Source organism: Pseudoalteromonas phenolica, from assembly GCF_005886345.1.
Taxonomy (GTDB): domain Bacteria; phylum Pseudomonadota; class Gammaproteobacteria; order Enterobacterales; family Alteromonadaceae; genus Pseudoalteromonas; species Pseudoalteromonas phenolica_A.
Window position 1 is genome coordinate 1 of the sequence record NZ_PNEC01000036.1, and the last position, 57,671, is coordinate 57,671.

The window sequence follows — 57,671 nt, forward strand, 5'->3', positions numbered from 1 at the left end:
CTTGGCCTTGTTTCTGCTAATTTTTTGCAGGAAACCGTGTGCGAGGGAGTTTTCCCTCACCACATTTTTCAAAGAGGAGTAAAAAATGGAAATTAATGACACAATTTTTGAAGAAGTAAGACGATATAAAAGCCCAGGTGTTATAGAGAGGTTTTGTAAGATTTATGGGTTTGAGCCTGCAGATGCCGAATTATTATTTGAAGATGTTAAAAGTTGGTTAGCACTCGCGTGTTTAGCGAAAAAAGAACACCCAGAAAAAAACTTTGTGATCGATCATGCATTGGTTGCGATTGACGAAATGTGGCACAACTTTGTTTTGTTTACGCATGAATATACCCAGTTTTGTGAAAAGTATTTTGGTGGATATTTACATCATAATCCTTCTACTTCAGAGAATAAGGGTGAAGAGTTCGAGCTTATGAAAAAGATGAGCTTAGAAGAAAAGCAAAAATACGCAATGGATAAATTACGTTGGCAGTACCAATACACAATGGAAAAGCTCGGTAAAGAGACATTTCTGCGCTGGTATCAAGGTTATTCAAGAGCTTACTCAGAAGAGGTTCTTGCAAAATTAGCTTATGAAAACACCTTGAAAAAGGGTAATGCAATACAAAAGGCAGCATAAATCAGGGTGCTAAAATGAAAGTTGTTTTGAAAAAGAAAGAACTTAAAAAACTATATAAAAACAAACCTTTATTACCTAATGAAGGAACAGTTGCCATAAAGGGAGGACTTGAATTTGTTCCGATCACAGATAGCTGCTTTATATGTGATAGCTTTTAGTCTCTTCGGTTTTAAGGTGTTACTTTGAGTCTGCCAATCATTTATAAGATTGGCTTTTCTTTAACAAAAAAGCCCGCATACCATTTAGTTATAAAGATTAACTCATTTTAACCTCTTCAATCCCCCATTTTATACTTATCATCTGCTTTGTAAGTCGCTACAATATTGCGCAATTTGCATCTAGTTATTAAATTTTGAGTCTGCCAATGAATTGGTTTGCATTTGCACATGAAGTGACTTGCTTAAAGCTCGGTTTAGTGATGGTTGCATATTAAAAATACACGCTAATAAATAAGGACCCTGTGTTAATGGCACTTACATCTATCATCCTTGCTGCGGGTAAAGGCACTCGTATGCGCTCTAAACTTCCAAAAGTTCTTCACCCGGTTGCGGGTAAACCTATGGTGCAGCACGTAATCGACAATGCAGTATCACTCGGTGCTCGTGAAACGAGCTTGGTTTACGGCCATGGTCGTGAGCAGCTACAAGCGGCGCTTTCACACAATGAAGTAAATTGGGTTTTACAAGAAGAGCAATTAGGCACAGGTCATGCTGTGGCTGTCGCTAAAGAGCATATTGCAGATGATGATACCGTTTTAATCTTATACGGTGATGTGCCGCTAACTAAAAAGTCGACATTAGAAAAGCTACTCGCTGCGACGCCTGAAAAAGGTCTAGCTGTATTAACGGTCAACCTTGATGACCCAACAGGTTATGGTCGTATGCTTCGCGAAAATGGCAAACTTGTGGGTATTGTAGAGCAAAAAGATGCAACACCTGAGCAGTTAGCGATCCAAGAGATCAACACAGGTATCATGGCGGCAAATGGTGACTTGTTAAAGCGTTGGTTAAGCAACCTTTCAAATAATAATGCACAAGGTGAATACTACCTGACGGACATCGTAGCTATGGCGCACAGTGAAGGCGTTGAAATTACCTCGGCTCAGCCAGATCACCCAATGGAAGTGGAAGGCGCGAACAACCGTGTGCAACTTGCAGCCCTTGAGCGAGCTTATCAGTCATGGCAAGCAGAAGAATTAATGAACAACGGTGCAAGCCTTGCAGATCCTGCACGCATCGACGTGCGTGGTACGGTAAAAACAGGTCAAGACGTGCAAATCGATGTGAATGTTATCTTTGAAGGTGATGTCGTGATCGGCGACGACGTGGTTATTGGTCCAAATTGCGTACTTAAAAACTGTACTATCGGTGATGGTGTTGTTGTAAAAGCAAATAGCATGATTGAAGATGCGCAAGTCGCTGCTAAGTGTACGCTTGGTCCATTTGCGCGCTTACGCCCAGGTGCGGTAATGGAAGAAGACTCTCACATTGGTAACTTTGTTGAGATGAAAAAGTCACGTCTAGGTAAAGGCTCAAAAGCTAATCACCTAACATATTTAGGTGATGCCGAAGTCGGTGAAAAAGTAAATATTGGTGCAGGTACCATTACTTGTAACTATGATGGCGTGAATAAATCAAAAACCATCATTGGTGACAACGCATTTATTGGTTCTAACTCTTCTTTGGTTGCTCCTGTACAAATTGGTGCGACAGCGACAGTTGGAGCGGGTTCCGTGATCACTTCAAACATTGCAGATGAGCAGTTAGCTGTTGCTCGAGGCAAACAGCGCAACCTTGATGGTTGGCAACGTCCAATAAAAAAGGTCTAAGCACTTAATTAGAAGTAAAGACTTAATCAGTATAAAAGAGCAGCGTTCGCTGCTCTTTTACTTTTAGTGACTTTGCTTATTATTTCTTTATCGTAGGCAAAGTGGTACATTGGTTTTTGAAGTTAATTTAACGTTAACCTATAAGAAGTAACCTATGGACAGTCTATTCCGCAAAGAAGTGCTGGAACATAAACGACATCGACTAGAAGGAGCTGTGTCGCTTATTCAGCCACCTATTTTCAGAAGACTGACAGTGCTGATATTAACCGTTGTCATTGTTAGTTTGATATTTCTGAGTTTAGGACAATATACAAGAAAAGAACGAGTGAGTGGTGTTATTGAACCTGATGCTGGCTTATTGCGTGTTGAAGCCTCTCAATCAGGTTTAATATCTGAGGTTCTTGTCTCTGAAGGTCAGTTTGTAGAAGCTGGAGCGCCTTTGCTGAGAATTGCCTCAGTGAAGCATAGTAGCCAAGAGTTAGAGCTCAATCAGACTCTACTCAATCAATATCAGTTTCAACTTAATTCACTTGAACGACAAATCACCCAGCAGTTAGCGCAAGATGCCTTAGATCTTGAGCAGCTCAACTTACAAAAAATTGCACTTGCACAGCGTTTATCTGAACTTGATAGTCAGGCTGCGACGTTCAAACAACGCCTAGCTTTAAATAAACAAATGGTTGAGCAAGTTGGCAGTTTAAAAGGCACGGGCTATATCTCTGAATTAGAGTTACAAAGACAAAAAGACACCTTGTTATCATTGCAGCAGCAGGATTCAAGTATTAAGTCTGAGCGCGTATCGTTGGCAAGCCAGTTACAGCAACTCGAAAAGCAAATTGAACAACGCCCATTGCAACAGCAAACTCGTTTAGCGCAATTAGAATCTCAACGCGCTGATCTAACAATACAACTATCATCGATTGAGCAGCAGCGTTTAGGTGAGTTACGAGCGCCTAAATCAGGTATTGTTAGTGGCTTAACGGCGAAAGTGGGTAAAACAGTGGCATCAGGGCAAAGCTTACTCTCTGTACTCCCTGAGAATAGTGAAATGCAAGCTATTGTTTATGTGCCGACCTCGGCATTTGGCTTCGTTGATGTTGGGCAAAATGCGCGCTTACGTTATCACGCTTTTCCCTATGAAAAGTTTGGTGTCTACGATGGCACCATCAAAGAAATAAGTAACTCAGTGATCTTACCTGATGAAGCCACAACGCCAAGCTTGCTCACTGAGCCAGCTTACCGAGTGGTAGTAGCTCTTCACAACCAAGATATTCAAGCTTATGGAAAAGCGACACCGCTAAGAGCGGGTATGAGGCTTGATGCCGACATAGTCATTGAAGAACGTTCTTTACTTCGTTGGTTATTCGATCCGGTATTTAGTATTAAAGGTCAGCTGTAGACTTTCAGCATAAGACTATTTTTATAACAATAATAAGGCAGTAAAAGATGCATGAAGAAGATGAAAATGTAGTAAATAAACTACAGTTTTGGTCAAGGAACTCATTGCCCATTATTTTACAGTCGGAAGCCGCAGAATGTGGTTTAGCAAGCTTAGCTATGGTGGCGTGTTACCATGGTTATCAAACCGACTTGGTATCTATTCGACAAAAATTTAGCATTTCTCTCGAGGGCGCGACGTTACTCGATATTATGGGGTTTGCTGAGCAGCTAAACTTAAGCACAAGACCTTTACGTATTGAGCTTGAAGATCTCGACGCATTACAAACGCCTTGTATTTTACACTGGGATCTCAATCATTTTGTGGTGCTAAAGAAAGCCAATGAAAAGCGTATTGTCATTCATGATCCTGCCAAGGGCGAGAAAACTCTGACACTTGAGGAAGCGTCAAAACATTTTACTGGCGTAGCGTTAGAGCTCACACCAACCAAAGATTTTGAGAAGCAAGAGAGCAAGCCAACGCTTAAATTTTCTGATTTTTGGAGTCGTATATCAGGTCTTAAACGCTCTTTATTACTGATTTTCTTATTATCTATGTTGCTGCAAGTTTTTACCCTCGCAGCGCCATATTACATTCAGTTAGTAATTGATGACGTAGTTCTCACCGGAGACACCTCATTACTCACTGTGCTTGCGGTGGGCTTTTTCTTAGTTTTAGTCTTTGAGATAGCCACTAATGCATTGCGAGGCTTTACCTTGCTGCACTTTGGTAACCAGATGAATATTCAGCTCGGTGCTAATTTATTCCATCATCTTGTGCGCCTTCCTATTTCATACTTTGAAAAGCGCCACATGGGTGATGTAGTGTCACGTTTTGGTTCGCTACAGCAAGTTAAACAGTTACTGACAACTGGGGTTATCGAAGCCATTATTGATGGTTTAATGGCGATAATCACCTTAGCTATGATTTTCTTCTATAGCCCGACCTTATCGGCCGTGGTGCTGGTGGCGGTATTTGCTTATGCCGGTGTGCGAATTGCGATGTATAAGCCATATCGAGCTATAAGTGAACAAGAGATCATGGCGCGAGCAGAAGAAAACTCTAACTTTATGGAAACTGTACGCGGCATCCAAACTATCAAATTATTTGGCTCTGAAGTAAAACGAGAAGGTCAGTGGCAAAACCGCTATGCCAATGCTATTAACCAAAATATCCGTATTGGTAACTTCAATATCGGCTACGATGCTGTAAATCGAGCGCTGTTTGGTATTGAGAATATTGTTGTGGTGTATTTAGCCGCACACTTGGTCATTCAAGGTGGTTTTAGTACCGGTATGTTATTCGCGTTTATGTCCTATAAACGTCAGTTTATGGAAAAAACAGCCAACCTCATTGAGAAGTTTATTGAGTTTAAAATGCTTGGTCTGCACTTCGACCGTATTGCAGATATAGCTTTAACCGAAAAAGAAGATTTACAACCCGCAAATATCAAGCGACATACTCTAGAAGGAGACATAGAGGTTAACAATGTCAGCTTTGCTTATTCAGATGCGACTCCAAATGTACTTGATAACCTAAGTTTAAATATAAAAGCTGGCGAGTCAGTGGCGATCACAGGCCCTTCTGGTTGCGGTAAGTCAACCTTGCTAAAAATCTTACTGGGCCTGAATAAAACGAAGTCAGGTGAGGTGTTGATTGACGGTGTGCCTCTAGAGCAAATTGGAGCAAGGCAGTATCGTCAGCAAATAGCAGCAGTGATGCAAGATGACGAACTACTCTCAGGATCTGTGTCAGACAATATAGCTTTCTTTGATACGCCAGTTGATATGGAGCGTGTTGTTTATTGTGCGCAACTTGCAGCCATTCACGACGACATTGCTCAAATGCCAATGGGCTATGACAGCTTAATTGGTGATATGGGCTCGAGCTTATCCGGAGGCCAAAAACAACGTATTATTCTTGCCCGAGCTTTATATAAACAACCTAAAATTTTGTTTATGGATGAAGCCACCAGCCACTTAGATACTAACTTAGAGGCGGACATTAACGAAGCTGTATCACGATTAGATATTACTCGAGTGATCATTGCTCATCGTAAAGAAACAATCGCATCGGCAGATAGGGAAATAAAATTAAAAAAGGTAGCTGATTCAATAGAAGAAAAGTGCTAGAACCAAGTTTTCGTTAGAAACGAAGAGACTTGACTTGAATAGGATTGAGGTAGATGAAACGCCTGTTTAGGCGTTTCGCATTTATCAATGCTTATTGCATGGTCCACAAGTTTTGTAGCCTGCATATCTTTGTTCGCAAGTCATTAATTGACTTGCACCACCACCAGCAATTTGAGGTGTCATCTCTGTAGGCATGACTTTATCATTTGTAGATAAGTTCTTTATTTTCTTTTTATTTAATTTCATTTTCATATCCTTGTTTGAAAAACGCTCTCAAAAGTAAGAGCTCACTTAAACTAATACTTAAGCAAATATTTTTCAAGTACTCAAACTTTTGTTTACATAATTTAAATGTGTTGAGCTTTTGGTGACGCTTCAGTAAGGTAGCAAGTTAGTTGTTGCAGGAATAATAATTAGAATGGTGTTTTCACCTAAGGAAAGATATGCCAACACATGCTATTGCATCGCCAGAGCAAGAAGCTCAAATCCGTGCGATTATCAAAAAATTAGCTTCTGAAGTAAGCCAAGACCTCCATACCGTTCAAGGTAATGGATTACTTAGTGGTCTCGCAGGCCATTTGTTGTTCTTATTTAACGCCTACCGAATTGATGAAAGTAGCGTTGATGAAGTGTTATTTTCAGAGAAGTTAGAACAGTTACAAGAGCAATTAGACCAACAAAGCTTTGAACTTAGCAGTGGTTTAGCCGGCCAAGCTTGGGTGTTAGAGTATTTGAACCAAGCTGATTTAGAGGACTATGAGCCTGACCTTTTAACTGAAGTTGATCAAATATTTCATGACGCACTTAATCATCAGCCTTGGCCCGGTGAAATCGAGTCTGTGCTAGGTTTAGCCGGCTATGCCCCCTATGCCGCAAGACGAAATAAGCACTCAGACCAGTCGGCTTTGTATGGCGTAATAATCAAAAACTTTGCTAGTGTTGCTCTTCAGGTTAATGAAAATGAACTGACATGGTCTCAACCTGAAAACTCAGTATATCGCTTTGAGAAAGATGATCCTCATAAGCCCGAGTATAACTTAGGGTTAGCGCACGGTGTCCCAGGGATCATTGCATCCTTGATCCCTGCAATGCAAATCGACACATTAAAAGACACTACAGCTAAGCTACTTACGCAATCGTGTGACTGGTTGATTGCTCAACAAAACCCTCATAAGCATGAAGAATGTAGTTTCGGCTCTTGCGTCGACCAAGAACATAAATCTCGTTTAGGGTGGTGCTATGGCGACTTAACCATTGCGCTGACTCTAGCACGTGCCGGCCATGTTTTAGATAGGCCAAGCTATGTAGATCATGCATTAGAAATAGCACTTAAAGCTGCGAAAAGAGATGCTGCAAGCGGTTTTATTAATGACGCAGGTTTGTGTCATGGTTTTGTTGGTTTGGTCAGTATTTTCCAGCTTTTAAATAAGCAGATGCCTCACCCTGAACTAGAAAAAGCAGCAAAATATTGGCTTGAGTTTAGTTTAAATCAATATAACGAAAAGGGCCTTAAAGCCTTTTATTCATACAATGGTGAGACCAAAGAGCATAACGAGAACCACGGTTTTCTTATGGGTAATGCCGGTGTAGGAATTGGTTTAATTTCAGTGCTGACCGATGATTTAGATTGGGCAGAATGCTTGTTGATGGCATAAGGAGTAATGATGTCGAACAACAATCATCAAAAACAAGAAAATAAAACCATAAACCATGCGCCATTCTTTGTAATGCGAACACCACGTCTTGCTCTTGAACATTTGTCTGGATTTAGTGAAGCATCAGCAGATACTAATGCGATCTTAGAAAAATGGTTGGCGATTGACGGTGTCTTAGAAGCAATTTATTTAGCCAGTCCTTCACTGCTTGAGCGCATTGAGCAATGGCGAACTAAACCAGAATCAAAACAGGGCAAAAAAGTTGCCCAAGCATTGCTTAAATACATGCTACGCATGTGTGCCAGACCCACACCTTTTGGTTTGTTTTCTGGGGTGCATAAAGGTGAGATAACTGGTCAAACCGAATTCGTCAGTGCTGCGCATACGCAAGATAGTCGAAGCACGCGCTTAGATATGTTTTATCTTTCGGCACTGAAGGAGCATTTTGTAAAAGAGTCTCAGCGTGCCGATAACTTATTATATCGGCCAAATCCCTCTCATTATTTTGTTGCCGATCAGTGCCGTTATATCGAAAACTACCTTTCAGAAGATAGCATGCAATATCGCTTAAGCGCTGTTGACAGTGATGAGTATTTTCAATTTGTGTTGGATTTGGCTAAATCAGAGCTGAGTTTTAATGACTTAGTGGCAGCTTTCTGTGAAAAGTATGCAGAAGCAGAAAAAGAAGACGTAGAAGCTTATATTCAAGATTTGATAGATGAGAAAATATTACAAGCGAATATTCCACTGCCACTGACTGGAGACTCTCCAGACCATGCTCTATTAAAGTCATTACAAAATATGGGAGAGCTTGATACCGCAGATCAGCTTGCAACCGCACTTGCTATGATTGAAAAGCTTGATAGTGAGAAAAATGGTGATATTGCACCTTACAAAAAACTGCTAGAGCATTTTCAAACCCTGCCTGTCAAAGCTCAAGAAAATAAACTGTTTCAAACTGATATTTATAGAGCATTTGAGCAATGCCAATTAAGTGGACAAGAAGTTCAGCGCGTTCAAAAGCAACTCTCCTTATTGGCAGAACTGGGTAGTGAAAATACCAGCAATGCGTTAAATAACTTTGTGACTAAGTTTAATGCTCGTTTCGAAGGTCAATTTGTGCCCCTTGATGTGATTTTAGATGACGAGTCGGGCATTGGCGTTTCTAATGAAACAGGATATGAAGCCCCTCTAGTTGCGGGTTTAAACTTGGTCCGTGGTAACCAAGGCGCAGCTGAACCAGCTGCACCTACTAAACTCAATCAAATCATTGAAGAAGCGCTCAGCTTACCGGCTAATCGTACTAAAGATTGCATCGTGTTAAAAAGCAAAGAGTTGAAGGGCAAAGTTGATAAAAAAGAACCTGTAAGTAAAAAGTTCCCAGCTTCTTTCTCAGTCATGTTAAGTGCGTATCAAGATGACAGGGCAAACCCTGTGTTCAAACTTGGTGGCTGTGCTGGTCCATCATCAGCTAACTTACTAGGTCGTTTTTGTCATTTAGATGAAGGCTTAAAAGAAGCTGTTGTTGATGAGTTGAAGAAAGAGCAAGCACATTCTAGTCATGTCATTTTTGCAGAAATTGCACATATGCCTGAAGGTCGACCTGGTAACGTGATTGCACGTCCACATCTGCGCGAATACGAAATTGTCTTTATGGCCGACAGCAGCCTAGATGATGAGTATCAGATCCCACTCAGTGACTTATTTGTCTGGGTTGAAGGGCAAAAAGTTAAACTGTGGAGCAAGCGATTAAACAAGCAGATAATCCCTCGTTTATCATGTGCACATAACTACTCAGCGCGCAGCTTAAGTGCTTATAAGTTCTTATGCATGCTGCAACATCAAGAAGGCCGAGCGCCGAATTTCAGTATGCCAAGCAGCACAGGTAATGCTGCGTTTGTGCCAAGAATCATGCTGGATAATTTGATCTTGAATGAAAAAACATGGCGAGTAGATCGCAAAGAGCTTGAAGCTGTGCAAAAGAATGGCAAGTTCTCCTCAGAAAAGCTTGATGCTTTACTGACAAAATATCAACTTGATCCACAGGTTAGTTACGCTATGGCTGACAATGTGTTGCAACTTGATCTTCGCCACCCTGATATGTTTGCAATCTTACTTGCTGAAACGAAAGGGCAATTACGTGTGGAGTTAAAAGAAGTGCTGACTGAGCAATTTTCTTCTCGCGTGGTTGATGCTCAGGGGCAACATTATAATAATGAGATAGTGGTCCCGCTTTTCAACGAGAATGCACTAGTACATCAACACTACACAGATGAACCATTAGCGAATATCACCGCTAAGCCGATCAAGCGCCGCTTTAGTGCTGGCTCTGAATGGCTAAGTTTGAAGATTTACTCGGGTAATTCAATCGTCGAACAGCTATTAACTGAAAAGTTATTGCCGTTTATTGTTGAGCAGCAAGGTGACTTTGATAAGTGGTTCTTTATTCGTTACGGTGATCCTGATTGGCATTTACGTTTGCGTTTCTATGGCGAGCCAAGCAAGTTGTGTGGTCAGTTGTTACCTAAGCTGAATCAGCTACTTGATCCTATGGTTGAGTCTGGCGAGTTGCACAAGGTAGAGTTGATGACTTATGAGCGTGAAGTAGAGCGCTATGGTGGTCCTGAATCCATGTCGCTGGTGGAGTCATTGTTTATGCTCGACAGTGAGTTGATTGCCCGTACTTGTGGTTTAATTGACGAATATGGTGAAGACATTCGCTGGCGGGTGGCGCTGCAGTGTACTGATAAACTGCTGACTTTATTTAACTATAATGATGAAGCGCGCTTTAATTTGATCAGCTCGTTGCGAGCCGGATTTGGTAATGAGTTTAACGAAACCAGTCAGTTGCGTAAGCAATTAGGGAATCGTTATCGTGATTATCAAACTCAACTAGAAGATGACTTTGCGAAGCTAGCAGATCTTGCCCAGTTACCCGAAGATGACGCACAACAAGCCATTGCAAAGCTATTAACTCATTGGCAGCAACAAGCAACGCCAGTTGTGACTAAGCTTAATGACATGCTAGATAGTGGTAAACTTAATTGTAGTAAAGACTCATTACTGAATTCTTTATTGCATATGCACAACAACCGTATGTTTAAAGCTTATGGTCGTGAGCAAGAGCTGGTGATCCATGACTTGATGCGCCGTAAGTACTTCTCGGCCGACAAAGGCCAAAGCCACTAATAGGCTATCTCTATGCAACTTTAAAAAAGCACTGTTTCTACGGTGCTTTTTTATGCTCAATAGTCATGTTTATCAGCCTAAACTTCGGTAGCACCGACTTTATGTCGGGTCTGTCTTTATCTCCACCTTAACAGCACAGTTTCCATTTTTTGCTTATTGTCTATTCATCAAGTGCGACTAACATTACCATTTCACATTGCTAAAAAAAGACATAACAACATGAAAAAAGCACTTATTCTTATCGCTTCGCTGTTACTCAGCATCCCAACATTTGCAGGCTCACTGGCAAAAGAGTTACAGGTATTTGAACCTTACCTTGGTACTTGGCAGGCAGATTTCACCGTGCCAAAAGGTCAACCAGCTATGTAAGATGTGAGTAAGTGGGAGCGCGCACTTAACGGCACCGCGATCAGCACTCTGCATTCAATTAATGATGGTATGTATGGTGGCGAGTCATTGATATTTGGGATAAAACTAAAAATAGCCTAGTTTTTTACTATTTCACGACTGCAGGGTTTTATACTCAAGGCACTATGGAGGTATTACCCAATGGTGCCTTTGAGGCCTACGAAGACGTAACAGGAAACAAAGATGGCATCACCAAAGTGAAATCCACCAGCCAGTTTGTTGATGGTGAGTTTAAAGTCTCGACACAATATTTAAAAAATGGCGAATGGACTGCGCCTGAATCTCGCAGCTATCAGCGCAGTGACCAGCTGGTGAAGTTTAAATAGGGCACTATTAACAAACTTTTTCTTTTTACAGGGCGGGTGTTATGCCCTGTAAAATGACTTCTTCTGCAAGTGCAGTTACAACTTCACCAAAGTCCCAAAAAACTTCAGTATTGACGTTTATATTGGCCGCTATGCTCAGAGATAGCTCAGGGATGACAATAAGCATAGACTGCGACCCTCGAGAGACCCCGCCATGATGATAAACCTTATGTTTACCTTGCATTAAATGATTTGCCTCTCGCCAGCCCAGCGCATAATTTTGTGGGTTTATTTCACCATTGTTAAGTTGTTGCGGTGTCCACATGGTATCGACAGTGGTTTGACTTAAAAAATGCCTATCTAGGTAACCACTGCCAAGTTTTACCAAATCACTAGGTGTACTGATAAATCCTCCTCCCGCTAGACGATGACTCAAGTCGACATTGCGCCATGGTATATAGCTTGTTTGCTGCCCTTTGTTATTAAAATAAAAATCAACAAGGTGTTCGGCCTCTGCTTCTAACCCTGTATTAGTCATATCAAGGGGCTGCCAGGTGCGTTCACGCATAGCGTCGATAAAGTCTTGCCCTGATGCGGCAGCAAGTAGTGCGCTCAGCAACACAGTGCCGTAACTTGAGTAATAAAACTGTTCACCGGGAGAGTAAAGTAGTTCACTGCCGTCAAAGCCTTTTAGCGCCTCAAGCGGTGTTTCAAAATGACTGGTCAAGGCCATTGAGTAATACAATCCCATCAAGTCAGTATTGCGTTTGTAATGCGGTAAACCAGAACTGTGTGAGGCAAGCTGCCTAGGTGTCATTGCCGGCCATAGTGGGTTTGGGTTGAACCCTAAATAGTCTTGGATCGGGGTATCTAAATTGAAGTTGTGCTTATCAATCAATTGTGCCAACAGTGTTGCTGTCATAGCCTTTGATGTGCTGCCAATTCGAAATTGATGTTCAGTCGTCAATGGTATGTTGTTCTTTAAAGACGCATAGCCAACTGTACCCGACCAAAGCGGTTTGCCTTGGTAGGCAATGGCTGCTGATAGCCCTGGTGCATGGCTTTGTTCTCTGTACTTCTTAAGAATATTAATGAGCTTTGCTTCATCGAGTTTAGTCTCACTATGCGTATGACTTGTTTCTGGATGAGGGGAGTTTGGCAGCGCATAATGGCTTGCAAATAAAATTGGGGCTTTTCCACGATAGGCTGCCCAATCGTAAACGGGTTTGAATAACCAGATCAGTAAGGCAATAATCAGGCATATAAAGGTGTTAATTTTGTTTTTCATAACAAGCTCTCATGGAATGTGATAGAGCTAATGTATTGAAAGTTTTGCTATTAAATCTTGCCGATAAATAAAAATGCTGGCCGATAGTTAAAAGAGTAAGTTTATTTATTAAAAATCATAAGAAAGAGGAAGCTATGAGTGAAGCAAAGCGCTTGTTCTTTGGAATAGGATTAGATCAGAGGATGACTGAGCACCTTGAGGCTTGGCTTACAAACTCTGTCACCGCAAAAAAGCCACATACCAAGCCCAGTAATTGGCATCTTACTTTGGCTTTTTTACCGAATGTGTCTGCTGAGCAGCAAGCGAAATTAATTGAGTTTGCTCGCGCACTTCAAGTGGCTCGCTTTTCTTTAATGTTTAGCGAAACTGGCTATTGGGCGCACAATGGTATTTTTTATTTGAAACCCGACTTCATCGCGCCACAACTTAAAGCTTTAGCTGAGCCATTAAGGAGCAAAGGCACTGAACTGGATATTTATGATAACCCTTATGGGTTTTCGCCTCACATCACCTTATACCGAAGTCATAAGCCATGTCCTGAAACAAATCAAGCTATCGTGCCATGTTCACTTCAGGTCAACCAGTTTCATCTTTATCACTCGTATCGCACAGAAGCCGACGGGCTCATTTACGAGCCAATAGAGACCTTTGATTTAATCTAAAAATAACTGCTTTCGATATTGGCTAGGTGTGGTGTTGAATCTCGCCTTGAACGCGCGATTGAATGGCCCGATAGAGTTAAACCCGGAATTAAGTGCGAGCGTTAATATTGGTGTATTTACCTGATCTGCTTGCTTAAATTGCATAACCACATGATCTAATCGATGATGGTTTAAAAACTGACTAAAGTGATTAAAGCCAAGTTGCTCATTAATATATTTTCTTAACTGATGAGGTGGGACTGCCATGGCTTCAGCAAGTTGCGCAATGGTGAGTGTTGGTTGAAGGTAGATTTGAGCAGCCAACTGCGCATTAAGTTTATAGGTTAAAGCACTCGAGGGGCTAATTTTAGGTTGTCCAAGCTGAGTTACTGAAGTGAACAACCAGTCTTTAATCGCCAGCAGACTAGCAAATAAGGCTATAAACACAACAAAAGCATTGCTCAACATAAACCAAGATTGACGACGCCATGGTGAGTCAGTGAACTCAAATAGCAACAACAATAAACAATAAGCGACTGATAACGTTGCCAATACAATACGCAACCGTCTTCTGGCATCGACTAAATCATCCTGAAAGCCCCACATGCTTAAGCCTATTGCGGTAAGTAAAGCGATGGCCTCTAATAAGTGCATCACTTGGTGAAATGGTGCCGATATATCGGTGAGGACAAATTGCCAAAACAAAATCAGCACAAGTATGAAGATACCGGCTTGACTGGCTTTGTGTGAAAGCCAGTGCGGGAAGCGAGCATGGAAGGTGCGCCAAAAGGTCAGTGCGAGTACAAAAGGAAACAGCTCAGTTAAAAAGAGAAACACGCCTCTGGCTGGATTAAACCTTAACTCATGAATGGGCTGAGTCAGCAATAGAAAGCCCGTTAAAGACAGTGAAAGTGCCAACGCTAAAAGCCGCTCGCCCCGACCAAGCTTGTGCCAAAGTAAGGTGCTCAATGTCAGCATGATGCCAACACTCGAAAAACGCAGTAATAGGTCGACGAGTGTCAGGCTTGTCATGGCAGTAATTTACTCTTGATGCGGCTCGTTATCCAACTCAATACCGAAGGCTTGGTAGTAGGAGATGAAGTCTTCGAGGCCTGTTTAAAAAGCTGTTCTGTTGCTGTATTACGTTCATTTTGAATATGTCTGCGGCTGCATTCTTGGGCGGCACACTGCCAGTCTTGTTGCTTGATGGCTTGGTGTAGTTTTGGCCAGTTTTTCGCTAAATGCGGAGTGCCTAAATTAAAAGCCATATCGAGCAAAGCATATTGGACACTCAGTGGCATTTGTTCAAATTGGCAGTTAAAACCGCTTTGTTTGCTAAAGACCCTGTTCAATTCTTGTTTAAACTGGCTGAGGTGTTTGTGTAGGAGCTTATCGGTTTCATGGCTGGGTAGTATCAGTTCACAAAACTGCGTATACCAACTGGCCTTATAACCAGACTTTTGTTTGCTTATTTTTTTATATTCGGCTTGTTTTTCGCGCTCACTGGCGGGCTTTCCAGATTGTTTATGGACTAGATTGAGCGCACAAAACTGGTTTGCGTTGGCCATTAAGAATCCAACCCCTATGGTGGGATTGCCTCGGCTATCTAAATAGAGATGGGCGACTTCGCCCTCAAAGCGTTTTAGTTGCTGTATAAACTGGGTGTCGTTACTCGGCATAACTACTCATACTGTCGAAAATACGGATTATTCGGTCAATGCTTGTGTTTCTTCCCGATCTGGCAGGTCACAACTTTGCACCTCTTCAATATTAGACTTTTCATCAACAATATAGCAATGCTTTAAGATAGAACAGTAGCAAGCGTTTACTTTTACTTCATAAATGCTCTGGTCAATTTGCTGCCAAAGACCTGAGTTAAAGTTGGTTTTTTGCATCATAAAGACATTGAACTCTTCACCGTCTGCAAGTAAAAAATTGTTGGTATCGCTTGACGCAAACCAGCCGAAAGCGTTGCGGTAATTAATGTCTCTTTGGTCTTGTTCTATCTCAGCGAGGGCTTCTTTATACGCATTTAACGAGCAGCAGCTATCGAGTAATTCTTCAATGTGTAAATGGTTTTCATCGTTATACATGTACTCGATGTAATGTACCATGGCAGGGCCGGTGCCAGAGTTAGAAATATTGATATTAATATATTGTTTTTCTTGATTAATATCGAAATTAGAATAGCCCATTTTCAACCAAGGTAGGGTTTCGGCTTTAAGCTGACGTTTGGCTGCGGCGACCTGTTCTTGCGAGGCTTTTGCTTGAAGATAAGTGGCATAAAACGAGGCTGCAGAAATCACAATTGCACACACCGCGAGCATAGAGTTTATTTTTGAGCGAGTAAGGCCTTTTCTAGGTGGTCGCTTTGCTCTGAGTTTATGCTTTTTATCATCGTGATGATCTAGCACCGCTTGATCAGAGAGCGCATGGATTGTTTCTTGGTTCGAGCCTGTGGCCTGGTGCGTGTGTTCTTGTTTTGGTTGTCCGCTCATGTCCTTGCCTTAACGTATTGTTTTAATTTTTATATTTATGGTGCGGCTAAGAAAATCGTTAACTTATCACCAATCCGTAAAACGTCTTTCGATAAGCTGTTCCACTGTTTAAGCTTACTGATCGTAACATCAAAGTGTCTGGCGATGCGCCATAGGCTATCACCTGACTTAACTTTATACTCTATTTGCTTATCTGCCAAAATTGGGAGCATTAAGGTATCGCCTGCGCGAATACGGCTCGATTTTAATTGATTAAAGCTTTTTAATTGCGAAACCGTAATAGAGTGGCGCTTGGCAATGACACTTAAGCTGTCACCGCGACGAATGGTGTACTTTTGCCATTGCTCACTCGGCATTTCGGGTAAGTTCGCGACATAATCTTTCCAGTTCTGACTTTCGCCTTTTCTTAAAACCAAGTGCTTAGGACCGTCTAATAGGGCTGGGAAACGAGTATAACCTGGGTTTAGTACTTCGAGCTGCGCCCATTTCTTTTTGTCATCCAAAATTACCCCATGGCGCATATCAATCACATCTATGGTTGGCTGGTTCGCTATTTTTGGAAAGGCCATTGTTTCGTCACGAAGTAGCTGTGCGGCAGCTAAAAGCTTTGGCACATAGTGACGCGTTTGCCTTGGTAGTTTCAAATAAAAGAAGTCAGTCGATTTTCCCTGTTTTTTATTATTGCGAATAGCACGCGCAACACGCCCTTCGCCTGTGTTGTAAGCGGCAATCGCATGATACCAGTTGCCATCGAAGCGTTTGTGCAAATAGGTTAAAAAATCGAGTGCGGCATTAGTGGCATCAATCACGTCTTGTCGACCGTCATACCAAGGGCCAATTTTTACACCATAATGCTTGGCGATGAGTGGCGTCAGTTGCCAAAGGCCGGAAGCATGTTTGTGCGAGTAGGCGCTGGTGTCAAAATCACTCTCAATTAAGGGCATTAAAGCCAATTCAATTGGCAGACCTCTGCGCTCAACTTCATTGACGATGTAGTATAAAAATGGCTCGGCGCGCTTTGTAATAGTTTCCATGTAGTTCGGGTGTTTTAAATACCAGTCCACACGGTTTTGCACACGTTCGTGATGAGATGGCGCAAATTGCAATTGAATACGAATACGATGCCAAACATCTTCAGCTTCACTCGGTAAGATATTTTCAACGAATACCAGTGCCACTGGCTCACTTGGTTCTGTGAGTGCGTTGTCTTCTACTGGAGGCGTATGAACAAGGGTTTCTTCAACTTCAGTGGGTGAGTTGGTTAGACTGGCACAGCCTGATAACAGTAGAAAAAGAGAGATAAATACAATGCGCATGAAGATTCTTTTTAGTTAGAGTTATTTTTGAATATCACAACAATTGTATAGAAGTTAGCTACAGGGGTTAAGTGAAAATTTTTACGCCGAAGAGTGCGACATGGTAGGCGCGACTTTACGTCGCGCACTCTGTGAAAGCCGTTTAGTTACTTGGCATTTAAATGCTGGTGGTGAAAGCGCAGGTGGTCTTCTATGAAGCTAGCAATAAAGTAATAGCTGTGGTCGTAGCCTGCTTGCATTCTCAGCTCACACTCTGCATCGACTGATTTAGCTGCGGCAATTAAGTTTTCAGGCTTTAATTGCTCTGCTAAAAAGCCATCTTCGCTGCCTTGGTCAACTAAGATTGGTAAACTCGGTTTACCTGCTTTTAAAAGCTCAACACTGTCGTATTCAGTCCAAGCTTGCTTGTTGTCGCCTAAGAACGCAGTAAAGGCTTTTTCACCCCACGGGCACTGCGTTGGGTTAGTGATAGGGCTAAACGCTGAAATTGAACTAAAACGAGATTGGTTTTTAAGGCCGATCATCAATGCACCGTGTCCACCCATAGAGTGCCCACTGATCGCACGCTGTGAAGTGACCGGAAAGTTCGCTTCAATTAAGTTTGGCAACTCATCAAGGATATAATCGTACATTTGAAAATGCGCCGCCCAAGGAACTTGCGTTGCATTCACGTAAAACCCTGCGCCTTGACCTAAATCATACCCCTCATCGTTTGCCACACCCTCGCCACGCGGGCTGGTATCAGGCGCCACTATGGCCATGCCTAATTCTGCGGCAACACGTTGAGCGCCAGCTTTTTGCATAAAGTTTTCGTCTGTGCAGGTTAGGCCTGAAAGCCAGTACAGCACAGGCACTTTATGGCCTTCGTTCACCTGTGGCGGTAGAAAAATGGCAAAGCGCATGGCGCAGTTAAGCACCTCAGATTGATGAGTGTATTGTTTATGCCAACCACCAAAGCTTTTGTTATTACTGATATTCTCTAAGTTCATTTTTGATATCCATAAAGAACAAAGAGCTTGTTTATACAAGCTCTTTTGGGGTGTTGAACTGTTTACTTGTTGTAATGGATCACTGAGCGAATGCTCTTACCTTCATGCATCAAATCAAAGGCTTCATTGATGTCTTCAAGGCCCATGGTGTGAGTAATAAAGTCTTGTAAGCCAAACTCACCCGCCATGTAACGCTCTACGATTTCAGGTAACTCTGAACGGCCTTTTACGCCACCAAATGCGCTACCACGCCATACACGGCCAGTAACCAGTTGGAATGGACGCGTTGAGATCTCTTGGCCTGCGCCTGCTACACCGATGATCACAGACTCACCCCAGCCTTTGTGACAACACTCTAGGGCTGAACGCATCACGTCAACATTACCAATACACTCAAATGAGAAGTCGACGCCGCCGTCAGTCATTTCAACGATCACTTCTTGAATTGGCTTATCGAAGTCTTTTGGGTTGATACAGTCAGTTGCACCTAATTTTTTTGCTAAGTCGTATTTGCTTTCGTTGATATCCACACCGATGATGCGACTTGCACCCGCCATGGTTGCCCCAATGATCGCTGAAAGACCAATGCCACCTAGACCAAAAATCGCTACTGTGTCGCCTTTTTGTACTTTTGCAGTGTTCAGTACTGCACCCATGCCGGTTGTCACACCACAACCTAATAAACACACTTCTTCAAGTGGTGCTTCTTTGTTTACTTTGGCTAAAGAGATTTCAGGTAATACGGTGTACTCAGAGAAAGTAGAACAACCCATGTAGTGATAGATTGGCTGACCGTCTTTGTAAAAGCGCGTTGTGCCATCTGGCATTAGGCCTTTGCCTTGCGTTTCACGTACCGCTTGGCACAGGTTGGTTTTACCAGACGTACAGAACTTACATTCGCCACATTCTGCGGTGTAAAGTGGAATAACATGGTCACCTACTTCTAGACCGGTTACACCTTCACCTACTTGCTCAACGATACCACCGCCTTCGTGGCCTAAAATTGACGGGAAAATACCTTCTGGATCATCACCCGATAATGTAAATGCGTCGGTATGACAGACACCCGTCGCAACGATGCGCACTAATACTTCGCCTTTACGCGGCAGCATTACATCGACTTCTTCGATTTTGAGTGGCTCATTTGGGCCCCATGCGACGGCCGCCTTAGATTTAATAAATTGATCTGCCATGTTGTCCTCAGCTTTTTAAGTGAATTGTTTTAAGTGTTTTGTGCAAATAAGAGCGTAGGCACTCAAAGCCGTTTTAGCGACGTGCCTTACGCGTATTTGCCATATTATTTTTGACGAGAGAAAGTGTAGTTTGTTTACTCTTGTTCGATAATCCCTTATTTTTGTAAATTACTTTTACTCAGTGGTAATAATAGGCGATATGAATAGTTGGCAGGGCATTAATGAGTTTGTCGCGGTGGCGCAATCGGGTAGCTTTACTCAAGCGGCGAAGCGATTAGGCGTATCGACTGCGCATATCAGTCGCCAAGTCACCGCGTTAGAAGAAAAGCACAGTACTAAGCTATTTTATCGTTCAACGCGAAAGGTTGCCCTGACCGAAGAGGGCCAAGTGTTTTTTCATCATTGCCAACATGCGCTAACGGGGCTTGAAGAGGCTGAACGCGCAATCAGTAATTTGCGAGACACGCCACAGGGGTTAATTAAAATGACTGCCCCAGTTGCCTATGGTGAGCAGTTTATCATGCCGCTGGTACATGACTTTATGCGCCAATACCCGGAAGTCGAAGTGCAAATGTTCTTAAGCAACCAAACCTTTGACTTGGTGGCAGAAGGATTTGATCTAGCTATCCGTCTTGGCAAACTGAATGACTCAACCATGATGGCAAAGCGTTTAACCAGCCGCATTCAATATGTTTGCGCTTCTCCCGATTATTTACGTCAATTTGGCGCACCTCATACATTAGACGAGTTGAAACAACACCACTGTTTAACAGGGAACAGCGAGTACTGGCGTTTTCTCGTTGAGGGTAAAGAGCGCACATTAAAAATGAAAAGTCGCCTCAATTGTAATAGTGGCTTTGCACTTAGAGATGCGGCACTTAAAGGTTTGGGGATAATTAAGCTACCCGACTACTACATTGCAGATGACTTAAAGCAAGGCAACTTGGTTGAGGTGTTACCGCAATACTTAGAAGCTGAAGAGGGAATTTGGGCGCTGTATCCGCATAATCGTCATTTATCACCTAAAGTCAGATTGCTGGTGGATTATCTGAATGCACATTTAGATTCCGACAATAATGCGCAATAAAACTGCAATCAATCCTTAAGATTGCAGAAACTTAAACGTCATAAACCTGCTGTTTAATTGTTCGCTATTAAATATTACACAATAAACAACAATAGGTTTAGTTATGCTTAAACGCTCTCTGATCGCGCTTTCTTTATTTACGGCTCTCACAGGTTGTGCCCTTGACGGCGACGATGGTCAACAAGGTCCTCAAGGTGAACAAGGCCCAGCTGGTGTTGCTGGTACGAATGGTTCAAACGGCACAAATGGTAGTGATGGTTCAAATGGCACCGACGGTACCAATGGGGTTGATGGTAAAGATGCCAACCGTCAGTTAGATATTCAAATGGTTGGTCGTGCAGTGTTAAATGCACAAAGTCCAGAGGGTGCAGCCGAAATCGTGGCTTACCAAGCATCTAAAAAGTGGATCTACGCAATTAACAGCTCAGGTGATAGCGCTGTGGTAAACATTATTGCAGCAGACAGCTTTGATGCCGCTGGTTTGGTGAAAAATAACGAAGGTGTGATCACGACGACGAACCTGAGCAGTGCGATTACGTTAACGTTAAATGACAACACCCCAGGCGATGCGAATAGCATAGCAATCGACGAAAACAATCAGTTGTTAGCAGTTGCGATGGCAGCGAAAACCACTGGCGAGAATGGTCAAATTGCGTTTTATGATATTTCAGGGGATGCGCCGGTATTTATCAAAAATGTCACGGTGGGTGCACTACCAGACATGGTGACGTTCAGTCCTGATGGCAGCAAAGTCGTTGTGGCTAACGAAGGTGAGCCAGAAGGTGATTACAGTGTTGATCCTGAGGGCAGCATCAGTGTTATTGCGGTAACTAATGGTGCAGTTGCAGATGCCGCAACACAGATTACTTTCACAGATTACAACGGCAAACAGGCTGAATTAGAAGCCATGGGTATGGTGTTCGCAAACCCAACGGGTCGCACAATCAACGGCAAGCTAATTAATACTACGGTGGCGATGGACCTTGAACCTGAGTATGTCAGTATTTCAAAAGACAACCGTTATGCTTATGTATCTATTCAAGAAAACAATGGTTTAGCTGTGGTTGATTTAAGCGACAACAGCGTTAAGTTGATGGGTTTAGGCTACAAAGATTGGTCTAATTTAGTCATGGATGCGTCAGACAAAGACGGCAAGATCAACTTTAAGAAATACCCGGGTTTGTACGGTATGTACCAGCCAGATACCATCGCAAGCTTTAGCTGGAAAGGTGCAAACTTTGTCGTGTCTGCCAATGAAGGTGACGGTCGTGAATACTTCTTTGATGCCACAGATGCTGCAGATTGTACTGCAAAAGGTGGTCTAGACTTTGACGATAAAGATGGTTGTTTAGCCTATATCGATGAATCTCGTGTTGAAGACTTAACGCTTGCCAGTAACTTCTCTTACTTGAACAACGATGATGACGATATCGGTCGCCTAAAAGTGACAACAGTGAAAGGTGACACTGATAACGATGGTCAATACGAAGCACTTTACACTTACGGTGCGCGTTCTTTCACGATTTGGGACAGCAATGGATTAGTTGTCTTTGATTCAGGTGATGAAATTGCTCGTATCACAGCATCTGTTCATGGTGCTGCATTTAACAACGATGAAGATGAAAATGAAGGCGACACGCGTTCTGATGCAAAAGGCGCTGAACCTGAAGCATTGGCACTGGGCCAAATTGGCGAGCGTATGTTTGCGTTTATCGGTCTAGAGCGCATGGGTGGTATCATGGTGTACGACATCACTAACCCTTATGATGTGAAGTTTGCTGATTACTTCTTTAACCGCGGCGTGGTTGAAGGCGCAGATATTACCGGTGACTTAGCGCCAGAAGGCATGTCATTTGTACCTGCTGAACAAAGTGCTACAGGCAAGCCTCTGCTCATTATTGGTAATGAAATCTCAGGCTCAATCGCCGTTTGGCAAGTTGCATTAAGTGCAAAATAGATCTGCGAAGTAGATTATTTTTGCGCAATGTGGAATGAACAAGTTTAGATGGCTTTGAATTGAGGCATTTATGAAACTATTTTTGTCGCCGTAAACGACGACCTACAAGCTAAGGTTTTACTCCTGTAGGTCGTGCTTCAGCGCGACAATTTAGAAAAGTTGCACAACTTACCCATACCAAAAAGCGCATTTGTGAGAAGTGCGCTTTTTTATTTTGTGCAAAATACACCTGCGTAGCAGGTTTTGTCGCCGTAAACGACGACCTACATGTAAAAGTTTAACTCTTGTAGGGCGTGCTTCAGCGCGGTATAGAATAATTAAAGATATTTATGGTCGTAAACGACGCCTCACAGGTAAAGGTTTTACTCCTGTAGGTCGTGCTTTAGCGCGACAAAGAGCTAAGCTTAGTAACTAGGTTAACTAAGAGGCGCAATAAATGAGTTGGCAGAAGTTGAAAAAAGGACGTTATTCAAAACCATTCGGCGAGTACTTTATTACTTTCACATGCCACAACCGTCATGCCACTTTCATCGAACATCATTTAGCCAAGCGTTTTTGTCAGTCTATTTCATATAATGAGCAGCAACACGATTGCAGTTGGTTGGCTTGGGTACTTATGCCAGATCATTTTCATGGTCTAGTAAGGTTAGGAAATACCGAATTAGGTAAAGTAGTAGGGCATTTAAAAGGTTATTCATCCCACATGATAAACCAGTGTGTCCAAGGCAATAGCAAAGTTTGGCAGGGTGCCTATTATGATCGTGCTCTGAGAGCCTAAGAACAGCGAATAGCGATTGCTAGATATATCGTTGCTAACCCTTTGCGAGCAGGGTTAGTGACGAATATTGGCAGTTATCCATATTGGAATAGTGTTTATCTTTAAATCGGCTTCTGATGATTATGTCGCCGTAAACGACGACCTACAAGTGCAGGTTAAACTCCTGTAGGTCGTGCTTTAGCGCGACAGTATTTTCGCTAATTAACTGACCGCGGGCTCTAAATTAAACGCTTTTGCTCTTGGCCTATGATGTCTCACCAACAATAAACAAAATCCAGCGACTAACATTTGAGCTATGGTCACCAGCCAAACATCCACAATGAGATAACTCGGTGGCGTGTGGCCAAGTAGCATCTGGATCAAGTCGTAAAGTGGGCAAATTAGAGCTAACACCGCAGCAATATAAAGCTGTTGGATCATGCCGCCTCTGACGTTTTTACTAAACCAGCCGTGCACTAAACAGACTAAGATCATCACGCCAAACAAAGGCGGGAGTAGACTGACTTGTGACCATGACTCTGGTGCAAAGCGTGCCGCAATGAAGGTGCTGGCAACGGCGATCAAGGTACCGCTTGATAGCGCTAAGGTCATGGCTTTCACGAATTGCAGGCCGCGTTTACTTTGTTTACGATTATTTTCGCGCTTTTCTAGCCAGATTAGATTACCTGTTAAGATCATATAACAGCATGCTAACCCCAGTAAGAAATAGATAAACTTCTGCGTATTGCCGCCATATTCACCGAAATGTAGAGAACTGAGTACACTATATGTGCCTGCGGTGGCTGATTGACTTGGCGTATACTCTTTGATTAAACGGCCATCTGCTAACGAGTATGTCAAACGCGTCAGTTGGTCGAGAGTATGGTGTGCTGTCATTGCGACTTCAACTTGGCCCGCTTGATCGTTAGGCGCAAATATATTCAAAAAGTACACGCTTTGTTCTGGGTAGCGACGCTGTGCATCTTCCACCATATCATCTAGCAAAGTTAAGTCTGCAGGCTGACCCGAGAGCTCTGTAATTCTTGGTGGCGCGTAAAAGTCTGCGGTTGCCATTAAAGCAGGAATATTGCCCTTAAATACCGCAAAGCCAAACCCAGCTTGCAGTAAAATACTCAAGTTGAACATGACACCCGTGAGTGCAAATAAAAACGTATAAGGCAAGGTGCTAATACCTATGATGCTATGTCCATCAAGGTAGGTGTCTTTGCGACGGTCTACTCGGTATTGGTAATAATGACTGATGATTTTCTTCAGCAGGATCAGCGTGCCGGTAAACACCATGACAAAGAAGATCAACGACACAATCCCCACCAACTCGGTACCACCGGGTAGCATCAAGTTAATATGCATACGATACAGCATGTTGCCAAGATAAAAGTCTTCTTGATCTAATTCGTAACGTTGACCTGTTTCTGGATTAAAGCTCTGATTGACGTCGATATGTTCGCCTTCAGATGTCTCTATCTCAAAATAACTGACATAAAAAGGCTGGGCTTGGGTGGGAAGTTCGATAAACACACCATGATCCGCCGGCATGGTATGCCCTTGGTCGTTGATCTGTTTGGCAATCGTTGACACGGGTACGTGTTGTTTCTGACTGGCTAAGTCTGTTTTCGGTGCATCATATTGCATATCCCACAATACGATGTTTTCTCTGAAAAACGACATTGAGCCACAGACAAAGACGATCATCAAAACCCCTGAGATGATCAAACCAAGCCATGCATGTGCATGGGTAAAATTCTTTAACGTAGACTGTTTCATCCTGTTGGCCCTGCTGCAGTAAAGAAGGTGATCACAAAAATTATGATGGTTGGAATAGCTAGCATGCCGGCTCGTTGCCAAGCTTGTTTGCCACTTTCAGCGCCATAGCACCAAGTCATGACGCCTGCCCAAGCTGCTAAGGCCAGTACTAGTGATGTGGCTAAGATCACATTTATATGAGCGACTAACCACAGGCTTAAAATACTGGGCACTAAAATCATCACGACGACGCCAGATAAGAACCCGGCAAAGGTTTTATGCCACATTATTGGCCTCCCGAAATCAGCTGCAAACCTGCACTAAGCATACAGATAGCAATAATGCTAGCGATGGCCCACTGAGGTTTATGGTTAAGTAAGAATACGGGCGCGGGAATAAACAGCATTAAACCAAGTAGCGCAAAAATACCGGCGACCACAGGGCTGAAATGTGCACTAACCAGCAATGAAAGAGTAATCACACTGAGTAGGGCAATGGTGACTAATGCCAACCAGCGAGGGGGTTTAAATTGTTTTGTCTTTAAAAATTGCTGCCGAGGGCTTGAGGCATAAAGCAACATGCCTGTTAACCAATAGGCAGGAAGGAGGTAAAAAAAACTCATATTTAAATCCTTGCTACTGAGTTATATTTCCTAAAACCACGAAAAGATGTCGCATTGCTACGACATCTTTTTATAGGGGTTAAATGTTGACTGTCTTACCAGTCGAATACGCCACGGAACGAAATCGCATATTCCGCTGGCGCACCTAAGCGTGCATTACGGGCACGGTGTGCGACGTAATATTCTTCATCAGTAATGTTTTTACCAATGAAGTAAATGCCGTAGTTATCCCATTCGTAACCAAGCTGTAAGTTAACCAGCGTGCGCGCATCATTGTGTAAGTCAAAGAATGCATCGCCAGGCTGCAAACCATCACGATATGGATTTGGTCTATTAGGTGCATCGCTGGCATAGTTAATATTGATGTTCGCGAATAAACCTTCAGGTCCTTGGTATGTTAAGCCTGCGCTTTGTGTACGCTCAGGTGCAGAGAACTGGCGGCCAGTTAAGTCATACTCGGTTTCTGGTGTTGTGATCTTAAAGTCAGTGAACTCAGTGCCTGCATAGCCAATAGCTGCATAGGCTTTAAGGTAATCTGTTACGTTGCAATTCACTTCAAACTCGAAGCCTTTCACTTCAGAGCTACCCGCATTGACTGTTTCAAGGTCAAAATTGTTTGAAGAAAGTTGTACAGAAACTTGTTGATCAGTCCAATCTGTATAGAAGAAGTTAGCATTTGCAGTTAATGCACCCTCTAACCACGTAGAGCGAATTGCTAATTCATAGTTGTCTGTATATTCAGGCTCATACTCGAATGTCACAGATTTCGCTTGGTTGATACCTACACCGCCTGAACGATACCCTTTCTGGAAAGTAAAGGTTGAGGTGAGATCGTCATTCAGATGATAGCTCACGCCAATTTTAGGCAAGAAAGTATTGAAGCTGGTATCTGCTAAGGCCGCAGGTTTTGAAGCGTCAGCTGCAATGCCGAGTAATCTGCCGTTAATCCCTGTTATCAGTGGTACAATGCCCTCGAAAGGTGTGCCTACATAATTTGCTGGGTTTGGCATTTTATCTTGGTTAAGAATAGTATATTCAGCATCGTTACCATTTTCTTGCGCTTCGCGATCAAAGCGCACCCCCGCTAAAATATCCCACTTTTCATTTATGTGCCAAACACCATCAGCGAAGAGTGCATAGCTAGTTACTTTACTTTCTGTCAGTGAATAGACCTTAGTTCTTGCAGGATCAATCTCTGCATATTGAGCAATGACTAAATCAGCGATTTGTGGACTAAGTTTGTATTGCGCTTGCAATACGTTACTTGATAGGCCAAGACGAGATAGATTGTAGTTGTTTAAACCCGTACTTAACTCTTTGCGGTCGCCATTAAAGTAGTAAGCACCCGCTACACCGCTAAAGCTCTCATAGTCAAAAGTAAGCCTGAACTCTTGAGTCAGCGTTTTTTCAGTATTGTCATAGAATGTGCTGCTACCCGTGTCGACGACAGGTGTGTTACCTAGACCTTGTGGATAGTCAGAATCCCAGTCAAATGCCTCAAGTACGTCAGAGTAAGTTGTATAAGAAGAAAACGATAGCTCGTTATTAATGCCATAGTTCAAAGTTAAAGAAACAAGTTCAGTTTCGGCTTTACGCTCACGAGTATCGTTATATGTAGTACTACGGTTGTCAAAATCAACTTCACCAGCATTGGTAGTTAAGTTTGCATCACCATATGCGCGCTCTGCGTTCATGTAGCTAAGTATTGCCGAAAAGTCTTCTAACCCTGCCGGCTCGTATAAAAGTTTTAATCGATAGGTATGTTCTTCATTAAAATCTGAGTCAGAGTTGTCATGTAAGTTCGTGACGTTACCATCGTAGCGCTTTTCTTCACCGCTGAATCTAAATGACAACTCATCTTCAACCAGGCCACCACCAATGGCAATACCGGCTTCTTGCTGACCATTCTGACCAATCAGAAATTTGTATTTACCTTCGTTTTCATGGCTTGGCATTTGCGTATTTAAAATAACTGCACCAGCAAGTGCGTTGCGCCCTTGCAATGTAGACTGTGGGCCACGCAATATTTCAACTTGCTGCGCATCCCATGTTGAGAAGCCACCATTACGAACTAAGCCCTGTGGTAGCGGTGCGCCATCAATATACACACTTGCTAAGTAGCTATTACCACCGCCAGACACATTAAAGCCGTCGATTCCGCGAATGCTGAAACCATAGCTATCGCCATGGGTATTGGCTGTGTTCATCATCACATCGGTGAAAGTGTTGATCTGCTGTTGTTCGATCATATCAGGAGTTAATACAGCAACACTTGTGGTGGTTTCTTGCAGGCTACGTGCAATTTTCTGACCTGTGACCATGATGGTTTCGATTTCTTTTTCATCACCTTGATCATCGGCAAAAACAAGTTGGCTAGACAGTGCCATCGGAATTGCAAGAGACGCACGTAGTGCAAATGAGAGCGCAGAGAGTTTCATTATTCGTCCGTATAAAGTATTTGCTCAAAAAATAGGTTGCAAATACTAACATGATCAAAATTGCAAATCATTATCATTACAGTGTTCATTGTGGGTATTTTAATCTATATTTTATGTTGCATTGAGACAGAGTTTGGAAGAAAACAGCGTAGAGCTGCTCTTAAGGTTATGATTTGTTTAGTTAAAAAATTACTTTGGCTGCTTTGTATGAGAGCTTTCTTTGCTTGAATGTAATTGTAGGTTTCGCTAAAAAGAATGCATATATTCATAACTATACCGATATATGCATTAGTAAAACCAATAAAAACAGCTGTTTAAAAGCTAAAGGAGAATTGAACCCCCGTGAAATGGTTATCTTCAGCTTCCCAACCATTACCATCAATTTGTCGGTAGCGGGTGTAGGCTTCGAGTTTAAGGTGTTCAATCTGCACACCAATGCCCGCACCTAAGTATGCATCAATCTCATTATTTGGCGCATTGTAAACTGTGATACTGGAATGGTTGCTATAACTGTCAGTATCACGTTGATCGTGAAACATCAGCTCAAAAGCGTCAAAGCCCAGCTCACCATATGCGTAAACAGTAGAGAAATAACCAAATTTCAGCCCAGTATCTAATGTGAGAAAGTCTTCGCGATAACCTTGCTCTGTTGTCACACTGGCATTACCTAAAGCGCTAATAAAACCAATACCAAAAGGGGTTTGATTGAAATAGCCAATCATTTCAAATCCAGTTGAAATGATGTGATCGTCAAGTGCATTAAACTCTGATTTGGCAAATACAGAAAAGTCGAAATCATCATTGGCGACACAAGGTAGTGAGGTTAAGCCAAGTAAGAAAAGCGAAGCAATGTAGCGCATCATGTGGGATCCTTGCAATTTAAACTTATGAAATTGTAAGTGGCGTAAAGAGCGCTAACTGTAAGAAAGTGTTCAAATTTTGTAAGTATCTTACGATATGTTAGGCAGTAATAGACCTTTAAACTGCTCTTTATAGCGCCTTGAAAGGTTGAGCTTTTTACCACTATTAAGGGTAACCTCACTATCACCACTTTGAATGGGGGTGATGGAACTAATGGCATCAAGTCGTACCGCATGACTACGGTGTATGCGACAAAATCCGTGAGGCTCGAGTTGTTCACTGAGCTTAGTTAAGGTGGCGCGAAGTGGATAAACACGCCCATCAATATGTAAATTGACATAGTTACCCGCAGATTCTAACCACTCAATATCACTGACTTTGATAATAAATTCTTTGCCGAGTTTTCTAACCAGCAGGCGTTCAAACTGAGGTTGTACAGACTCTTCGGTTTGTTGCAGTAGATGGGCCTCGCCCTTTAATTGGCCGATAAGATATTGATAGCCTTTAATTACCACAATTAAAAACATAAACCCCCATACATCTTTTCGGTATTCATACAAGAATTCATACCAGAGCAAGCCAAAGTCATAGCTACCTGCTTGGCTCCAATAAACGAGTTTGCGAAGTGCTACCATAATGGCGACATGTAACACACTAAACACGACTGAAGCAAAAAAATACAAGCCGAGAGAGCGTGTTATGGCTTGAAAATTAAAAGGTTGGTATTTAAGAAGAAAAATTACACCAGGTATTAACATTAGCGTGCTTAAGGCGCTGCTATATTCCCAGACAAATGGCTCCCACAACTGAAAAGGCAATACGCCATCACGTTGCGCTTCCATAATGTCAGAAGTAGCATTAATGGTGTTGTTGATAAAAATATAAGCCATTAATAACAGCGCACCATATTGATTTGAATAGTGCAGAAAGTGAGGTGAGCGCGCCATATTTAATTCTCTAACCTTAAAAGTACATCCAGTTTAACAACTAACTTAACCTGAATAAGCCTTAACTTGAATTTTCAGGTTCGATTAACAGGATCCAATTAAATCTGATAGTGGTGTATGTGCTAAATTTCGCCTCTTGTGAATAACCTCTGTGGCTCTCAGGTTTGATATTACCGGTTTAAGTTCTTATTCTTGTTTATCAACTTTGGTAGAAAATGAAAAATAATTCCAACAAAAACTCCAAATGAAGCTGCCTTTAAACTACCAAGCCAAAGTATTAATCCAGAATAGCCTTGAGCAGGCCCTAAACTCCCTTTGCTTAAAACATCCATGAACATCAAGCTGTTCCATATGATATGCAATAAAGCCGTAAAAAAGTACGCACGAATGGTAATTGCTTTCATCAGCGAGTTTTGGTCTTTCATAGTATTTCTGAAAACTATAAACACACAAAAAAATATGAAAACTAATGGCGCTGATAACGAAAGTGAAAGGCTAAGTGACTCTAAATAACTTGTATTACCATATATAAAAGTGGCAAACGTTACTATTATTGAAAACACTAGTGTTATTAATGAAAACCAGATTGTTTTATTCATTTTTATTAATTCCCTATATAGCTTATTCCTTAAAATAAGCATAAAGCTGCCTAATTTTGCCAAAATAGTATATTTTTAAACGCACATCGACTTCTATTAAATGATGCCATAATTCACAGTAGGAGTATATTGGGTCATGTCTTGCATTTTGCATGCTGGTGAGGGGGTTATCAACTGTCATCACTCGCTATTTATCGAAGTTAGGTTGAGCTCATAGCCGTCTGTAATACAAGCTCTAACTTATAAATAAAAGCTGTCAGAAACAGATGTGAGCTACTTCACTAAACCAGTCCCAAGAGGTTTACCCCACAATCCCACCGCTTATCCCTAGTCGCTGTTTTTTAAGCACATATTTATTTCATTTCGACAATTACTCAGAAAAGATAAGACAACCAAGCCTGAGAAACTGACGGAAAAGGTATGTTCAAATCTATCGCTAAATGGTGGCAGCCCACTGCTTTTGTAAGCCAACCGAAAGAACGCTTTGTTGAACTCGACTGGCTGAGAGTGCTCGCGTTTGGTCTGTTGGTGTTCTATCACACAGGTATGTTGTATACGCAAAACTGGGGCTTTCATTTTAAAAGTGTCTATTTAAGTACAGAAATAGAAAATCTAATGTTACTGCTCTCACCTTGGCGTATGGGTCTGATTTGGTTTATTTCAGGTGCCGCATTGAGTTGCTTATTACAGAAGTCGTCATTGCCTCAGTTTTTAATGAGTCGAACCGTGAAAATCTTATTGCCCCTGCTGGTGGGCGTGTGGTTTGTCGTACCTATTCAATTGTATGCGCAAATGCAGCAAGAGGTTGGTTTAACGCTTAGCTATGTTGAGTTTTACATCGCGTTTTTTGATCTATCTCACCCGCTATTTGCACAGTATCAAGCGGGTATTTGGCCTCATGTCGATGTGAATCACCTTTGGTACTTGCGATCATTATGGCAATTTACTTTGTTGCTAGTATTGATGTTACCTGTACTGCAAAGCCGCTGGCTGCATAAGGGCATTGCGCGTTTCTTAAAGCGCCCTGTGCTTTGGGTGTATTTAGGTTTACTGGTGCCGCTTTGCGTTTTAAAACTGTCTTGGCCTAGTGAGACATTTCGTTATCCAATGGGGCTTGTTTTTTTAATCTATGGCTTTTTACTGACACATCACCGAGCGTTCTTTGAAAAGCTCAGTCAGCACTGGCATAGGCTATTAGGTAGTTTTATTGTTGGATATCTGCTGGTGGTTTGGGGCTACCAAATGATTTGGCTTAACGATCAAAGTTTAGAATGGCAGATTACCGCAATGGACATGCTTTACACTGCTCAGAGATTACTTGGCGTGATGACGATGTTGGCATTGGCAGCGCGATTCTTAAAGCGTCCCCATCGCTTATTGCCAAGAGTTAATCGGTTAGTGTTTCCTTTTTATATTTTTCATCAGAGTATCATTATTGCTTTGGCATTCTGGTTCCATGATATGAATTTGGGGGCAGTAGCGGAGGCTTGCTTAATTGTATTAGGTACTTTTACACTCTGTGCTCTGTTGTGTGTTGTCTTAAATTACTTGCCATTTATGCAGCCATTATTTGGTATCAGGGTGAATAAAGAATATCCGAGACACCTTAAAATAGCAGGGAATACTTTGATGTTCATACTTTTGGTGCCCATGGCCCTAAACATTCTATTTTGAACGTATTGCGTAACCCCTAGCTATGAAGCAGCATGACTCATACTACCCCGTAAAGGCTTGATGATTGTGTACATTAAAAGTGTTTTAAAATATAACTAATTATATATCCCATCTAAACTTAAAGGGTGACTTCACACGTATTACTCATAGTATAAGTGGCATCGCATAGGTGAGATAATGTATGAAAGAAGAAGTTCAATTAGTTGATGAGTTGGGTAATGTAATTGGCTACGAAGAAAAGCTAAAAGCACATAGGTTGGGGCTTTTGCACAGTGCGTTTTCACTCATGATTGTCAGGAATACCAAATCAGGCTATGAATTTCTACTTCAACGTCGTGCACTTGGTAAATATCATAGTGGCGGTCTTTGGAGTAATACGTGTTGTTCTCATCCTAGGCGGGGCGAGCCCATCCAAGATGCTGTTCGTCGACGCGTTAATGAAGAGCTAGGTATCATGGCATTGTCACCGCTCCATGCATTATCGCCATTTACCTATAAAGCTTATTTAGATAATCATCTCATTGAACATGAATATGACCATATTTTTATATCAGAGTGTTCACCTGATCCTATCTGCCCTGAGCCAAATGAAGTCATGTCATTCGAGTGGATGAAAGAGCAGCAAATTTTGCAACTCTTAGACACAGAACCGAAACGATTTACGGCATGGTTTGCTGATGTTTTTAAATATGTACGTGCTTACTTATTGGGTTTTAAATCATAAACAGTTACTTTTTTTCCGACCAAATAGTTAACAGCATATGGGGCACCGTCAGCGCGAATAACAAAATAAACGTAGTGCTAAACAGATTTTCGTCGAATGCTCGAATATTTTTAAACATAATAAAAAAAGCGAATGCCAACAGTGCCGTGCCAACCATAGGTATGCTGACCCAACAGATAAACGAGAATCTACTTAATTGATAGTCGGTCATAATCCTCTTTGTATGTAATATCGAATGAAATGCACAAAAGTAAGCTAGAAAAAATGCCAGAGGCGGTAACAAGAAGGCAGACAATGCGATACCCAATGTCGTTTTAATATGTGTTTTGAAATAAAGATGAAATGCACGGATAAAAACTAAGCTAATTAGGCTTATGCTGTTCAAAGCTTTCAACAGTAAAATAAACCTTTCAGCGGTAATTTGGTCGTTGCCAAGCAGCATAAACAGAGACGTTAGATTGTCAGAGTAAAGCCATACGCTTGCACTAAGTAAAATGGAGGCAAGGCATATTCTGGCTAAAAAGTTATTTAGTTCAAACCAGTCTTCTTGAAAATGGCCAATCGCCAAGACATAGAAAGTTAAGAGGCCAAGAAAAGGAGAGGATTGCCAAAAAAATAAACAAACTAAGACAATGAGTAGATAGACACCATACAAAATGACTCTTTTGAGGAGGCTACTTTGGAAAGGCAGCTGTTTTAAACAGTATTTTTCAATAACAATCACATCAAGTGCACCATGAGGTATCCCAACAAAGAAAATGGCGACGGCAACGAGTGTGAACAAAAAAAGCTGCGAAAGATCAGCGATGGCAAGCATACTCACTAAACCAACAGCAACCGCAAAAAATGGAAATATCCGGTCAGGTGATTGGTACGTTTTAGGCGTGATCATATTCATAATGCGCGTAAAAAAGCCCTTTTCGGCATCGCAAGAATGATATTTGTTAAATCTTTGAATGAAGCAGATTCCGTCATAAATTGCGTGAAGCAGTCTGGACTCGTTCTCTGTATCAATGATTTAAAAAGATTGGGGGCAATAAGCATGTTATTTTTTAAAGCACGAAGAAACAGTCTATCCATTAACCTGTATCTGATTGATATAGGCATTTTTTGTGTAAAAGGTTGCCCTGTGTTTATCTGATATGCGGCTTCTTTCGCCCAGCGTTGAGTGGGTAAAAACGTGTAACCCGAGCTGGTTCTGACATGACCTCCAGCAATACCGTTGCGAGTATAAAATTGCCCGAATTTAAGGTGGTTTTGAGGTTTTATTGTGTGCATTGGTATTACGCCTTGCTCCCAAGTGAGTGCGCGTAGTTTTTTCAAATCAAAGCGCTCTGCAATTTTGGCATTAACCTCTTGCTTAATAATATTAAATGGCAGTACTGATTGGCTAAAGTAAGTCACTTCATAAAGAGCACGATGGTCGTCAATAGGTAGAATATAAACAAAGCGCAAAGCGCCGTCGTTTGTGACTGTCATTTGCTCCATTAATCCAACACAGCTCGAATCAAACAACGCCGTTGAGCTTTCAAGCCAAACACCTACAAAGCATTGAAATAAATTACCTTTAGCATTTACATGTTTGTCTAATCGGCTGTCTACAATATAGTTTGAAGTGATTGAAGTTGCCGTGTGTTCTGTATTAAGTATCAAACTTTTATCACGTTTTTGAACATCAGTGACAGGTTTCGAAAAATGTAACTCAATGTGCTTGCTTTTATGACATTGCTCCATAAAAAACTGGTAGAAATCAGCCCCTTTTATACAGTGATAGTGTTGCTTTGGGTTCTTAGAGTTGTGTTGAAAGGTGTCTATTTCGTCACTGACCTGCCATTTAGACCAAGATTTAGAAATTAACGGTTTAAGGTAATTGGGCAAGTGTTCTTTGCCCCAAAAACACCATGTTCGTGCTTTATCAAATGAATCTTCAGCTTCGAACATTCCAATTTTACGCTGGCTTTTTATATCATTAAGAGCCAGCACAAGAGACGCGTTTGCCATACCAATACCGATGCAGCTTAAATCATAAGCGGCTTTCATAAAGCGTCACTGTTTGTTGGTTTGAGTTGAGACAGCGACTGATGTAATTCTTTGTGATGTTTTAGTGTCTTTATTGGTGCTACTGAGGGAAGTTGCCATAATGCCTTTGCTGCAACCAATATTTTTTTGTAAGTAGGCACTACACATCGAGGCAACCAATACTGATAATGTTGTTGTTCGATTAACACACCGATATGTCTATACACTGACAGCGCGACAGCAATCGCCCTTCTACTCTTAGGTGGCAGAAATTGTAGCCCTATTCGGGCACTAGCATAATATTGCTCTGCAAGTTGTAAGAGTCTTTTTATGCTGTTTGCCGTGATTTGCCTTATCTGTTCATCCTCAGATAAGATTTCTTCAGGCGAGTGAGGGCACCATGAAAAAGGTATGTATCGTCTGCCCATTTCAGCGTCTTCTTTGACATCTCTGGCAATGTTAGTCAGTTGCATGGCCACACCCAAATCAATGGCAAAGTCGTAACTTCGTTTATCGGCACCGAGAATAGGACACATCATTAGCCCAACAACGCCAGCGACCTGATAAGCATATTGAATTAACTCGTCTTGGTCATGAATTCGTGCGGGAGACAAATCACTTTGTACACCATTTACCAGAGTCATTGGTAGAGCTGTCGAAATTTCATGTCGTTTAAAAAAACGAATGAATTCATCGAGTGTTTCACCGCAAGAGTTAATTTTTCCTGAAAGGCTATCATTAATGTGGTTGAGTTGCTTCGCTGCTAATTCAGCATGCTCACTTTGATCGGCAATGTCATCGACCCATCTACAAAACTGGTACAGCTTTGCAGCTTCCTGCAATTGTCCATGCTCTAACAGCCGGCCTGCAAATCTGAAAGATTTACCATATCGACTAAGTGTACTCAGTGCTGGTTCCGTCATACTAGTAAGCCTATTAATGTTAAGAACTAGTCGGTTGGGTGATTAAATCAGGTATCAAATGCTCCAAGACTTTTGCGGAGGATAACACGCCTGGCACACCTGCCCCTGGGTGCGTTCCCGCACCCGTTAAATACAAGTTATCTAACCCCTCTGCACGATTGTGAAATCTAAACCAAGCAGATTGAGACAAGCTTGGTGCAATTGAAAAACCAGAGCCATCAACGCTTAAATAATCAGAAGCAAACTCTTCAGGTGTCATATCAAATTGCACAACAAGGTGGCTTTTAAGATTAGGTAATATAGTTTGTTCAAGTGCGTTTAATATTTTTGTGGCATAAGTATCTCGCAATTCATCCCAATTTTGACCGCCTTGTAAATTAGGCACCGGAGACAACACGTAAAAACTATCGCACCCTTCGGGTGCCATAGAAGGATCCGTTGCTGTTGGCCTATGTAAGTAAAGCGAAAAATCATCAGCCAAGATTTGCTTGTCAAAAATGTCAGATAACAAGCCTTGGTAGCGTTTTCCTAACCAGATTGTATGGTGAGCGATATCGTCATAGGTTCTATTTGTGCCAAAGTAAAGTACATATAGGCCCATGGAAGGCTTTGCGAATTTGGTTTTAATCTTAGCTGAAAAGCTGATTTCATCCTTGGCGACCATATTTTGATACAGATATTTTGGATCTGTGTTAGACACTACTAAATCACAGTCATATGTTTGGTTATCTGTCGTAACAACTGAATGCGCTAGACGATTAGAGGTATTAATTTTTTCTATGGTGGTGTCAAGTTGTATGTGGATGCCTTGCTCTCGCATTAACCTTTCTAGAGCACGCACAACAGCACCCATTCCTCCTTTAGCAAAATGGATACCCCATTTTAACTCTAGGAAGTGTATTAAGTTATAGATACATGTTGTATCAAAGGGGTTGCCGCCTACGAGCAAAGGCTGTATTGAAAAGGCTTGCCTGAGCTTGTCATGTTCAAGATGATTACAAACAAATTGCCAAACACTCAAATAACTTTTTAATTTAATTAAACTGGGTACTTGCTTGAACATGGTCGTTATTGAGTGAAAGGGTTTGTCAGATAACTTTGAGAACCCGACATCAAAGATGGCTTCAGATGACTTTATTAATTTTAAGTAACCAGCTTTGTCTTGTGGTGCTATTCTTTCAATTTCTGTGAGTGTTTTTTCAAGTGAATCCCCATAATCAAATGTATCACCATCAGGGAAGTAAAAGCGGTACCAAGGATCTACAGGAACAATATCTACATAGTCAGTAATGTTTTTATCAAAAAGCTCAAAGAGCTCTGCAAACAGTTGGGGGGCAGTGATGACAGTCGGACCTGCATCGAATAGAAAGCCTTGTTGTTTGAACGTTTGTGCTCTGCCGCCAAGCTGTTTAGCGCGATCAATTAAAGTTACGTCGTAACCCTTTGCTCTGAGTCGAAGTGCAGCGGCAATACCACCAAAACCCGCACCGATAACAATGGCTTTAGTCATAAGCGTGATCTTCTTGTAGCGTTTGCATTTTGAGTTTAAGTCTTTGAATATAAGGAGTCATTAACCCAGATAGCGCAGGCGGAAGCTGAGACTCGTTTTTTTCGCTGTTCACTAGCAGTTTTTCAGCATCTTGAAAAGCAACGTAATACAAGTCAGCAGGGTGATAATTGGTATATTCTCTTGCTAAAAGTGACAAGTAGTTACATCTGCCATAAGCGTCATCTTGTTGCCAATCTTCAATGTCATCAATTATCTGATACGCTGAGGCAAACGAATTAAATACGTTTTTGAGTATTTGATCACTTATCATGACTCCCGCATAACTTAAAGGCATAGCCATACAAATTTGCAGCAGTGGCACCGATTTCAGCGCCACGGTGTCACAATACTGGATTGTTGTTAATTTTTGCCAAGTTTCCGAGTTGATGTCGGCAGACTGCCCTTCAATAGTTGTCTCAGTAACCTCTCTCATCATATGCAAACACTCACCTATTTTTCTCTCGTAGCCTAGGTGAGACAATATGCCAAAAGCGCGTGCTATTAACATGTCGCCAGCGCATATGGCTATTTGTGAATTATATTTGTGCCAAACAGCTTTTTTTTCTCGTCTGTATTTGTCGCCATCCATGAGGTCATCGTGCACCAATGAGGCATTATGAAGGCACTCAATGGCTGCAGCCATAACCACAGCGTCATTGTCGTGAATGCCTAATCGATGACATGTCTCCAATGTCAGTTTGGCTCTTATTTTGTTTCCACCGCTTGCTAAATGATAGTTCACGGCTGTATCAACATGATCATCACAACTAACGTGAGACGTGCATTCAACAAGATAGGAGTCAACTAAATTGAGTAAACTAGAAGTGAGCGAATTAGAGTGACAGGTAATAGACATAATAACCCTCAAAAATTAAAATGCGCCAAGTTGGCGCATTAAAAATGGTTAAGATGTTTGCTCATGTGAGCTGGATGTCGCTGCAGCCCAAATAACAACCCCAAATGCTATCTTGTTTACAAAGTCTGCAAGGTTATAGACGATATTCAGCATATTTTCGCTACCACCACCAGTATATCCGAGCACATATCCAAGCGGGTATATTGCCCAACCAACAGTGACTATAATGCGCAGAGCATTGAAAGCTTTCTTACTGGCTTCGGTGCCATTTTCGGCACTTATCTTACTGGCTTCCCCTAAGAATACTTCATAAATAATGAATAGCCATGCAAGCATGCTAATTACAAAAGCACCCCAAACATTGATGCTTCTGATTTCGCCAAAATAACCAAATACGAGCATTACCACAGATGCAGCCATGAGTTTCCAAAACAGTGCTGAGCGTACTACGGCAATAGCAGTTAATATCAAGTAGAACTCTATAATTTGAAGGGGCACGGTCAATAACCAATCTACATATCTAAATGTGGTTGGACTGGTACCAGAAACTATCCAAACTTCACGCATATAGAAATAGTGAATCGCAGCTATACCTGTTACCAAAGCCGCAACAGAAAGGGATGTTTTCCATTTTCCGACTGCGCGGTCTCTTTCCATGAAAAAGAAAAAGGTTGCAGCAGTCATTGCTGCAGAGATTATCCAAAAGGACATGCCGACAAAATCGGCTGGGTCGAGCATCACTTCTTTCATAACTTTTCACACCATATTGAGTAATAAATTATGACCAGACCACTTACAACATGTCGTCTAGGCCGGTATTAGAAATACTGCATTTTCGTAAGCATACGAGATTAATATTTAACTGGTTCACCTTATAAGAAAGGTAGTTAATACCATCAAAATATTCCACTTTGATTAACTATGTTCTAAATATGGTAAATAATTTGTGTAGACGCAAACTCGCAAAAGGTGTAATCAGAAACTCAATAAAAATTTATTGTTGTGTTATTTTCAATTATGAAACTGCTAATAATATTTATCTTCGCAGGCTGTTATATACAATTACCTTAATCATGCACAGTCTATTAGCTTTGGTTTTTCTCTTCTTAGAATAAAAAGTAATCAGTCAAAATTTCGTAATAATTTAAAAATAGGATTTGAATAACGCTTAAAAATTAAGATTAAAAGTGTACTTGGGTGATCTTTATTTTTGTTTCAACGTTTACCGTTAAAAGCCATTTAGAGCAAACGTGAATGAATCAAACATCTTTAGACAAAAACATGATTGAAGAGTCAGCACTGTTAGAAGGAGAAGCGCCAATGCCAGGTGCACCATCCGTGCTTATTAGTGACTCAAAAGCATGCATTCCTCAGCATTTTATGACTTTTCAGCATGACAGACAAAGCGTTGAAGAGGTGGTGTCTAATATTGATTTTGATGAAGATTACCTTGTGTTTGTTGATGAAGACAAAGCGGGTGTGTTTATTCAACTAGGTATTGTGGGGAAAGACAATTACCGACAAGATAATGATAAAAAGATCGTCTATGGACGAAGGTGGCGCGTCGAGGCAACCTTGCCAACATCAGAAATTATTCAAACAGTTTTTTTGGCCATTAAGTCTGCCAGAGAGCATGAGATACGAGAATTGTTCAAACTTTCGATTTTAGGTGGTGTGGCTACCCCCTTTAATAATCATCATGATCTACCAATGATGGCTAATTATACTGATCAATTTTTATGTCAGAGCCATGCTAACAACAAGCTTCAGAGCGACTTTGCGATCACTGATTTATTGGCTTCAATTACCTATGACAAAGCAAAATTTACACTCATTGATATCGAGCAGAGACACAATGGTACATACTTAATAGACATTCAAATTTTACCTTTTTTTCAGGGTAGACTCCCCGAATTAATAAATAAAACTCTCACACTACTCGTACATGAATTGACCGCCAATGCAGTTTTACATGAGCTGATGACTCAATTGGTGCAGCTAAGTAACCGATATGTCGAAGAAAATTTTAAGTTCAAACAATTTGCAAGATTTAGCAGAAGTGTGAGTATTGATGCTATTGCAAATACATCTATTTTGACACGTTCAAATGTGGCCAAAGAAGCGTCCGAATCTTTCAAAACCGTTTTTAAAAACAGTAATTACGAGACTGACATAACCAGAGTACCTTCAATTCATGATAGTGCATTAGGCTGCGCTTTGCGAAATCGATTAGAAAGTTTTGGCTCACTTCAAGGTATATTGCCAAAAAACTTTTTACCAACTAAGTTTGTCGACTAATCGTTTGTGTCAGTCATAATGTGTGAAATTGTAACTACAGTATAAAGACTGACGGCGATTGAAGTCTAGTTTGCTATTCAAAACTCACCACTGAACGAAATAGTTAGGCTCGGCTCACTATGCTCAAGCGCATAGTAGCGATAGTCTAACATTCCAGTTCTATCTGTTTGATAAATATGGCGGTCATATAGGTATTCTCCACCAAACGCATCTTCAAGTTCTATGTTGATCTGCATGTCACTGTCTAGGTCGAACTCGGCATAAAAACCGTAAGTAGCGCGATCTTTTTGTCGGTAAACTTCTTCTGGGTAGTAACCAGTTTCAGTATCGGGTAACGATGCCAGTACACCCCATGCATACCAATCTTCACCTTTTCTAAACTCTATTTCAGCGCTGTGTGGCTCTAACCAGGATATGGCTCGATCACCAGTTAACGGATCATCGTAGTTGGCATCGCGATATTCATAAAATACATTGATGAGGCTGTCTTCTAGTAACCAATTGGTTTGTATATTGATATCGAGGTCTAAGCCGTAGTAATAGGCGTGGCCAGCATTGCCGACCCCCCAGTCACCATTATCAAAACGAATGAACTCATGGATATCACGCTGTTTTTGCCAAAAAGCGCGCGTATTTAGCGTCCAGTGGTCGTCTGCTTCATAATTTAACTCATAACTGAACTCGATACTTTGTTGAGGCTTTAACTCAGTGTTACCCGATTGCTCACGGCCAAAATCATTATCTTGGCTATCTAGAAAATCAGTAAAATCAAGCTGGTCGACTCTGCGTTGTAATGTGAATGTCGATTGCAGGCCGTTTTTTGCTTGGTAGCTGAGCTTAATTAAAGGCTTAAGATAGCGACTTTGTGTTTCATATCGGTTATTTGATTGACTGCTGAGCTTAGCGTATTCACCCGTTAATTTGCTATATAGTTGCCATTGCGGGTTAAGCTCTATTTTGCTGGCAATAAAAGGTTCTGCACGGGTTTCACTGACACTGGTTGTTGTGACATTACTCTCTGAGCTATGCGCTTCTAAAGTATCTGCCTCTAAACGGTTGTGACTTACCTCTATACCTAGCTCTGGTTGCCACCACAAAGTAGGCTGCTGAGTTGAAAGCTTTAATACTTGCTCAGTATTTGATTGGGTTTGCTCAAATTGAGTAAGCGTGAGCTCACTTTCGTTTTGCTCTGTGGTGAGGGCAACTTGACCACTATCACGCAGGCGAAGTAACCCTGTCACTTGCCAGAGCCATGAAGACTCGCTCTCATTTGCTTGTTGTTGCCAATCAAAACCCAGTTCATACTCATTGAGTTGCGATTTATCTTTTATAGCTTCATTACCCAGCGCATCGTTATTGTCTTGCCAGTCACGGTCATAATCTTCTTGATAATGCTCTTTTAGAAACAGCGTATTTATTTGCAATACGCTGTCAGTCATCACCTTGCTTGACGTAATACCTGTGCTGATATTTTCAATGCTTTCTTGATACTGTTCTTGGCCATTTAAATAACTGATATTCTGATGATTAGACTCAGTATAATCGGTTGTAGAGTAAGTAAGATTTTTGTCTGTAGAAAGCTGTAATTGATGATCCCAATCTAGCCATTGTGTACTCACTTGCAATGAGGCAGCATTTACTTGATTAAAGTCTTTATGTGATTGTGCACCAACCTGCCAATTTGCCCTGTTTTGAGAATTATCTCTAATTATATTAACTGCTTGAGTATATTGGCTGACAGAAGAAAATGGGTGGCCGGCTAAATAGACTTCCATTTCAGCAATCTGACTTATGTGTAAATCTGCCAAAATTGCTTCTAGGCTTTGCGATTTATTTAGAACGGGTAAGCCATTAACTAATACATTACCGCTGGCGCTACTTAGGCCTCGCAGATCATTCGAATCAATGAACTGAAAGCCTGCAATTTGCTCAATAATATCTAATGCGGATTGCCCCTGCATGGCAAGAATATCTTCACTGGTATACAGCGCGACATTATCTTCAATGACAACCTGTGTATCGTCTTGAGCCAACGCTTGAGAGTTAAAGTTTAGTGCACCGATTAAAACAGCAGAGTTAAGCCAATTTTTGCTATACATTGTGCGTCCTTGGTTGGGGATATAAATCGCGGCTATTAAAATTTATTTAGGCTGAGTTCTCAATTATAAAGTGTTAATTGGTAAGGGCTAGGGACGAATGGACAGGTATCTTTCCAGTTATCCCATTGAGTTGGGATAACTGGACTCGTGAATTTAAATGCGGTTTAAGCGACTTGTTGAAGACAAGTCTTAACGGCTTTTTTATGGGCTTTACTCAGGGCGACGGCATTGTCGTTAGACAGCACCACATAGCCACTTCCTGAGGGCTTAATTGTCACCTTTTTGATCAATTTAATGTTCACTAAATGTGAGCGATGGGTTCTGATAAATGTGTTATCAGGCAATTTGGTTTCAATTTCTTTCAATGTGGCACGTTTTAGCCAAGTTTTTTGTGCAGTACAGATCTCAACATAGTTACTGGCAGAGTTAAACTGAATGATATGTGCATAAGGAATATCAATACATCGACCATTATGTTCAACAGCAATACAGGCTTGTTGTTCGGTTTGCGACACATCAAGTTGTGCAGGCTTTGGTTTTATCAGGCGCTGCCATAGGTAAATGTTTACGAAAATCACCAAAGGATGCAAAGGGGCAAAATATAAAAAAGTATATGGGATTGGGTCGTTAAGGGCATAAAAGTCAAAAATGGCTTGTGCACCCATGGCAAAAATAAACGTACCTATACAAGTCAGTAGAGAGAAGGTTGTGATATGTCTTTTCTGCTGTTCAATAAGGCTTAGCGCTCTAAACAGCAAAGGCGTAATAATAAACCATAAGCCCCATTCTTGAATTGCCCAATACCAGACATTATTGAGCTGATCTTCTGGTGCGACTGATAAATCATAAAATGCATCTATTGTGGTAAGAAAGAGTATGACAACGCTCCAGCCAATACTGGATATTTGCCATTCTTTACGTATTTGCTTGTCCATTGCTGCCCTCAAACCAGAAACCACGCTTAGTTTACTAGGTGAGTAAAAATTGGCAATTTCTTGCGATAATTTTTAGCCCGTTCATCCAAACGCACATCTAAAATAAGCGCCTTGCTCCCGCTGGGTGTAAAAGAGGTCGCCGCCGCGTTCTTTGAAGTGTAAGCACATTATTTGTCGAGATAAACTCAAACCAATCCCAGAACCCTTGTTGTTTGGTTGTGAAGTCTTAAGCATAGACACGAACATCATCCAAACACGCATCTAAAACAGGCGCCTTGTTCGCGTTGGATGTAAATGAGGTCGCCACCATGGTTCAACATAATCTGCCTTGAAAGGCTTAACCCTATGCCTGAGCCTTTTTGCTTGGTAGTAAAGAATGGCACGAACATCATATCGACCACATGCTCTGCCACGCCCGGGCCGTTATCACTGACTTCAACATAGTGCTGGCCTGCTTCATTACAGCCTGTTTTTAATTGCACGCTTGCTGAAGTGTCGCCGCTGTTTTGCTGCACCGCTTCAATGGCGTTTTTGGTTAAGTTGATAAGTACTTGCTCAACCTGTGCGCTATCAAGCATAGTCAGTTGAGAGTGTGACACGTCCATCTGTAAATCGATATTAGCTGCACTGCAAGTTTGTTGATGAAGCTGAAATACGCCTTCAACTAATGGAGCAAGTTGCTCAGGGTTAAGCGTGGGCGTAGGTAAATTACTGACTTCTCTAAAGCGACCGATAAAGTCACCTAAATATTCGGTGCGTTTTGCCAGCGTTTTTAGCGCCATAGCCAAATCGTCTTTGTCTTCTTCATCATCAAAGGTGAGTGTTTCTGGTAAAAGGCTTTCACAGCTTTGTGCAATGGAGGCGAGCGGTGTGATGGAGTTGGCAACTTCATGGGTGAGCACTTTGGTAAGCCGCTTATAGGCTTGTTGCTCTTTGTTTTGTAAGGCATCACGAATTGAGTGCAAGGTAATAATTTTGCGGATCTTACCTTGAATATGGGCGACACTAACTTGTATAGACAAGGTGTCTTGTTGCTCACCATATTGCCAATTAGCAATGGTTTTGAGGCTGCGATCACAACTTGTGACTAAGGGCGCGATATGGGCCAAATCATCACAATGGCGAACTGCTTTTCCGAGCAATTTGGCAACAGCTGGGTTTGATTCGATCACGTCGCCCGTGTCGTCACATACCACGACGGCCAAATCAATATGCACTAATAAGGCCTGTAAAAAGTGGGCCTGTTGCTCGGCATTAAAGCGCGCGCTCTGAATGTTTTCTTTGATCTCTTCAAGGTGACTATGCATAGGGTGATGTTTACTCAAACCCAAAGAGCTATCGCCATTTGCCAAAGACTTTAAAACAAAACTCATGTGCTTGTTTTGTTTATTAAATTGAGAAATAAGCGAAAACAAAGTCGCACATGAAAATAAGCTTAAAAGCAGTAAAGTCGCTGAAAACCCTTCTTGTATATACAAGCTTGCGCTGGTGGTGATCAGCACGCAAAGTAACAAGATGGTGGCAAAAAATATCGTTGTAGGGTGCTTCGTAAAATAACTCAAAATACTCAGCTCCGGTTATAAGTCGTATTTTTCGAGGCGGCGATACATGGCACCACGGGTTAAGCCCAGCGCTTTGGCCGCCTGCGATACATTACCCTGATAGTGCTTTAATGCAGCGCGAACGGTGCGATGTTCGAGTTCTTCTAGGTTGAAGGTGTCTGCATTAATCAATTGATCGCTCTCGCTTTGTGCTATTTCGGCTTGACTGTTTGGCGCGGTGGTAGTTACTTGGCCAACCACAGTGCTGATATCGAGAAGCTCACACTCACTTAAGATCACGGCACGTTCAATGGCATGGGCCAGCTCTCGCACGTTACCCGGCCAAGTGTAGGCACTCAAGGTTTGCAAATCGGTGTCACTAACACTTAATGTGCGTTTGTATTTGTGGCAGAAGTGCTCGAGGTAATAATTCACTAATAAGGGAATATCTTCACTGCGCTCACGTAGCGGTGGTAAACGGATCTCAATGGTGTTGATACGGTAAAGTAAATCTTGTCTAAAACGCCCTTCGTCTACGGCTTGTTGTAAATTATCGTTGGTGGCACAAATGAGACGAATGTTCACATCTATGGCTTTATTGCCGCCAACGGGGGTGACTTGGCGGTTTTGTAGCGCGGCTAATAAGGTGGTTTGCTGGCTCAGTGGCAAGTTGCCAAGCTCATCTAAAAATAGGCTGCCTTCGTTGGCGAGCTCGAAACGACCGACTTTGTCTGCTTTGGCATCGGTGAACGCGCCTTTCTTATGACCGAACAGTTCACTTTCAAATAAGTTGTCAGCAATTGCACCCATGTCTAAGCTAATTAGTGCATTTTCGCGACGTAAACTCGCTTGATGAATGGCATGTGCAGCGAGTTCTTTACCTGTACCACTCTCGCCGGTGATTAAAATATTGGCATCGGTTAACGCGGCTTTTTCAATGGTGCTAAATACTTGCTGCATGGCCGCACTTTGACCTAGAAAATCGAAGTTTTTACCACCTGCACCTTGATTAAGTGCTTGATTTAATCCTTGTGTTTGGCGAGTCAGTTGACCAACTTTCTGTTTGTCTTGGGCGTGCGCATAGGCAGCGGCGACCGCGCCTAAGAGTTGGTCGTTTTGCCATGGTTTGGCAACAAAATCAGCAGCGCCGGCTTTAATGGCATCAACGGCTAATTGAATATCGCCATACGCAGTCATGAGAAGCACTGCAATGCTGGGGTCTTGCTCAACGACTTTCTTTAACCAGTAAAACCCTTCTTTACCGCTTATGGCGTCTTGGCTGAAGTTCATATCGAGTAAGATCACATCAATAGGCTGCGCTTTGACGATCTCTTCAATATCAAATGGGTTATCTGTGGTGTGTACTTTTTGATAGTGCTTTTTTAGCAGTAGCTTAGCCGCGATTAAAATATCAGTATTGTCGTCGACAATTAAAATGTGCCCATCTTGCTTGGCTGTTTGCGTCATGGTCCTTGCCTGTTGGTTTTTTACTGATGCATATGTCATGAGACCCCGAAACAAGTTCGGGGTGACACTGATTTTAGCCTGATGGATCTAAAACAATGAGTCATTCTGAACTAGTTTCAGAATCTATTGCGTACGCGATGAGTTGCCGAACTAATTTGGATGATAGCAGTTTTAACGTTTATCAGGGTTTTGTACATCAGCTTTATTATTATCTCTTTTTAGCCTACCTCATTTAGCAACAGCACGTCTATTAATGTGTTCATAAATGGACACATTGTGGTTTTCGATGTGTTCTGTTTCCGGACACTATAATAATTATTAAAAACACAAAAATTTATAAAATGCTGATTTTTATGGGTTTAAAAGTTGGCATAGTGTTTGATTTATCTCTGCCATATTCTGACTTAGTTGTCGAAACGAAGATCGACCAAATTCTCAACGATTTAGAGGTGTGCTATGGATAAGAAAATTGAACGTTCAGGATTACAAAAACATCTTAAGAAAGCGGTTGCTGCGGGTGTGCTGCTGAGCATTGCTGCTGCAGCATTCGCATTTACAGATTCGTCATCGGGTCGCAGTCAAAACTTATCACTAAGCAGTGTCACCATTAATGCGGTTGAGCAAGGCGCATTTGTCGATTCGTTAAGCCTTCGAGGTCAGGTTGTGCCAAAAACCACTATTTACTTAGACACGATTGCGGGTGGACAAGTTGAAGAACGTTTGGTTGAACAGGGTACTTATGTGACTAAAGGTCAGCCTTTGGTTCGTTTGAGTAACACCAGCTTACAGTTAGACGTGATGAGCCGCGAAGCGCAGGTGACTGAGCAGCTTAACTTCTTACGCAACACACAAATGAACATGGAAACCAGTCGTTTGAACCTGCGTCGTGACTTATTAGAAATCGACTTACAAATTACCCATTTAGAGCGTCGTTACAAGCAATCTAAGCCACTGGTTGAGCGCGGTGTATTAGCCCAAGATAGACTTTCTGAAATCTCAGAAGATCTAGCTTACTACAAAGCGAGAAAAGAGCTGACCTTAGAGCGCCAAAAACAAGAAAATTCAATTCGTAAGGTGCAAGTCGAGCAGCTAGAAGACAGCGCCGAAATGCTACAGAAAAACTTACAGTTTGCCCGTGCAAATTTAGATAACTTATTAATAAAAGCGCCTGTTTCGGGTTACTTGAGTGAGCTTGATGTAGAAATGGGTGAATCAAAAAATCGCGGCGCGCGCCTTGGTCAAATTGATATTCCAAATGAATACAAATTAGTTGTGCGCTTAGATGAATTCTACTTAAACCAAGTTCAAAAGGGCATGGACGTCAACGTGCACTTAGATGGTGGCAGCGTGATGGCAAAAGTGAGCAAAATAGACAGCCGTGTAACCCAGTCGCAGTTTCAGGTTGAAGTAGCGTTACCAAGTGGCCAACAAGATATTAAACGTGGGCAAAGCATCGATGTTGAATTGATGTTAGGGGGCAACAAAGACAACGCATTATTACTAAAACGCGGCGCATTCTTTACCAGTTCAGGCGGTAACTGGGTGTACGTACTATCAAGCGATGGCAAAACAGCAGAGCGTCGCACCATTCGTTTAGGCAAGAAAAATCAAAATTATTACGAAGTGCTCGATGGCTTAAATGTGGGTGAGCAAGTGATCACCTCAGGCTACAGCAACTTCGACAAAGCACAGACATTAAAATTTTAAGGACCAGACCCATGATCAAATTAACTAACTTAAATCGCGTATTCCGTACTCAAGACGTTGAAACAACTGCTTTAAACGACATTAATTTAACCGTAGAACAAGGCGAGTTCGTTGCCATCATGGGCCCTTCTGGCTGTGGTAAGTCAACGCTGCTGTCTATTTTAGGTATGTTGGACTCACCGAGCTCAGGCAACTTTGATTTCGATGGTACCGACATCGCGGGTTACAACGAAAAGCAACTATCACAATTACGTAAAGCCTCAATTGGTTTTGTATTCCAAAGCTTTAACTTGATTGATGAGTTAACGGTATTCGAAAACGTTGAGCTGCCACTGCAATATCAAAACATCTCAAAAAATGAACGTAAACAGCGTGTTGAAGCTATCTTAAAACGTGTTGCTATCGACCACCGTGCCGATCATCTACCACAGCAACTATCAGGCGGTCAGCAGCAACGTGTGGCTGTTGCCCGTGCTTTAGTGATCAACCCTAAATTGGTTTTAGCCGACGAACCAACCGGTAACCTCGATTCTAAAAACGGTGAAGAAGTGATGACCATGCTGCGTGAATTAAACCGCGAAGGCACTACGGTGATCATGGTGACTCACTCAGAAAAAGAAGGCGCGTATGCTGACCGTTTAGTTCGTCTATTAGACGGTCAAATTATGCTAGACAAAGCCAATAGTGTTACTCAAGGACTAGAAAGCGAGGTTGCATAGTTATGATATTTAATTACCTAATCACGGCACTTCGTGCCTTTAAGCAACAAAAACAACATTTTTTATTAAATGTAATTGGCTTGAGTGTGGGCCTGGCAGCGGCAATTTTAGTGGCATTGTTTGCGAAAAATGAATTGTCTTTTGATAAACAGCAACCTGATGCAGATCGTGTTTATCGTGTAGCCCAAGATTATTCAAAACTGGGTTTGGGTACTATCCCTATTTATAGTTATACACGGGGTACACAGGCATTAGATTTTAGCCAAGTAGAAGATGTATTTGCGTTAAAAATGGTCGAGTTTACTCGTGAAGCTGAAGTAGATGTGAAGCACAATAATGAGGGATTTAAGCTTAATAATCTCTATGCTGCCACCGCGAATATTGAAGACTTTATTGCCATGGATGTGCTTGCAGGAAACATTAAAGAAGCTATGAGCACCCCTAACAGCTTAGCGTTGAGCGAATCTGAAGCGCTTCGCATTTTCGGCACTGTGAATGTCGTTGGTGAGACTTTAAATCATGCAAACGGCAGTTATACAGTCAGAGCGGTTTTTGCGGACTTGCCAGATAATACTCATTTTGGTTTTCAAGCTTTAGTGTATGCAGAGCATATCTCTGAAGACTTAGGCAATACAATACATTACGTATATTTAAAATTGACAGCCGGTACTGATATTCCAGCGCTAGAACAGCAATTAGCCGAACAGGCATTTACTGGTGATTTCAAAGGTAAGATATTTATAGAGCTTCACTCAATACTCGACTTGCATTTAACAGCCAACTCACCATTTGAAATGAAAACAGGTGGTACTAAGCAAGTTGTTACTATTTGTATTGGTTTAAGTATTTTGCTTGTCTTAATCGCTAGTTTCAACTTCATCAATATGACAGTAGCACAATCGACGAAGCGCGCAAAAGAGGTGGGAGTTCGAAAAGCATTGGGTGCAAGCAAAACCCAATTAGTAAACCAGTTCTTGTCTGAATCTGTGTTAGTTGCAGTACTGTCTATGGTGCTTGCTTGTGTGTTAGTAGAATTGGTTATGCCAAGCTTTAATAATCTAGTCGATCGCGAATTGGTACTTAACTATGCGTCAAGCTTTGGCGCGGGTATTGTGGTTGTTGCTATTGTCGTGGGTGTGCTGGCTGGCCTATATCCTGCGTTCTTTATTTCATCATTCAGTGCCAAGCGTGTATTAAGTGGTGATTTACAGCGTGGCAGTACTGCAATCTGGGTTCGTAAAAGCTTACTTACCTTTCAAGCTTCTTTAGCAATAGGGTTGATCATTGGTTCTGCTACATTACTACAGCAATTATCGCATCTACAAAACTTGCCACTAGGCTATCAAACAGCGCAGCGTTTAGTTATTTCTGAAGTGCCAGTTGGTCAAGTATTCACTCAGCAGCCAAGTACGGTTGTCAATAAATTACTTGCGATTGAGGGGGTGCAACATGTGGGAATTATCGACACACAACTAACTCGTTCTATCAATAACACGCTTAGACCAACATGGCCAAATGGCGAATATTCTGGTGGTATCACCCCTATTGTTGGCACAAGCTTTGAGGTTGTAAAAAGTTTAGGGCTAGAGCTGTTAGCTGGTCGTGACTTTAGCCGTGAGTTTGCTGGTGATTGGGCGAACAGAGTTGATGGCATCACACATGTTGGCACGATTGTAACTGAAACGGTGGCAAAGCAAGCAGGCTTTACCAATGTCGCCGATATTATAGGTAAATCAATCAAAGATGTTGGCCGTAATGTTGATATGCGCGTGGTTGGTGTGGTTGCGGATGTAAAAATTGGTAATGCACAAAATGCCAATACAGACATTATGTTCCTACTAGGTTTTAGTTACTTCAATCCAACTTCTGAAGTAGTGCTGACGGTGAATCCACACAATGTGGTGAGTATTAGACAGCAAGCTGCAGAAGTCTTAGCTCAACATGCCAATGTGTTCGAACCTAAAATCGAATTACTGTCTGACAGCTATAAAGAAGTATTAAAAGGCGATCAGCGTATCTCTCAAGTAGTACTTATCTTTACAGGCCTTGCGGTGTTCTTAACCTGTTTAGGTACGTTTGGCTTAGCGTCATTCTCAGCCGCCCGTCGTCAAAAAGAAGTCGCGGTTCGTAAGGTGCTTGGCGCATCACGTATCAGCATTGTGAACATCTTAGCGAAAGAGTTCTTAGTGTTAGTCGTTGTGAGTATCGCCATTGCCTACCCAGTAACCTACTTACTGGTTGGTGACTGGTTAGCCAATTTTAACGACCGTATTGATCAGGTCATGTGGGTGTATGGTGTTGCCGCAATGGCTGTTGCTGCAATTACATGGGTAACAGTGGCAGCGCTTGCTTTTAAAGCCGCCAGTACGCGTCCTTCGTTAATTCTACGATATGAATAACCTCTAAGTTGAAATTGGTCATTGTAGAAGTGCAATGGCCAACCATGATGAGTTTTAAGAACCAAAGGAAAATAAGATGATAGGGCACTACTTACTGACTGCGGTAAGAGCAGCTAAACGACAGCGTTTTATATATGGTTTGAATGTTTTAAATCTTACGATTGGCTTTACAGCGATATTCTTGATTGCCTTGTATATGAATTATGAATTGAGCTATGACAAACAGTGGTCAGGTGGGGCTGAAATATACCGAGTTGAGGTGGAAAATAATCAGCAACAAACGGTTACTCCGTTCTTTAATGCTCAATTAGCAAGTGAACTTAATAAAATAACGCATGTAGACAATGTTTATAAGCTGGCACCAATGAAAGATTGGTTTTGGTTTGATGATCAACTCCAAATCGAAGAGCAAAAGTATAAATTAAACAATGTGGTTGCGGCTTCTCAAAATATAGCAGAGATATTTCCAGTTAATGTTATTCAAGGAGATTTAAGTTCGGCTTTGAGCTCGCCAAATAGCATTGCCTTATCTCAAAAGCAGGCGCTACGTTTGTTTGGTCAGACTGATGTAATAGGGAAAAAATTAAACAGAGCAACTTCAACCCTAAGTGTTAAAGCTGTATTTGAAGATCTGTCTGAACAAACGCATTTATATTTCGATGCGATTGTTCCGCTTGATGCGCAATATTTAGGGTACGTAAAGTCTTATCATGAAGATGCGTACATATATTTAAAAGTTGATGATGTTCGCTCAGTCACGAGTATTGAGACAGCCATTTCAGCATTGATAAACGCACAAAGAGATAAGTCGTTGGCTCGTGTATCCGCTCGGTTGAAAGCACTGACGCGAATTCATCTCGAAGGAACAAGCCAAGGCGAATTAAAAGCGGGTGGTTCACTGCGTGCAATTTTAATTTGTGTTGCTGTCAGCATACTACTATTCGCAGTGGTAGGAATAAACTTCTTCAATATGGCACTGGCTTCACTGAATAAGCGAGGCAGAGAGATTGGTGTACGTAAAGCGATGGGCGTAACACGCATGCAACTGTTGATGCAGTTTGCAGTTGAGTTTGGCTTACTAGTAAGTATGACAATACTGATAAGCTTAGGTGTATGCGAGCAACTATTACCTTGGTTTAGCGAGTGGGTGGGTCGTTCAATTAATATCAAAGACGGTAGCCTCGTTCTTATTCCTCTATCAGTTAGCCTGATCTCGCTAGGCGCATTATTTGGTGCCATATCTGGTGTCAGAATATTGCAAAAGCCAACTTCTTTTCTACTGTCAGGCTCTTTAGAGTCAGGTGCTCATGCTGCGAAAGGAAAGTATTTACTTGTAGGGTTTCAGATAGCCTGCGCTATTTCATTGATTATCGCGGCATTGACTATTAATAAACAACTACAGTTTATTAGTGCCTTGTCTTTTGGATATCAAACAGAACAGCGCATTTATATTCCACAAATAGAGCGAACAGCTTTACAAAAAGACAGTGCTTTGATTAATCGGTTAAATACGCTGAGTAGCGTTGAAAAAGCAACCTTTGTTGATAATGATTTAACCAAAGAAGTGCCTATTAGAATGTCATTATCTTGGATGGATAAGGGCATAAACCAAAGTGATATTCGGTTTTCGGGTGTTGGCTACGATGGCGCTGAAGTTTTAGGGTTAAAGCTGCTTGCAGGGCGAGATTTTTCTTCGAAATATCAGAGTGATTGGTATCACAGCACAGCGAACAATACGTACCAGGCTAGTGTTCTTGTGACAATGAGCTTGGCGAAAAGAATGGGTTTTAATAAACCAAGTAGTGCGCTTGGCTTTACGTTCACAAACCAAGATGGAAGTCGGCATCATGTCTTTAAAATTGTAGGTGTTGTTGAAGATGTCAAAGTTGGCAGTTTAAGAGAGACACCAGAACCGGTACTTTTTGTTTGTGGTTTATCTTGGATGGGTAAACTAGCTATCCAAATTAAGTTAGCTCAATCTGCTAATGCGGCTTCCGTCGACTCAATAGAGCAGATTATCGCTCAGCATTTTCAAATTGAAGCGATCCCGAGTCAAAGCTTATCTGAGAATTATTTACATACATATCAGCACGACGCTTTTACCGGACAAGTCATTTACTTATTTTCAGCGCTTGCGGTTGTGTTGTGCTGCTTAGGTGTTTTCTCTTTAGCTGCTTATGGTGTGAGAGCCAGACAAAAAGAGATTTCAGTACGAAAAGTACTAGGTGCAACCCGCTTTCAACTTGTGACTTTAATAACCAATGTGTACTTAAAATTGACGTTATCAAGCGCAGTAGTTGCAATTCCGATCACATATTTTGTCGTGACGGATTGGTTAGCAGGGTTCAATGAGCGCATCACACAAACAGGTTGGCTATACACAGTGGCAGTTTTATCTGTTGCTTTAATTACCTGGGCAACGGTTGCAAGCTTGGCGTTCAAAGCCGCCAGCACCCGTCCTTCGTTAATTCTACGTTATGAATAATTTCAAAAGTGTTGTCTAGCCACAACCATGGTCTATCGGTGTAACTGATAGGCCATTTTTGGGTGAGAGCAAGATCTAATGGGTGAGATATGTTGATATCACATGTAACAACAGCATTTAGAGTATTTAAACAACATAAGTTGTACTCGCTATTGAATGCCTTTGGGTTAAGCATTGGCTTGGCAGCTGCACTTCTGGTGGCATTATTTGCTGAGTATGAATTGTCGTTTGATGAAATGCAGCCCGATCATCAGCAAGTATATCGTTTGCATGTTGATGTGAATGTACCAGGTCTTGAAGAGATTCCGCTGACTATGGTGAACATCGCGCAAACTTTAAAAATGCGAAGTGATGTCGCCGATCTTTTTATACTCGCGGATGTGGTCGATAGTGGTTTGTTATCTGAGCATATAAAAATTGCTGATCAAGCATTTAAGCTAAACAACCTGTACGGTACAGCGAAGAATATTCGTGATTTTGTAAATATCTCTGTGATTTTAGGCGACCTTGAAGCGGCTCTTTCAGCACCTCAGCAGATTGCTTTGAGTCACAGTGAAGCAGAACGACTATTTGGCAGTGCAGAAGGTGCACTCGGGCAAACGATACTGATCGAGGCAAAACGTTTTACCGTTAAAGCCATTTTTGAAGACTTACCTGATAATAGTCACTTTTTGTTTCACGCTTTAGTGCCAATTGATTTCACAGAATATAGCGACATTTCTAGCTATATTTACCTCAAAACTCTACACAATGCTGATTTAAAAGCGATAGAAAAGCAGTTAGCTGACCGACTCATTGAAAAATACCAACTTAAAAACAGTCAGCTTGAATACCGTTTAGTGCCTATGCGAGAGGTTTACTTTAAAGCCCATTCACCATTTGAGTTGAAAACAGGTGGTTCTGCTTTTTTAGTCACTTTGAGTGTGGTGCTGAGTGTTTTATTACTCGCCATTGCCGCAGCCAACTACATAAATATAGCGGTGTCGCAATTGTTGTATCGCAGCAAAGAGATCGCCATGCGTAAGACTTTGGGGGCGAGCAAGCGTCAGCTCATAGCCCAATTCTTGTTAGAAGCCTTATTGATGGTGATGTGTGCCACTTTACTTGCGGTGTGTTGGGTTGAACTGCTTTTGCCAAGTTTTAGTGACTTTGCAAATCGACCACTCGACTTAGTGTGGGGAGCTTCAGAGTTTGCGCTGATCATAGCTATAACCGTTTTATTAGCATTCATTTCAGGTGCTTATCCTGCATATTGTGTCGCACTCGCACCGTTAAACTCATTGCTTGCCGGGCAATTAAAAGCTGGCCAGCTAGTTCGAAAAGGACTATTGGTATTTCAGTCTGCGATGGCAATGGCCTTGATTGTTTGTACTTTGGTGAGTTTGCAGCAGTTGTCGTTCTTACAAAGCTTGTCGGTAGGCTATGACGCGACTGATCGCATTGTGATCCACGATTTAAGCAGTAAGCAACTCATGGAAAAAGAACATGCAATACTCAATGAGATCCGTGCGCTGCCAGGCGTTACTCAAGTTACAACAACCGATACTGACTTAACCGACAGCATTTTAGAAAGCTTTTACTTCCGTTGGCCAAACGGCTATGAAGAAAGCGAACTGCCACCCACTATCGGCACTGGTTTTCATGCGGTTGAAACCTTAGGTCTAACACTACTCGCTGGCCGAGACTTTTTACCAGAGTTTCAGAGCGATTGGCTGCACTATGTAAACGAAACAGTAAGAGAGCAATCAGACGCAGAGCAGGGCGAAGCATCGCCTCAGGCAATGGCTATTTTGGTGACCGAGCAAATGGCTAAGCGTGCAGGCTATGACAATGTGAGTGAAGTGGTGGGTCTGCAAGTTCAGGGGCTTTATCGCAATATCAATGCAACCATTGTCGGTGTAGTCAAAGACATCAAAGTGGGCTCGGCGAAAGATGATTGGCTGCCTGTTTCATTTTCAGCGGGATACAGCTCGCAATCAACGGTTAGATTGGTGATAAGCACAGAGCAAGCAAACCTTCCGCAGTTATTTAATCAGCTACGCCAACTTTTAAAACAGTTTAACTTAACCGCTGATCCGCAATTTAGTCTGATGCAGCAAGACTTGGCTAAAGTTTATCGCATCGAGCAAGACTTATTTGTGCTTATTCGAAACTTCTCTGTGCTGGCCATGCTTTTAAGTTGTTTAGGTTTATTTGGACTCGCAGCATTTGCAGCAAAACGTCAGCAAAAGCAATTAGCAATAAGAAAAGTGCTCGGGGCAACACGCTTCAGTTTAGTGAATCTACTCGCTCGCGAGTTTTTAACCATAGTGCTTGCAGCAGCGGCAATCGCCTTACCATTTGCTTATTGGCTAATGGATAACTGGCTGCAAGACTTTAATGACCGCATTGAACAAACCATTTGGGCGTATGGCTTAGCTGGCCTAGTAGTGGCTGGATTCACTTGGCTCACAGTTGCAGCGTTAGCATTTAAAGCTGCCAGTGCGCGCCCATCAGAAATTTTACGTTATGAATAACAACTCAGATATACAGCAGTCAAAAGGGAACCCAGTATGTTAGTGTCATATGTTACGACCGCTTTAAGAAGTTTTGCACAGCATAAACAACACGCCTTGTTGAGTCTGGTTGGGCTAAGTCTAGGTATGGCCATGCTAATGTTGATTGGGCTTTTTATTCAGCATGAATTGTCTTTTGAACAAGGCCTGCCGGATCAGCAAAATCACTATCGACTGGTGATGCATGCCCAAGAGAATGGCAACGAATATATTCTTACCACCCCAAGGGCACATCAGCAGTTGCTCGATATTCTAGGCGTAGAGTCGGTTTTTTATTTATTGAAAACGCAAATGGTCAGCGACGATAAAGTGGCGATTGGCAATAATGCATTTAAGCTCGCTGCAAACTATGCTGCGACCTCAAACTTAGCCAAATTAGTCAATATTGATGTACTGGCAGGCGACCTCACTACAACCTTGAACACTCCCGAAAAAATAGCGTTATCACGCTCTGAAGCTGCGCGCTTGTTTGGGGCCTTTTATACTCCAGATAAGGTAATAGGCCGTACCTTAAAACTACAAAGGAATAATCGACTGCTTACGGTCAGTGCGGTGTTTGCCGATCTTCCTGTGAATAGCCATTTTTATTTTCACTCATTAACCAGTATCGAACCCTATATGGGTATTCGCGGTAATGTAATGCACACCTATGTTGCGCTATTACCTAATACAAATATGGAGTTGGTTGCGCAGTCGGCAACAAAAATCTTTGCGCAAATTTGGCAATGGCAAAACATTGATTATTGGTTGCAACCTATCAAAGATATTCATTTGGGGCCTAACTTTGCCCAAGATATGAAGATAGGTGGAGACGCCACATCTGTGATGATCTGTGCGGTTATGGCGCTGGTTTTATTGATCATCTCTTGTGTGAATTATATTAACTTCAGTGTTGCGCAGTCCTCTAATCGTGCCAAGGAGATTGGTATACGCAAAACCATGGGCGCGACGCGTGCTCAACTGATTACCCAGTTTATGAGTGAGTCTATCTTGCTGGCATGGTTCGCTATGTTAGTGGCCTGTGTGTTGGTTGAGTTATTTCTGCCTAGTTTTATGCAACTGATTGGCCGTCCATTGCCAGCGCTGGACTGGCCGATTTGGTTGGGACAGGTATTCGCGCTGGCAACAGGAATTGGTGTATTGTCGGGCTTATACCCAAGTATGTACATGGCAGGGTTTAACAC

General features: G+C 41.9%; 45 protein-coding genes and 1 pseudogene (1 of these 46 running past the window's edge). 21 read left to right on the forward strand and 25 right to left on the reverse strand.

Going from position 1 to position 57,671, the window contains the following annotated elements:
- Positions 1 to 85: 85 nt before the first annotated feature.
- The 5 genes from CWB72_RS13395 to CWB72_RS13410 all read left to right on the forward strand — a co-directional run bounded on the left by CWB72_RS13395 (position 86) and on the right by CWB72_RS13410 (position 6,023).
- Positions 86 to 625, forward strand: a complete 540-nt coding sequence (locus CWB72_RS13395) for a glycine-rich domain-containing protein (protein ID WP_138632187.1) — start codon at positions 86 to 88, stop codon at positions 623 to 625.
- 14 nt (positions 626 to 639) lie between these two features.
- The gene (locus CWB72_RS20580; RefSeq protein ID WP_171037302.1) at positions 640 to 783 is read left to right on the forward strand and encodes a hypothetical protein; all 144 of its coding nucleotides are present in this window, start codon (positions 640 to 642) and stop codon (positions 781 to 783) included.
- Positions 784 to 1,091: 308 nt separating this feature from the next.
- Positions 1,092 to 2,453, forward strand: a complete 1,362-nt coding sequence (glmU, locus tag CWB72_RS13400; RefSeq protein ID WP_138632190.1) for a bifunctional UDP-N-acetylglucosamine diphosphorylase/glucosamine-1-phosphate N-acetyltransferase GlmU — start codon at positions 1,092 to 1,094, stop codon at positions 2,451 to 2,453.
- Positions 2,454 to 2,607: 154 nt separating this feature from the next.
- Complete coding sequence (locus tag CWB72_RS13405; protein WP_138632193.1) at positions 2,608 to 3,852, forward strand: HlyD family secretion protein; 1,245 nt, start codon at positions 2,608 to 2,610, stop codon at positions 3,850 to 3,852.
- A 47-nt stretch (positions 3,853 to 3,899) separates the two neighbouring features.
- Positions 3,900 to 6,023, forward strand: coding sequence for a peptidase domain-containing ABC transporter (locus tag CWB72_RS13410; protein ID WP_138632196.1), 2,124 nt, complete (start codon positions 3,900 to 3,902; stop codon positions 6,021 to 6,023).
- Positions 6,024 to 6,107: 84 nt separating this feature from the next.
- Here the strand turns inward: CWB72_RS13410 and CWB72_RS20585 are convergent, their stop codons facing one another.
- Complete coding sequence (locus tag CWB72_RS20585; protein ID WP_171037303.1) at positions 6,108 to 6,269, reverse strand: hypothetical protein; 162 nt, start codon at positions 6,267 to 6,269, stop codon at positions 6,108 to 6,110.
- Between the two features lie 197 nt (positions 6,270 to 6,466).
- Between CWB72_RS20585 and CWB72_RS13415 the strand changes: the two genes are divergently transcribed.
- The 3 genes and pseudogenes from CWB72_RS13415 (at position 6,467) to CWB72_RS13425 (ending at position 11,601) form a co-directional block, all read left to right on the forward strand.
- The gene (locus tag CWB72_RS13415; protein WP_138632199.1) at positions 6,467 to 7,678 is read left to right on the forward strand and encodes a lanthionine synthetase C family protein; all 1,212 of its coding nucleotides are present in this window, start codon (positions 6,467 to 6,469) and stop codon (positions 7,676 to 7,678) included.
- A 9-nt stretch (positions 7,679 to 7,687) separates the two neighbouring features.
- Entirely contained in the window at positions 7,688 to 10,867 is a 3,180-nt protein-coding gene (locus CWB72_RS13420) for a lantibiotic dehydratase (RefSeq protein ID WP_138632202.1), read from the forward strand.
- A 219-nt stretch (positions 10,868 to 11,086) separates the two neighbouring features.
- Positions 11,087 to 11,601: pseudogene (locus tag CWB72_RS13425) on the forward strand (hypothetical protein).
- A 25-nt stretch (positions 11,602 to 11,626) separates the two neighbouring features.
- Here CWB72_RS13425 and CWB72_RS13430 read toward each other — a convergent pair.
- On the reverse strand, positions 11,627 to 12,868 hold the full coding sequence (locus tag CWB72_RS13430; protein WP_138632205.1) for a serine hydrolase domain-containing protein: 1,242 nt from the start codon (positions 12,866 to 12,868) through the stop codon (positions 11,627 to 11,629).
- 134 nt (positions 12,869 to 13,002) lie between these two features.
- On the opposite strand from CWB72_RS13430, the gene thpR reads away from it, so the two are divergent.
- The gene (thpR, locus tag CWB72_RS13435; RefSeq protein WP_138632208.1) at positions 13,003 to 13,530 is read left to right on the forward strand and encodes an RNA 2',3'-cyclic phosphodiesterase; all 528 of its coding nucleotides are present in this window, start codon (positions 13,003 to 13,005) and stop codon (positions 13,528 to 13,530) included.
- On the opposite strand, the gene CWB72_RS13440 is transcribed toward thpR, so the two are convergent.
- The 6 genes from CWB72_RS13440 to CWB72_RS13465 all read right to left on the reverse strand — a co-directional run bounded on the left by CWB72_RS13440 (position 13,522) and on the right by CWB72_RS13465 (position 19,505).
- Positions 13,522 to 14,541 (reverse strand): AraC family transcriptional regulator, encoded by a 1,020-nt coding sequence (locus CWB72_RS13440; RefSeq protein ID WP_138632211.1) that lies wholly within the window; start codon positions 14,539 to 14,541, stop codon positions 13,522 to 13,524. The two genes, thpR and CWB72_RS13440, sit on opposite strands and share 9 nt — an antisense overlap.
- Positions 14,538 to 15,188, reverse strand: coding sequence for a glycoside hydrolase family protein (locus CWB72_RS13445; RefSeq protein ID WP_138632214.1), 651 nt, complete (start codon positions 15,186 to 15,188; stop codon positions 14,538 to 14,540). Before CWB72_RS13445 ends, CWB72_RS13440 begins: the two co-directional genes overlap by 4 nt.
- A gap of 27 nt (positions 15,189 to 15,215) precedes the next feature.
- Positions 15,216 to 16,007, reverse strand: coding sequence for a hypothetical protein (locus CWB72_RS13450; RefSeq protein WP_212747894.1), 792 nt, complete (start codon positions 16,005 to 16,007; stop codon positions 15,216 to 15,218).
- Between the two features lie 35 nt (positions 16,008 to 16,042).
- Entirely contained in the window at positions 16,043 to 17,323 is a 1,281-nt protein-coding gene (locus CWB72_RS13455) for a LysM peptidoglycan-binding domain-containing protein (RefSeq protein WP_138632217.1), read from the reverse strand.
- A gap of 146 nt (positions 17,324 to 17,469) precedes the next feature.
- Positions 17,470 to 18,312 (reverse strand): S-formylglutathione hydrolase, encoded by an 843-nt coding sequence (gene fghA / locus CWB72_RS13460; protein ID WP_138632220.1) that lies wholly within the window; start codon positions 18,310 to 18,312, stop codon positions 17,470 to 17,472.
- A gap of 62 nt (positions 18,313 to 18,374) precedes the next feature.
- Positions 18,375 to 19,505 (reverse strand): S-(hydroxymethyl)glutathione dehydrogenase/class III alcohol dehydrogenase, encoded by a 1,131-nt coding sequence (locus CWB72_RS13465; RefSeq protein ID WP_138632223.1) that lies wholly within the window; start codon positions 19,503 to 19,505, stop codon positions 18,375 to 18,377.
- A 199-nt stretch (positions 19,506 to 19,704) separates the two neighbouring features.
- Between CWB72_RS13465 and CWB72_RS13470 the strand changes: the two genes are divergently transcribed.
- From CWB72_RS13470 to CWB72_RS13480, 3 genes are all read left to right on the forward strand, one after another.
- Entirely contained in the window at positions 19,705 to 20,592 is an 888-nt protein-coding gene (locus tag CWB72_RS13470) for a LysR substrate-binding domain-containing protein (RefSeq protein WP_138632226.1), read from the forward strand.
- A 103-nt stretch (positions 20,593 to 20,695) separates the two neighbouring features.
- Positions 20,696 to 22,549, forward strand: a complete 1,854-nt coding sequence (locus tag CWB72_RS13475; RefSeq protein WP_138632229.1) for a choice-of-anchor I family protein — start codon at positions 20,696 to 20,698, stop codon at positions 22,547 to 22,549.
- Positions 22,550 to 22,985: 436 nt separating this feature from the next.
- Positions 22,986 to 23,327, forward strand: a complete 342-nt coding sequence (locus CWB72_RS13480; RefSeq protein ID WP_252371557.1) for an REP-associated tyrosine transposase — start codon at positions 22,986 to 22,988, stop codon at positions 23,325 to 23,327.
- Between the two features lie 201 nt (positions 23,328 to 23,528).
- On the opposite strand, the gene CWB72_RS13485 is transcribed toward CWB72_RS13480, so the two are convergent.
- The 7 genes from CWB72_RS13485 to CWB72_RS13515 all read right to left on the reverse strand — a co-directional run bounded on the left by CWB72_RS13485 (position 23,529) and on the right by CWB72_RS13515 (position 30,537).
- Positions 23,529 to 25,091, reverse strand: coding sequence for a PepSY-associated TM helix domain-containing protein (locus CWB72_RS13485; protein ID WP_138632232.1), 1,563 nt, complete (start codon positions 25,089 to 25,091; stop codon positions 23,529 to 23,531).
- On the reverse strand, positions 25,088 to 25,357 hold the full coding sequence (locus CWB72_RS13490; RefSeq protein WP_058031429.1) for a hypothetical protein: 270 nt from the start codon (positions 25,355 to 25,357) through the stop codon (positions 25,088 to 25,090). The genes CWB72_RS13485 and CWB72_RS13490 overlap by 4 nt, the downstream gene beginning before the upstream one ends.
- Positions 25,357 to 25,692 (reverse strand): hypothetical protein, encoded by a 336-nt coding sequence (locus tag CWB72_RS13495; protein ID WP_138632235.1) that lies wholly within the window; start codon positions 25,690 to 25,692, stop codon positions 25,357 to 25,359. The genes CWB72_RS13490 and CWB72_RS13495 overlap by 1 nt, the downstream gene beginning before the upstream one ends.
- A gap of 95 nt (positions 25,693 to 25,787) precedes the next feature.
- On the reverse strand, positions 25,788 to 28,130 hold the full coding sequence (locus CWB72_RS13500; RefSeq protein ID WP_138632238.1) for a TonB-dependent receptor: 2,343 nt from the start codon (positions 28,128 to 28,130) through the stop codon (positions 25,788 to 25,790).
- Between the two features lie 314 nt (positions 28,131 to 28,444).
- Positions 28,445 to 28,993, reverse strand: a complete 549-nt coding sequence (locus CWB72_RS13505) for a hypothetical protein (protein ID WP_138632241.1) — start codon at positions 28,991 to 28,993, stop codon at positions 28,445 to 28,447.
- An 87-nt stretch (positions 28,994 to 29,080) separates the two neighbouring features.
- Positions 29,081 to 29,938 carry a LytR/AlgR family response regulator transcription factor gene (locus CWB72_RS13510; protein ID WP_138632244.1) on the reverse strand — a complete coding sequence of 286 codons (858 nt, stop codon included), beginning with the start codon at positions 29,936 to 29,938 and terminating at the stop codon, positions 29,081 to 29,083.
- Positions 29,939 to 30,108: 170 nt separating this feature from the next.
- Complete coding sequence (locus CWB72_RS13515) at positions 30,109 to 30,537, reverse strand: hypothetical protein (protein ID WP_138632247.1); 429 nt, start codon at positions 30,535 to 30,537, stop codon at positions 30,109 to 30,111.
- 420 nt (positions 30,538 to 30,957) lie between these two features.
- On the opposite strand from CWB72_RS13515, the gene CWB72_RS13520 reads away from it, so the two are divergent.
- Positions 30,958 to 32,211, forward strand: coding sequence for an acyltransferase family protein (locus CWB72_RS13520; RefSeq protein ID WP_138632250.1), 1,254 nt, complete (start codon positions 30,958 to 30,960; stop codon positions 32,209 to 32,211).
- Between the two features lie 181 nt (positions 32,212 to 32,392).
- A complete protein-coding gene (gene idi / locus CWB72_RS13525) occupies positions 32,393 to 32,935 on the forward strand; it encodes an isopentenyl-diphosphate Delta-isomerase (RefSeq protein WP_138632254.1) in 543 nt (180 codons plus the stop codon).
- A 4-nt stretch (positions 32,936 to 32,939) separates the two neighbouring features.
- On the opposite strand, the gene CWB72_RS13530 is transcribed toward idi, so the two are convergent.
- From CWB72_RS13530 to CWB72_RS13555, 6 genes are read right to left on the reverse strand one after another with little or no spacing between them, the layout of a single operon-like run.
- Entirely contained in the window at positions 32,940 to 33,827 is an 888-nt protein-coding gene (locus CWB72_RS13530) for a Brp/Blh family beta-carotene 15,15'-dioxygenase (RefSeq protein WP_171037304.1), read from the reverse strand.
- 2 nt (positions 33,828 to 33,829) lie between these two features.
- Positions 33,830 to 34,975, reverse strand: a complete 1,146-nt coding sequence (locus CWB72_RS13535; RefSeq protein WP_138632260.1) for a lycopene cyclase family protein — start codon at positions 34,973 to 34,975, stop codon at positions 33,830 to 33,832.
- On the reverse strand, positions 34,972 to 35,877 hold the full coding sequence (locus CWB72_RS13540) for a phytoene/squalene synthase family protein (RefSeq protein WP_138632263.1): 906 nt from the start codon (positions 35,875 to 35,877) through the stop codon (positions 34,972 to 34,974). Before CWB72_RS13540 ends, CWB72_RS13535 begins: the two co-directional genes overlap by 4 nt.
- 19 nt (positions 35,878 to 35,896) lie before the next feature.
- Positions 35,897 to 37,387: a phytoene desaturase family protein gene (crtI, locus tag CWB72_RS13545; protein ID WP_138632266.1), complete on the reverse strand. Its 1,491-nt coding sequence runs from the start codon at positions 37,385 to 37,387 to the stop codon at positions 35,897 to 35,899.
- Positions 37,380 to 38,282, reverse strand: a complete 903-nt coding sequence (locus CWB72_RS13550) for a polyprenyl synthetase family protein (protein WP_138632269.1) — start codon at positions 38,280 to 38,282, stop codon at positions 37,380 to 37,382. Before CWB72_RS13550 ends, crtI begins: the two co-directional genes overlap by 8 nt.
- 48 nt (positions 38,283 to 38,330) lie before the next feature.
- A complete protein-coding gene (locus tag CWB72_RS13555; RefSeq protein WP_130254856.1) occupies positions 38,331 to 39,032 on the reverse strand; it encodes a bacteriorhodopsin-like in 702 nt (233 codons plus the stop codon).
- A gap of 504 nt (positions 39,033 to 39,536) precedes the next feature.
- Here CWB72_RS13555 and CWB72_RS13560 point away from each other — a divergent pair.
- Entirely contained in the window at positions 39,537 to 40,580 is a 1,044-nt protein-coding gene (locus CWB72_RS13560) for a hypothetical protein (RefSeq protein ID WP_138632272.1), read from the forward strand.
- 77 nt (positions 40,581 to 40,657) lie between these two features.
- Here CWB72_RS13560 and CWB72_RS13565 read toward each other — a convergent pair whose 3' ends face one another.
- From CWB72_RS13565 to CWB72_RS13580, 4 genes are all read right to left on the reverse strand, one after another.
- Entirely contained in the window at positions 40,658 to 42,679 is a 2,022-nt protein-coding gene (locus CWB72_RS13565) for a TonB-dependent receptor plug domain-containing protein (RefSeq protein WP_138632275.1), read from the reverse strand.
- 164 nt (positions 42,680 to 42,843) lie between these two features.
- Positions 42,844 to 43,614 carry a LytR/AlgR family response regulator transcription factor gene (locus CWB72_RS13570; protein ID WP_138632278.1) on the reverse strand — a complete coding sequence of 257 codons (771 nt, stop codon included), beginning with the start codon at positions 43,612 to 43,614 and terminating at the stop codon, positions 42,844 to 42,846.
- A 245-nt stretch (positions 43,615 to 43,859) separates the two neighbouring features.
- Entirely contained in the window at positions 43,860 to 45,176 is a 1,317-nt protein-coding gene (locus CWB72_RS13575) for a sensor histidine kinase (protein WP_138632281.1), read from the reverse strand.
- 15 nt (positions 45,177 to 45,191) lie between these two features.
- Entirely contained in the window at positions 45,192 to 46,661 is a 1,470-nt protein-coding gene (locus tag CWB72_RS13580) for a sigma-54-dependent transcriptional regulator (protein WP_436409856.1), read from the reverse strand.
- A 417-nt stretch (positions 46,662 to 47,078) separates the two neighbouring features.
- Between CWB72_RS13580 and CWB72_RS13585 the strand changes: the two genes are divergently transcribed.
- The 6 genes from CWB72_RS13585 to CWB72_RS13610 all read left to right on the forward strand — a co-directional run.
- On the forward strand, positions 47,079 to 48,329 hold the full coding sequence (locus CWB72_RS13585; RefSeq protein WP_138632284.1) for an efflux RND transporter periplasmic adaptor subunit: 1,251 nt from the start codon (positions 47,079 to 47,081) through the stop codon (positions 48,327 to 48,329).
- An 11-nt stretch (positions 48,330 to 48,340) separates the two neighbouring features.
- Positions 48,341 to 49,048 (forward strand): ABC transporter ATP-binding protein, encoded by a 708-nt coding sequence (locus tag CWB72_RS13590; protein ID WP_138632287.1) that lies wholly within the window; start codon positions 48,341 to 48,343, stop codon positions 49,046 to 49,048.
- Positions 49,049 to 49,050: 2 nt separating this feature from the next.
- Positions 49,051 to 51,447: an ABC transporter permease gene (locus CWB72_RS13595; RefSeq protein WP_138632290.1), complete on the forward strand. Its 2,397-nt coding sequence runs from the start codon at positions 49,051 to 49,053 to the stop codon at positions 51,445 to 51,447.
- 76 nt (positions 51,448 to 51,523) lie between these two features.
- Positions 51,524 to 53,932, forward strand: coding sequence for an ABC transporter permease (locus CWB72_RS13600; protein WP_138632293.1), 2,409 nt, complete (start codon positions 51,524 to 51,526; stop codon positions 53,930 to 53,932).
- A gap of 89 nt (positions 53,933 to 54,021) precedes the next feature.
- On the forward strand, positions 54,022 to 56,448 hold the full coding sequence (locus CWB72_RS13605) for an ABC transporter permease (protein WP_138632296.1): 2,427 nt from the start codon (positions 54,022 to 54,024) through the stop codon (positions 56,446 to 56,448).
- Between the two features lie 36 nt (positions 56,449 to 56,484).
- Positions 56,485 to 57,671, forward strand: the 5' portion of a protein-coding gene (locus tag CWB72_RS13610; protein ID WP_138632299.1) for an FtsX-like permease family protein. Its footprint extends 1,216 nt past the window's final position; 1,187 of the gene's 2,403 nt are visible here — the first part of the coding sequence; it begins with the start codon at positions 56,485 to 56,487; the stop codon falls past the right edge of the window.

Bases quoted from the DNA above. Each gene is read 5' to 3' on its own strand.
- CWB72_RS13395 (WP_138632187.1), top strand. From the start codon at position 86: ATGGAAATTAATGACACAATTTTTGAAGAAGTAAGACGATATAAAAGC.
- CWB72_RS20580 (WP_171037302.1), top strand. From the start codon at position 640: ATGAAAGTTGTTTTGAAAAAGAAAGAACTTAAAAAACTATATAAAAAC.
- glmU (WP_138632190.1), top strand. From the start codon at position 1,092: ATGGCACTTACATCTATCATCCTTGCTGCGGGTAAAGGCACTCGTATG.
- CWB72_RS13405 (WP_138632193.1), top strand. From the start codon at position 2,608: ATGGACAGTCTATTCCGCAAAGAAGTGCTGGAACATAAACGACATCGA.
- CWB72_RS13410 (WP_138632196.1), top strand. From the start codon at position 3,900: ATGCATGAAGAAGATGAAAATGTAGTAAATAAACTACAGTTTTGGTCA.
- CWB72_RS20585 (WP_171037303.1), bottom strand. From the start codon at position 6,269: ATGAAATTAAATAAAAAGAAAATAAAGAACTTATCTACAAATGATAAA.
- CWB72_RS13415 (WP_138632199.1), top strand. From the start codon at position 6,467: ATGCCAACACATGCTATTGCATCGCCAGAGCAAGAAGCTCAAATCCGT.
- CWB72_RS13420 (WP_138632202.1), top strand. From the start codon at position 7,688: ATGTCGAACAACAATCATCAAAAACAAGAAAATAAAACCATAAACCAT.
- CWB72_RS13430 (WP_138632205.1), bottom strand. From the start codon at position 12,868: ATGAAAAACAAAATTAACACCTTTATATGCCTGATTATTGCCTTACTG.
- thpR (WP_138632208.1), top strand. From the start codon at position 13,003: ATGAGTGAAGCAAAGCGCTTGTTCTTTGGAATAGGATTAGATCAGAGG.
- CWB72_RS13440 (WP_138632211.1), bottom strand. From the start codon at position 14,541: ATGACAAGCCTGACACTCGTCGACCTATTACTGCGTTTTTCGAGTGTT.
- CWB72_RS13445 (WP_138632214.1), bottom strand. From the start codon at position 15,188: ATGCCGAGTAACGACACCCAGTTTATACAGCAACTAAAACGCTTTGAG.
- CWB72_RS13450 (WP_212747894.1), bottom strand. From the start codon at position 16,007: ATGAGCGGACAACCAAAACAAGAACACACGCACCAGGCCACAGGCTCG.
- CWB72_RS13455 (WP_138632217.1), bottom strand. From the start codon at position 17,323: ATGCGCATTGTATTTATCTCTCTTTTTCTACTGTTATCAGGCTGTGCC.
- fghA (WP_138632220.1), bottom strand. From the start codon at position 18,312: ATGAACTTAGAGAATATCAGTAATAACAAAAGCTTTGGTGGTTGGCAT.
- CWB72_RS13465 (WP_138632223.1), bottom strand. From the start codon at position 19,505: ATGGCAGATCAATTTATTAAATCTAAGGCGGCCGTCGCATGGGGCCCA.
- CWB72_RS13470 (WP_138632226.1), top strand. From the start codon at position 19,705: ATGAATAGTTGGCAGGGCATTAATGAGTTTGTCGCGGTGGCGCAATCG.
- CWB72_RS13475 (WP_138632229.1), top strand. From the start codon at position 20,696: ATGCTTAAACGCTCTCTGATCGCGCTTTCTTTATTTACGGCTCTCACA.
- CWB72_RS13480 (WP_252371557.1), top strand. From the start codon at position 22,986: ATGAGTTGGCAGAAGTTGAAAAAAGGACGTTATTCAAAACCATTCGGC.
- CWB72_RS13485 (WP_138632232.1), bottom strand. From the start codon at position 25,091: ATGAAACAGTCTACGTTAAAGAATTTTACCCATGCACATGCATGGCTT.
- CWB72_RS13490 (WP_058031429.1), bottom strand. From the start codon at position 25,357: ATGTGGCATAAAACCTTTGCCGGGTTCTTATCTGGCGTCGTCGTGATG.
- CWB72_RS13495 (WP_138632235.1), bottom strand. From the start codon at position 25,692: ATGAGTTTTTTTTACCTCCTTCCTGCCTATTGGTTAACAGGCATGTTG.
- CWB72_RS13500 (WP_138632238.1), bottom strand. From the start codon at position 28,130: ATGAAACTCTCTGCGCTCTCATTTGCACTACGTGCGTCTCTTGCAATT.
- CWB72_RS13505 (WP_138632241.1), bottom strand. From the start codon at position 28,993: ATGATGCGCTACATTGCTTCGCTTTTCTTACTTGGCTTAACCTCACTA.
- CWB72_RS13510 (WP_138632244.1), bottom strand. From the start codon at position 29,938: ATGGCGCGCTCACCTCACTTTCTGCACTATTCAAATCAATATGGTGCG.
- CWB72_RS13515 (WP_138632247.1), bottom strand. From the start codon at position 30,537: ATGAATAAAACAATCTGGTTTTCATTAATAACACTAGTGTTTTCAATA.
- CWB72_RS13520 (WP_138632250.1), top strand. From the start codon at position 30,958: ATGTTCAAATCTATCGCTAAATGGTGGCAGCCCACTGCTTTTGTAAGC.
- idi (WP_138632254.1), top strand. From the start codon at position 32,393: ATGAAAGAAGAAGTTCAATTAGTTGATGAGTTGGGTAATGTAATTGGC.
- CWB72_RS13530 (WP_171037304.1), bottom strand. From the start codon at position 33,827: ATGATCACGCCTAAAACGTACCAATCACCTGACCGGATATTTCCATTT.
- CWB72_RS13535 (WP_138632260.1), bottom strand. From the start codon at position 34,975: ATGAAAGCCGCTTATGATTTAAGCTGCATCGGTATTGGTATGGCAAAC.
- CWB72_RS13540 (WP_138632263.1), bottom strand. From the start codon at position 35,877: ATGACGGAACCAGCACTGAGTACACTTAGTCGATATGGTAAATCTTTC.
- crtI (WP_138632266.1), bottom strand. From the start codon at position 37,387: ATGACTAAAGCCATTGTTATCGGTGCGGGTTTTGGTGGTATTGCCGCT.
- CWB72_RS13550 (WP_138632269.1), bottom strand. From the start codon at position 38,282: ATGTCTATTACCTGTCACTCTAATTCGCTCACTTCTAGTTTACTCAAT.
- CWB72_RS13555 (WP_130254856.1), bottom strand. From the start codon at position 39,032: ATGAAAGAAGTGATGCTCGACCCAGCCGATTTTGTCGGCATGTCCTTT.
- CWB72_RS13560 (WP_138632272.1), top strand. From the start codon at position 39,537: ATGAATCAAACATCTTTAGACAAAAACATGATTGAAGAGTCAGCACTG.
- CWB72_RS13565 (WP_138632275.1), bottom strand. From the start codon at position 42,679: ATGTATAGCAAAAATTGGCTTAACTCTGCTGTTTTAATCGGTGCACTA.
- CWB72_RS13570 (WP_138632278.1), bottom strand. From the start codon at position 43,614: ATGGACAAGCAAATACGTAAAGAATGGCAAATATCCAGTATTGGCTGG.
- CWB72_RS13580 (WP_436409856.1), bottom strand. From the start codon at position 46,661: ATGACATATGCATCAGTAAAAAACCAACAGGCAAGGACCATGACGCAA.
- CWB72_RS13585 (WP_138632284.1), top strand. From the start codon at position 47,079: ATGGATAAGAAAATTGAACGTTCAGGATTACAAAAACATCTTAAGAAA.
- CWB72_RS13590 (WP_138632287.1), top strand. From the start codon at position 48,341: ATGATCAAATTAACTAACTTAAATCGCGTATTCCGTACTCAAGACGTT.
- CWB72_RS13595 (WP_138632290.1), top strand. From the start codon at position 49,051: ATGATATTTAATTACCTAATCACGGCACTTCGTGCCTTTAAGCAACAA.
- CWB72_RS13600 (WP_138632293.1), top strand. From the start codon at position 51,524: ATGATAGGGCACTACTTACTGACTGCGGTAAGAGCAGCTAAACGACAG.
- CWB72_RS13605 (WP_138632296.1), top strand. From the start codon at position 54,022: ATGTTGATATCACATGTAACAACAGCATTTAGAGTATTTAAACAACAT.